Origin of the sequence: Natrialba aegyptia DSM 13077, assembly GCF_000337535.1 — an archaeon.
GTDB lineage: Archaea > Halobacteriota > Halobacteria > Halobacteriales > Natrialbaceae > Natrialba > Natrialba aegyptia.
The window spans coordinates 1-57,671 of record NZ_AOIP01000039.1 but is presented as its reverse complement, the minus strand read 5'-3'; the positions used below and the strand labels follow the sequence as shown (position 1 = coordinate 57,671).

The following is a 57,671-nucleotide window of genomic DNA, read 5'->3' as shown; positions in this document are numbered from 1 at the left end:
CGATCTCGACGGCCCGCTCGTAGTTTCGCCAGCAGTTGTAGAGGACGATCACGAAGTCGCTGATCGCCGCCGCCCGCAACTTCTCCTCGATCTCGTCCCAGCCGCGCCACTTGTCCGAGAGCGAGACCGTACAGAAGTCGTTACACAGGGGTGCGCCGACGTTCGCCGCCCCGCCCAGCGCCGCGGTGAGGCCGGGAACGATTTCGATGGGAACGTCCGTCGCGTCGTCCTCGTCGGCCATCTTGAAGAGCAGGTCCGACTTGCCGTAGACCGACGGATCGCCGCCCGAAACGTGGGCGACGTCTTTGCCCTCGCGAACGTAATCGAACGCCGCGCGTGCGAGTTCGATCTGTCGACCCATCGTCGAGCGGACGATCTCCTGTTCGGTGCCGTCCTCGCGCACGGCGATCCCGTCCTCGTCCGTCGCGTCCGCCGGCGGAAGCGTCCCGTCGTCCCGGAGGAACTCCTGGTAGAGACTCGAGGCGATGACCACGTCGGCGGACTCGATAACCCGCTTTGCCTTCGCCGTCATGTGCGCCGGTAGGCCCGGGCCGATACCGACGACGTAGAGCGTGCCGTGATCGGCGGGCGTCCCCGCCTCGCCGTCGGCCTCGGTACTGTGGGCGTCCTCGACGCTCATCGACCGATCGCCACCGTGACCTCGTTCTCGTAGCTCACCTTCTCGAGGACGAGTTCCTGAGCGGCCCCGCCGGCGATCGCGCTCGCTTCAGACACTCCCGGCCAGCCGATCAGCTCCTTCGATTTCGAGGGGGTCGGCCCCTCGTGGTCGAGCAGCGTCTCCTTGTCGAAGGTGACGACGCCGAGATCGAGTTCCTGAGCCGCCTCCAGCAGCCCTTCCTCGTCCGCCTTCCGCGTGGCGGTGCCGATAAACTCGACATCGTCGAGGTCGTAGTCGGTCCGATCGAGGGCGTCCTCCCAGGCGTCGAGGAACGCCGCCGTATCCGCGCCCGAGACGCTGCCGGTACCGAGGACGACGCCGTCGTCTTTGTTCCGCTTGAGAACGGTCACGTCGTCGCCGACCAGCACGGCGCTTGGCCCCTCGAGTCGCGCGACGGGACCGAGGTTCTCGTCGAGCACCGCGAGGTTCGTCTGGACGGTCGAATCACCGTTGACGACGTGAGTGTCCATCGCCTTCGCGCGAGACTCGACGCCCTGCTTGCCGGCGGCCTCTGATGCGGTGGTCATCGCCGGCACGGCACCCATGGACGCCAGATCCTGTGCGACCTGATTCGCACCGTGGTGGCCGCCGGTGATCGGAATCGCCCAGGTCAACTCCTCGTCGACGACGCAGATCGCGGGATCGTCCCACTTGTCGTCGAGCAAGTGCGCCGTCTTTCGCATCGCGATTCCCGAGGCCATCAGCCCGATGAAACAATCGAACTCGCCCCAGTGCTCCTCGAAGACGTCGCCGTGGTACTCGATGATCTCGATCGTCTCGTACCGATCCGCGAGTTCAGATCGGATCGATTCGGCCGTCTCGAGTTTCCGCTCGAAGGAAATTATCGCGATCTCTTCGGCGACTTCGCCGTCGCTGTCCGGCGTTGAACAGTGTCCGCCGCCAGCGTCGGCGTCGGCGTCGGTGTCGGTGACGGTGTCGGTGTCGGTATCGTCCGCGTCCGTCCCGGAACTCATCGCCTCCCTCCGTGCGGCTGTCGTCTCGTTCGAACGTTCACGAGACCACCATAGTGTTCCACACTAATACAACCTACGTTTCCCCTATACAATATAGGTTGATTTTTGTCGACCCGCAGTCGGGCCGAAAGCGAGAGACGAAAAGGATCGGAACCGCCGGTGGCATCGAAGAAATAACGCGATAGCGTCTCATTCCGCTTCTCCGCCGAAGCTCGTAGCCGATAAATATCCTATGTACCAGTAGTTACTACAATATATTACCAATAGCATCTAATATACGTTCTCGTTCTGTATACGAACCCGCGACCATGACCGATCAGTCACAGTCGACGATCCGACGGCGAACAGCACTGCAAGCCGGTGTGGCCGGGTTCGGAAGTCTCGTCCTCGGCATCCCGGGAGCGACGAAATCCGTTCGAGCAGCGTCCGAATCGTACCGATTCCTCTGGGTGAACTCGTGGCTCACCGATGGAATTGAGGGCGTTCTGGGGGCTCCGTCCAATATTGCGGCGAAACCCCAGTATCAGGAACGCGCAGTCGAACTCGGCCACCGGCTCGGTGCGGAGGGGTACGATATCGTCGGGCTCTGCGAGGTGTTCAACGACGAACAGGAGACGGTCGAAACCGAGTACGCCGCTGCCGCCGGAACCGGGACGGCGATTCCGGGACCCGAACCGGACGGTGGCGAGAAGGGCGCGGGACTGCTCGACCTGGTATCCGGCGTTTCCGTGACCGATCAGGCGAGGCTCGAATACGATGCGGAACCGGACGGGAACCTCACGTACGTCGACGCGCACGTCGGCAAGGGAGCCCACTACGTCGAATTGGACGTTGGCGTCGGGAACATAGACCTCTTTACGACGCACCTCGTGACCGGATCGCTGCTCCCGTGGGCCAGCGGCGGCGACGAGGACATCCCCGAACTTCGACGCCAACAACTGGACGAACTGAGCGCGTTCGTCGCCGCACAGACCAGTCCGGAAAACGTGACCGTCGTGGCGGGCGATTTCAATATCGCACCCGATGGCGAAGCGGCCGGGGCGCTCGATGACTTCGCGACGACCACGGGCGTCGCCGACGCGTGGCTCGAGCACGGAACCGGATCGGGCGGCACGAACGACGACGCGATCAGCAACGGGTGCGCCTTCGATCCGACTACCGCACCGCCGGCGTACTGTCCACAAGACGATGCAGGCGAGCGGATCGATTACGTCTTCATCGAAGAGCCAACCGCCGAGCACGAGTTCGAAGCACGCGTCGACGGCATCGACCGCCGCGTGTTCTGGCGTGAACTCGCATCGCCGGAGCAGTTCTACGCCGACGACGAGGGTGACGTCCCGAACTACCTGACCGATCACGTCGGCCTCGAACTCTCCCTGTCCGTGACTTCTATCTAAGCCGAAAGGAGATACCGATTCGTCAACGTGCCCTCGGTTTCGAAATCGTGGCCAGAGCGCTATCGAGGCCCCGAAATCGTCTTTGAGACTGACGCCGCTGCGAATAAATAGCCGCTAACAGACCGACCATGGTGAATCATATACCGCTATATGGATTCGAAGAATAGAAGGCACACAGTTTCGGAGGATAGGAAAATTGTGGGTCAGACCCCCGTTGACTTGTGGTTCCTCTCATCGATCCAGAGTTAATCTCGAACATTCGCGGGCATGACTATCGGCAGAGAGTGAGAAATTGTGCGGATTCTGCGCTGCTGAACAGCGCCACCACTCCTGAGAAGCAGACTCAGCGGGGATTAAACCGGTTAATCGGGCGGAATCAACGCCGACGCGACGAGCTCAACGCATTCGCCCGCGGTCAACACGGGCGTGTGGTCCATCTCTCCATCGACACCCACTTTCAACAGGAAGTCCGTGAGTCGCCAGATATTGCATAACAGGACGGCGAACACAAAGTAGAACAGCCGGACGCGGTACTCTTTCGAGGATGTCTTCGCGAGAAACTCGCCTTTGATGCTCTCGTACTCGTTTTCAATCTGCCACCGTCGACTATACCGCCGACAGAACGTCTTAGCCTCATCCGGTCCGACTCGGAGATTCGTCGCAAACACCGTCGTCCCTTCACCACCCGTCGACGGAACATACAGGAACCGCATCGGGTGCGAGCCCACCTCAACATGAACGGAAGCCGTCTCAACAGCGACCTCTTGGTCGTCTTCGTCCATTTGCTCGATTACCTCGCGTTCTGAGCTCGTGATCCGTTTCGGAATGAGGTAGTTGACGTCGAGGTTCGAGAGCGTCTGGAAGACGCGCATCGAGTTGAACTCCCGATCACACAGGACCATCTCAATCGGGACGTGGTCTTTTGCGCGCAGAAGGAGCCGGCGGACGACACGATGAATCTGATTCGGTGGATTCTCGTCCCACGACGAACTTTCACGCACCGGCTCAACGGCCAGTACAAGCGGGATATTCCGCCCGACAACCGCGAGGGTCGCGAACTTGAACGCTCGCCCCTCACCGTTTTTCGTCCCACTCACCATCGGCATCTCAACTGTCCGCCCGTAGTAGGGGAGGGTCGTAATGTCGATCGCAACCGTCACGGGCCGGCGAAACGACGCTTCAGACTCGATAACTGAGAGTACACGGCCCGTGGCACTATCGAATCCCTCGAGCAAGTTCTCCGGAGTGAATTGTTTGACCGCCCTAAGATGAGTATCTCCGTGATGGGTTCGCTCTCTGTTAGAGAATCGAGCGAACCGATGAGCACCCTGTGCCGTCCCACATTGTACGAGGCTCATAAACGACTGCATCTCGAAGATACAGGAATCTGGATAGCTAGCATTCTGTGCCCGGTTTGTTTGAATCGAATTGAAGGAGTACGAGCGAGCTAAACGGATAGCTCTCCAGATTTCGGACTCATCACGCGCTCTCACTTCTCTACACGATCTCTAATGATCCAATAAGCTGCCAGCCCATGTAGAGCGCGACAAGCCAGACGACAACTGCCGAGACCGTATTGAGATACCGCATCCAACGGTCAGCATTTGCAGACTCACCCAGTGCCCACCCCGCGACAGCGAGCCCACTAAACCATCCCCACGACACGAACAGGCAACCTGCAGTGAATATCCAGCGGTTTAGCCTGGAATAGGCTAATGCGTTAGTCCCAATCACACCAATAGTGTCCAAAATTGCATGTGGGTTCAGTAATGAGACAGATGCTGTAAACCCGATCTGCTCGCTCGTTCCGAGAAATTCCTCTGTATGTGGGTCCACATCGAGTGCAGGTGAGGAATAAAGCGCCCATCCGATATAGAGCAAGAACACGAACCCAGCCCCAAACAGCACGGTCTGCAACCACGCAAACTGGAGAACCACGACCGAAACACCGAGAACTGCGAGAAGGATTAGTAGTGTATCAGAGATACCCGCAGTAAGCACAGTCGGAAGAGCGCGGGTGAGGCGGGGCTGAGCTGCGCCTTGCTGGAAGACAAAGACGTTCTGGGGACCGAGTGCAACAATGAGACCGATTGCGAGGACGATTCCATGTGTAAATGCAGTGAGAGGCATATGCAACTACTATTGGACGAGAGAAGGGAGAACCCGTCCCCTACATGTATGGCTCGCCCCTCGCGGGCGAGGTACTACCAAAAGGGGTGAATAGACGGGATTCCGCTTTCCGGAGGTGTTCAGTTACAGTTGCCCTTGTAATGCCGAGATCGTCCGCGAGGTCGGTCGCGGAGACCTTTCGAGGCCAGTCATAGTACCCCTGCTGACAAGCATATTCGAACACTTCCCGCTGTCGAGGGGAAAGAACATCCAATTGAGATGGGCCACTTGGCTGGCGACCGTTGGACGTGACTCGCTGAATATTGATATCAGCATCAGTTTCGGAACTCACATCGCTGAGTTGGTCTTTGGCTTCATGGCGATCCATTGTGGTAATCACGCTCCACTGCTCACGACCACTCGTCATCTGGTAGGTTCGTCGTGGAACGAAGCCGTGATTAACGAGTGAATCGATGATGTTCTCCCCTGTATCAACGCCCCATTCGACGAGAAATCCTCGTGTCGCAGTCCCAGTAGTAGCTGGTACTTCGACCCCGTCTTGACTACCTATCGTCCAGACATCGTCTGTGAGTGCCGATTCTTGAATATCTGTTATTGTCTGGTCAACCTCAGAAATCGACTGTGCAGAGGCTGTGAAGAGGCCGTGAACTGTATCGTTGGTTGAATAGAGGCCGTGTCCAAGGAGATCCGCGTTAGTATCTTCTGTTACATGGAGCGTCCAACACTGCGGATGCCAAATATCAAGGGTGAGTTCAATACTTCCTTCCTCTCCGTTTCTCACAGCCATTCTTAGTAGAGAAAGTATTCCGAGGGTTATGAATCCATCCTCCGAAATTGTGAATTGCCACAGTTTCGGAGGATGGAGCACTTTTTGGCCATTGCGAGGTAACCGATAGAACAGGTCGACTACCCAGGTAGAAGTCCAGAGTCACTTACTGAACTCTACAGACGCGAGATAATTACCCGAAGTCCGCTCTTCGATAGTATTTCCGCTATCAAAAACGTTCGAATGGGGTATAGAGAACTAATCGAGTGGGATTTACTATCGGCCTGTCCTGCTATCAGATGGCGAAATCGGGGAGCTATGAATTTATTTCAGGAGAACGATCCTCGGGATACGTGTCTCGGGAATCCTGAATTAGTTGCCCAGTATTTGCGTACCACTCGTTTCGCTGATAGCAGTCGAGCGCATACACGATCAAGTGGGTGTCCTTATCGCTGAAAGGGCCGATAACAATACAGACGCAGGGGTGTTCCCGTCTGAGAAGTAATGAGAACTATTCTCTATTTGGCATTGGCTCACAATTGAGGAGATTGATGACGCGTCCGCTCTTCTGCTCCAGCCTCGCAGGCATGGCAGCGCGTGTGAATGTAATCAGCCCCACGAATATTGACATCGATGGTTGTCGGCAGTGTCTCACAATCTGTATCCCAGAGATACGCTAGCGGCATCCAGCACCGTCTACGAGGATATCGATTCGACCATATTCGTCAGTTGCTGTCTCAACAAGGGCGTCGATGTCGTCATCCACCGTACTATGGGTTGGTACGATGAGGACATCACCGACGGCGGTTGGCGTGCTGTTATCTAGAAACCGCGTTTAAGCGGTCTCTCGTCTCTAACGAATCGGTGAGAAGTTGGCGCTCGCCGCGGCGGAGGAGACTCGATAGAGCGGGTTGTGAGATGCCGAGTTCAGCGGCGAGTTCTTCGGCCGTGACTTGACGCGGGCTCTCGTAGTACCCACGAGAGAGTGCGAGGGAGAGCGCCTCTCGTTGTCGCTCGGTGACTCCCTCCTGTGACGAATCATCAGATAGAGATGGATTAGAAGTAATGGATACGAGATCCAGAGAGATACCATTGTCTTCGCAACTCGCTCGAAAGTCGTTAAATGCCTTGTAGTCTTTGAACAGTTTCGTTTCGTGCCATCGGTTCTTACTGATAGTCGCTGATCTCAGTTGCGTGCTGTCGATGTGTTCAGTAGTGAAGGCTTCAGAGACAGAATCCTCGAGTTCAACCGTGAGCTGGTAGATGGTTCTATCGCTCGTTTCGCCGAGGAGAGTCGCCTCAGTTACTTCATCGAGCGCCGAGAGTTCTGCCTCAGAGACGTCGTCGTCGAGGTCAAACTGCACGGTGAACGTCCGAACGTCCGAGTGAAGACAGAGTGCGTGAACGCAGTCTACTTCATCGGGTTGCAGCGTCTCCGTGATACTGACGAGTGGGAGCGAGGGCGAACGGAGAACGAGTTCAGTCGTGATATTCATTGTACAGAGCTACGCTCTGCGGACGGTTAAAATTCTGGACCGCAGACCATGTGTTCGGAGGCACTGAATTTCGCTCCGACTCGTGGATACGACGAACGTCCGCGCCAACCCTCAGTTGAGGAGGTAGCTAATTCGCACTCCTCACTGGACGGACTTCTCCGACGAGCCAAGTGCCAGTTCCGTTCATCTGCACGTGGTCCGTAGAGATACTTAAACACCGTTTACAGATAACATCGAACCCAAGCCGCTCTCGACCTTCGTTTCTGGTGATGTCAGTTACCAACGGAGCTGAACCGGGTGAACAGTTCGAGAGCGTGCGTTTTCCGAGTACGGGCATGACGCTTGCAGGGCAACTCTACGCCCCGAACAATCCGTCTTCGACGCCGCTTCCAGCCATCGTCATCGGCCACCAGACGACTGCAGTGAAGGAGCAGTCACCGGCCGTGTATGCCCAGCGTCTGGTTGAGCAGGGATTCATCGTGCTCACGTTCGACGCGGCCTACCAGGGTGAGAGCGAGGGCGAGCCCCACGGCCTGGAAGATCCGTTCCAGCGCTCCGAGGACTTCCGCAACGCCGTGTCATACCTGACGACCCGCGAGGAGGTCGATCCCGAGCGGATCGGCGTGCTCGGCATCTGCGGTTCGGGCGGCTACGCCCCGTACGCCGCACAGACTGACCACCGGATGAAGGCCGTGGCAACTGTCAGCGCAGCAGATGTTCCCAGCTTTTTCCGAAATCCAGATCCAGAAGGATTTCAGCAGATGGTCGAGCAAGCGGGAACGTTACGTACCGAGGAAGCCGCTGGCTTCCCGGCCACTCTAGTCAGTGCGCTGCCGGAACAGAACGAGATAGACGACTCGACTCCTCAGAGCATCCGCGAGTTCGTCGACTACTACAAGACGTCCCGTGGCCGGCACCCTCGTGCAACCAACAAGTGGGTAGCCCGCAGCGCCGACTTACTCGATCAGTTCGACCCGTACGCCGACATCGATAAGATCGCTCCACGACCGCTATTGATGATTGCTGGCACCGAGGCATCCACGCTGCACTACAGCGAGGACGCGGTCGAGGGAGCCGGCGAGAACGCCGAACTCTTCACGATCGAAGGCGCGACGCACGTCGACCTCTACGACAGGGACGAGTACGTCACCCCGGCCGTAGACAAGCTGACCGAGTTCTTCGACCAGCATCTGGGCAATGCCTAAACGGGCGCGGGTGCCCGAATCGCGATCACGGAGTGTCTTCGACTCGTCGTAGCCCTCGAGATTGCTACTGAAGGGGCGGCGATCGATCAGGGTACACTTGGTCGCGCGGAGTGGGAACCCGCGTGAGGGAGCCTGCACAGAGATTTACTCGCCAGCTGTCGACTATTCCCTGTTGTGGCCTGTCTGCTGTCACACCCGAAGCCACGGCAGTGCAACGACTGTGAACGAACAGCAACAACCTCACACCGAATACCGAATTCCGGAACCACCGCAAATCTCCAAGACCCCACAGCGGTTCTGCCCTCACGAGCAAGTAATGGGATGAACTCGTGGTTTCAAAATGCACTCGATCGACCGAATGCGAGAGTCGTCAGTCCAGAAAACGGGTCTTATCGAGTTCGGATCGGTATCCGACCGCCCATCACTCTTGGTTCAGTAGCTTCGCCTCCGCTTTTCGGAGGTGCTCCAGCAGCGTCGTCTTCGAGATGTCGGTCTTTTTCGCGAGTTCTTTCGTGGTGATTCCCCGGGGCCAGGCGTAGTAATCGTGGGTACAGGCGAGTTCAAATACCTCTCGCTGACGCTCTGAAAGCGTCTCTTGGTTCGGCTGAGAGTGACTGCGGTTCGACGACACCACTCTGCGGACGGAGACGTCTGCATCTTTCTCTTCGCGAAGCGAATCGAGACGCGCATTGATATCTTCCCGATCCCCCGTAATGACGACGGGCCAGTATTCACGGCCGTCACGAACGCGGACGGGAGCGTCGTGTATGAACCCGTGTGAAAGCAACGCGTCGCTCATCGTGTTCCGGTGGTCGTATTCGACGAACAGTTCACACGAGGCGTTCCCGTAGTTCGTCGCTCTCCCGGTAAAGTCGTGGCAGCGTTCGAACTCCATCACTGACTGCGTATGCTCGGATTGCTCGGCAGCCGCAACTAGTTTTTTGACTTCTTGTGTGGTGTCCGCATAGGCGGTGAAATGCCCGCGGACAAGCGACTCCGCTGATCGGGATTCATCGGCGGAGGGAGCCTTGTATACCGTGTGGGCGATCAAATCCGCATCTGCTTGCGCCGTTACTTCAAGGGTCCAACAATTTGGGTGCCAAATATCGAGCGTGAGACTGGTTGTGTCTTCCGTTCTGTATTCAGTTGCCATTACGAAGCCTGTAAATGGGTTCGGAAGAAGATATATAAAACCAACCCCGACTATGAACGGTTGTGGGTACGAGATCGTTGATTCCATCGGCGGATGCTCCGTCTTCCGGGTGCCACGCGATGAGGACGGATCTGTCTGCGGCCAAAGCGGGGTCGACCACTCGGTGCGTCGTCGACAGATTCCCCATACTACCCGGTGTGTCTGCAACGGATCAGGCCAGCCAGACGAGACGGTTCGTCACGACTGACCGAAGAGTCGACCCGTCTCAGGATGTAAGGACGGCTCGGGCCGCAAACAACAGGTTCTCTTTGCGCTCGCGAACTCGTCTGTAGAAGTACGACGCCCACTTGTTCCCGTACGGGATGTACTGATTGACCTCGTACCCCTCTCGGGCGAGTTCACGTTGGGCCTCCGTTCGAACGCCCATCAGCATTTGTATCTCGAAGTCGGTTTTGTACCGCTCTCGAAGTTCTTTCGCGTAGTCGATCATTTCGGGATCGTGGCTCCCAACGGCGATCCCGCTGTCGAACGTCTGGAACATATACTCGAGATGGTTCTTGTACGCTTCATTGACGTGCTTTTTCTGTTGGTATGCGACATCCGACGGTTCATCGTAGGCACCCTTGACGAGCCGAACCTTGCCGGGAACCTCAGCGAGGCGTTCGAGATCGTCACCCGTCCGTTTGAGATTGGCTTGTACGCAGAGTCCAACGCCACCCCCGTATCTGGAGGCGGACTGCGTGTACGCGTCGAGGGTTACGTCGGTCGTCGTGTAATCTTCCATATCGACCCAGACAAACACGTTCTTCTCATCGGCCATGCTCAGTATCCGTGCGAGATTGTCCTCGAATACCTCATCTCCAGCATCGAGTCCAATCTGAGAGGGCTTGACCGAGATGGATGCGGTGAGTTCCGTCTTGTCGAGTTGAGCGATGAGATTCAGATACTTACTCACGTCCTCGTCTGCGGCGTCTCTGGTTTGATAGTGCTCACCAAGGACATTTAGTATACCGCCGATACCGTTTCGGTTGAGGTCAGCCACGTGGTCGAGTGACTCGCTCGCAGATTCGCCGGCGACAAAACGTCTCGCTATAGGAGGTATCATTCTTCGCAATATCGATACCCACCCGTACTAAGTTCAGTACCTACCAAACAATTCATCTATATAATAGTAGAAATATAAATATATCATAGACCAGGTCGACGGTTCTCCTATGATAACAAGATCTGCGAATCACAGCCCTCATACTGAGAGACAAGTGAGTGTATATCAAAGAACCCAACCATAGTAGGGGAGTAATATAACTTCCACCTATGTCACGGGTTGGGTAGGGTTATCATGACAGATTCACCAGCCAGAACAGCGAGAGAAGAGTGGGGAAGCCGGTTCGGCTTTCTCATGGCGATGGTCGGAGCGATGGTCGGAGCGGGAAACATCTGGCGGATGCCGTTTACGACGGGGCAGAACGGTGGCGGCGCGTTCCTCGTCGCGTACATTCTTCTGTTGTACGTCATCGCCGTTCCCGGTCTGATGGCCGAGACGATGGTCGGTCGGTACACGAACACCGGCGTCATCGGATCGTTTAGACAAGTTCTCCAGAGTAAGCGCGGTCAGGGACTCGGTCTCGTCGTCCTCATCGTCAACGTGGCGCTGATGTCCTACTACGCGCCGATCATCGCATGGGCGCTCTACTACACTGTCCACTCGTTGCTCTTGACGTTCACCCAACCGGGCTTCCAGCCGCAGGCGTTCTGGGAGGGATTCATTTCCAACCCCGCGCTCGTCATCGGGATGCACACGCTCACCATGGCCGGACTCGCCGGTGTTCTCGTCTTCGGAATCCGGCGCGGTATTGAGCGCGTGGTAAAATGGATGATCCCGCTCCTGGTCATCGCGCTTATCGCGGTCGGGATACGCGGCGTCACCCTCCCCGGTGGAACGGAAGGACTAGCGTTCGTCTTCACCCCCGAATGGGAATCGCTCGCTCGCGGAAGCACGTGGGTTGCAGCACTCAGCCAGGCGCTGTTCTCGACGGGATTAGGATGGGGTATCGCACTCACCTACGGAAGCTATCTCGGGCGGTACGACGACGTTCCGCTCGGGGGCGGTCTATTCACCGCAGTCGGAAACACGAGTATCGGTCTCCTGGCGGTATTCGCAACGTTCCCCGTCGTCTTCGCGTTCGGACTCGAACCGAGCGCAGGATCTAACTTGCTGTTCATCTCGCTGGCCGAGGTGTTCCCGGAGCTGCCCGGCGGAGCGGCGTGGGCCATCGTGTTCTTTGCGTCGTTCTTCTTTGCAACGTTCACGTCCGGTCTCGGTATCACCGAGGTCGGCGTAACGACCGTTTCCGAAGAAACGGATCTCTCGCGAACCGGTTCGGTGCTCGCGGTCTGTGGAGTCATCTGGCTGCTCGGACTCCCGAGCGCCTACTCGTCGTCGTTCCTCGACCAGATGGACTTCATGTTCGGCACCTTCGGCCTCCCGCTGGCGACGCTCTCGATCATCGTGCTCGTCGCGTGGAAAATCGGTCCTGAATGCGCCCGCGTTATCGACCTCAATCGCAATACGGGCATCTACGTCGGTCGATGGTGGAACCCGGTCGTCAAGTACGTCATCCCGGCCGTGATGATATTCATCCTCGGATACGGAGTCATCTCGAGTATCGGCACCGAGAATCAGACCCTGATGATACTGGGCGTCGCATTCATGGTTGTACTCACCGTCGTGAGTACTGCTGTGATGAGCATCATCGGAGAGGCGTCCACTGGGTCCGTAGAACTCGCCTCGGAGGGGGGTGACTGAGATGGCGCTCTCGACCGTCGCATGGGTGACGATGCTCCTCGCAATACTTGCACTCCCCGGCGTCGCGAGCGTCGTCCTCGTCAGGTCGCTCCGCACCGAAGGGCGAAAACTGACGCTGCTCAGAGAACAGGGGAACCTCGATAGCTACTCGCCGCAAGCACTGAAAGAACTCCGCGAATGGATTCGGACGAACCCGAACAATCCGTACGTGGCTGATGCTCGGCAGCGATACAACGAGTGCGTGCGAACGCTCAGGGAGATCGACGACCCGTACTACGACTGGTCCGACGACCAGATCGAGGAACTGGAGGTAATCGAAGAATGACGTCCGACAACGATTTCGACGACACGCATGTGGACGCGTCGTTCACGACGATCGATACACACACGGCGGGCGAACCGACGCGCATCCTCCTCGATGGCCTCGACCGGTCAACGCTCGACGGCGAGAGCGTTCGCGCGAAGCGCGAATCGTTCGCCGAGGAGTATGACTGGGTTCGCAAACTGCTGATGAAAGAACCGCGGGGCCACGACGACATGTTCGGTGCGGTCATCGTCGAGCCGAACGAGGATACCGCGGACGCGGACCTCGGCGTGTTCTTCATGGACAACAAGGGATACCTGGACATGTGCGGTCACGGGACGATCGGCGTCGTCTCTGCGCTTATCGAGCACGGACACCTGTCCGCCGAACCAACGATCCGCGTGGAGACGCCGGCAGGCGTCGTCGAAGCGACGCCCCAGTACGCCGAGGGAGGCGTCGAACGAGTCACGATCCAGAACGTCACGTCGTTCGTCTACGACGCGACGACGGTCCCCGTCTCGTTTCTGGATTCGCCGCTTCGGGTCGACATCGTCTACGCCGGGAACTTCTTCGCGCTCGTCGACAGCGAACAACTCGGCGTCTCGGTCGATACCACCCGAACCGACGAGTTCGTCGACTGGGGCCTCGAAATCCAAGCCGCCGTCAACGATGAACTCGATATCGTGCATCCGTTCTCCGGCGAACCCGATAGCGTTTCCATTACCGAGATCTACGAGTCTTCCGACGATGCCGACCGCAGCATCGTTATCTTCGGCGGCGGCCAGGTGGATCGCTCTCCGTGCGGGACCGGAACGTGTGCGAAGATGACGCTCTTGTACGAGAGTGGACGACTCGCTGTTGACGAACCGTACATCCACGAGAGCGTCATCGGAACGCGGTTCGAGGGCCGAATCATCGAAACGAAAGAGCGGGAGGGAATCACCCTGACGGTCCCGACGATAACCGGGACCGCTCGAATCACGGGCAAGCACACGTTCATCAAAGACCACAGAGACTCGATAACCAGCCTGAGCATCACTTCGGACGAGGAATAGGTACCGTTGGCTCTGTTGAAATCCTATTCTTCAGGTATATTTTCGCCTAAAACAGCCGTTAGGTAGCTGGTGCGCAGACATCATATTTGGTTTATAGCAGCGCGCGAAAACGGTTGAATATGAATGGCAAACCCGAGATGAATACAGACGAGACGGATGTCGAACCCACAGAAGAATCGATACCCGAGAAAGACCCCGACCTGAGGAGCACCGAAGTGACCAAGGGTCCCGAGAGCGCCCCGCACCGCGCGATGTTCCGTGCGATGGGCTACGACGACGCGGACCTCTCCTCACCGATGGTCGGCGTCGCCAACCCAGCTGCGGATGTCACGCCCTGCAATGTCCACCTCGACGATATTGCGAACGCTGCAATCGCTGGCATCGAGGACACCGGCGGGATGCCCATCGAGTTCGGTACCGTCACTGTCAGCGACGCTATTTCCATGGGGACGGAGGGAATGAAGGCCTCGCTGATCTCCCGGGAGCTAATTGCCGACTCCGTCGAGCTCGTCTCGTTCGCCGAGCGGATGGACGCCCTCGTCACCGTTGCCGGGTGCGACAAGAACCTCCCCGGTATGATGATGGCTGCCATCCGCACCGATCTCCCCAGCGTCTTCCTCTACGGTGGGTCCATCCTCCCCGGCCAGCACGACGGCCGTGATATCACGGTCCAGAGCGTCTTCGAGGGCGTTGGTACCTACGCTACCGGCGACATGACCGAGGAGGAGCTCTACGAGATGGAGCACGAGGCCTGTCCAGGAGCAGGCTCTTGCGGCGGGATGTTCACCGCGAACACGATGGCCTCGATCAGCGAGATACTCGGTCTCGCCCCCCTCGGGTCGGCGTCACCGCCCGCCGAGGATAAAGAGCGCTACAAGATTGCTCGCGAGGCTGGAGAGGTCGTTCTCGACGCCGTCGAGAACGATCGCCGGCCGAGCGATATCCTCACGAAAGAGTCCTTCGAGAACGCCATTACCCTCCAGACAGCGCTCGGCGGCTCCACGAACGGCGTCCTGCATGTCCTCGCGCTTGCTGCCGAGGCTGGTATCGACCTTACGATCGACGAGTTCGACGAGATCAGCAAACGTACGCCGAAGATTGCGAACCTCCAACCGGGCGGCACGCGAGTTATGAAGGACCTCCACGACGTCGGCGGTGTCCCCGTCGTCATCCGCCGCCTCCTGGAGGGTGGATACCTCCACGGTGACGCGATGACCGTCACCGGGAACACTATCGCCGAGGAGTTGGAAACGCTCGACTTACCGGACGACGAGGACATCGATGCAGACTTCCTCGCGACGACCGAGGACCCGTTTCACGAGGAGGGCGCAATCAAAATTCTAACTGGGAACCTCGCGCCGGATGGTGCTGTCCTCAAGGAAACGGGTGAGGAAGGCTTCTATCACAACGGCCCCGCGCGCGTGTTCGAGAACGAGGAGGACGCGATGGCCTACGTGCAGGAAGGCCACATTGAGTCTGGCGACGTCATCGTCGTCCGGAACGAGGGCCCACAGGGCGGCCCCGGGATGCGCGAGATGCTCGGTGTCACCGCCGCCGTCGTCGGCCAAGGCTATGAGGACGACGTCGCCCTCCTCACCGACGGGCGCTTCAGTGGTGCGACCCGTGGCCCGATGGTCGGCCACGTCGCCCCTGAGTCTGTGGTCGGCGGACCGATTGCCGCCCTCGAAGACGGTGATACAGTTACTGTTGACATCCGCAACCGCGAACTCTCTGTCGATCTCAGCGACGAAGAACTCGAAGCTCGCCTCGACGAATACGAGCGTCCCGAGATCCAGTATGAGGGAGGTTTCCTCCGTAAGTATGGCGACGCCTTCGACTCCGCTGCGAACGGCGCGGTGACGAATCCCGCCGTCAAGCGCGACAATTGAGCGTGTGTACTCGTCTGTCAGGGCACGTTTCACCAAACGACGGAGTAGATCGGAAGTTCTCTCTCAAGTTTCCAGACCGAGCACGACGCAAAACTCCCACAAGGGAGAAAAGATGGGGAATCTCCGATGGCGAAGCTGGCGCATGAACGGATCGAGAGATAAGACTTCGGCCGCTTCGAGGAGGCGTCAACGCGCAAAGACTCGTGGTTGCAGGAACGCTAAGTGTCACAGTTGGTCTACCGACACGTGCTAGCTTGAGCGGTATATTTTGCACCTGTATTGACCGCTCAGAGTGATCGGTCGATGTTGTGATTGAGACAGGCGATGGTGAGTTCACGAAACTGTTTCCACCAGCCCCGTGAGCGGACGAACGCCCCGTACTTCCGCGTGAGCGTTGAGTTGACTGTCTCAGATTGACTCCGCTGGCCGTAGAGATCAGTGTCTAAGCGTGCGTTCCATGCCTTGTGGAATGACGTGAACTCACGATGCTTAATCAGTGGCCGAACCTCGTGTTGCCGGGCAAGTCGCCTGATCTTCTGGTCGTCGTAGCCCTTGTCACCGAGCAGAATATCGATACTCTCGGGATTGCGCTTGATCAACGACGGAGCGATCTGGCTATCGTGTTTTCGTGTCGTCACGTGGAGGTCGAGAATCGCGTTTACCTTCGGATCGACCAGTAACGTCACCTTGAGCTACTGAATCGTGAGTTCAGCGCGTTTCATGTAGTGTTTCGAAGCGTGACTGCGGTCAAACCCTGACGCATCAACTCCAACAACGCCGCTCGTCGGAAGTAGCGTCGCTGAGAGATCCAATATGACACGCCAGACAGCCATATCAAGCCGGCTGAACGCTTTACAAAGCGTTGAAGCAGTAGGAAGTTCAGCTAATTCAAGAGCTCGACGGATGCGTGGCATCTCGATTAATTCGTCGAGCAGGCCACGATAGGTCGTGTTCTTTCGCACTTTGAGACACAGCAGAACAACGTGCTGCGGAAGTGTATAGCGGTGTTTGGAGAACTTGGAGGAGTATCGAGAGACTGCTCGACGGGCCAGATGGATCGCTTTCTCAGTAAAACGGAGAATCCGTGACTTCGGGAGGGCCTTCATCTCGTCGAATTACACAGCGAACATATAACTCTCTGAGTGTTTCAACAGAGCCGTACCGTTCGCCCTGTTGCTCGTTGAACAGTACAGTTGCACGCCCACCCGTATGCATCAAGACGCTCCATCTTGCCGATCACCGCTCAGTACACGGCCCTGTGTTCGACGAGACCGCGACCGTCAACGGACTGTTGGAAGTCGGTTCCGGCGAATTACCGTCCTGCGAGTGCGCCGGAAAATCGGTACAACAGACCGTCTCAGTCGCGAGAGCGCCGCGTAACTGCACCCAATCGGTAATCGCGACGAAAATAGTCTATTTGTGAACTCGTCTCTCTCATCGAAGAGCGGGATACCACGGTTCGTTTACATCCCCAGAGACGTGATACATCCTCAGTATATCACCTCACAGGAGAGATATAGGAATACATTCCCGTAGTATCCTAGGTACATCCTATAAAATAATAGATGGGTTATTGAGACGTGCGAGCTCCCTGACTTGTATGTGGCTTCGACCAGATATTCTCCCGGACCAGCATCCTGATGCTTATCGCGTTCGGATTCGTCATCGTCACGGTAACCGAACCGGAAGCGGAACGCAAGCAAGGCGTCCGTGATGTCGTCGGTACGTTCCTTCACACGGGCGTGCTCACGAACGCGATAGTCGGCCTCCTCTACACGTACGGCTTCTTCACGTTACTCGCGTACACGCCGCTCATCCTGGATCTCACCACGTTCCAACTCGGTTTCGTGTTCTTTGCGTGGGGGATGTGAGTGATCGTCGGCTCGGCCGTCCTCTCGCCCCGCCTAAACCGACGGTTCAGGACGGCCGAGATCTCCGCCGGCGCACTCGTCGTCTTCGCGGGTATTTTGTGCACGATGGGACTCGCGAACGGCGGTACCGAGATGCTCGCCGACTCGTCATCGTTACCGGGGTCTTCTGTGGACTCCTGAACGCAAACCTGACGACGCTCGCGATGGAGGTTTCGTCCCACGGTCGGTCCGTCGCCTCGAGAGCGTTCAACAGCCTCCGATTCATCGGCGGAGCATTCGCGCCGATTACGGCCGGGTATCTCGGCCAGCAGTACGGCGCGACAGCCCCGTGCCTGCTCGGAGCACTCGTCGTCGCCAGCGGATTCATCGTCCTCCTGATTCGATTCGGGTTCGGGGGGCTCCGACTCACCGAATCGACACGCCAAACCGGTCACTGATTTGACCCGGTCTCGTTACTTTCGCACACTGCACGATCCACCGGTGTTTTTGACGCGCTTGACTTCACGGTAGCGTACTCTATATCGCTCCATAGAGTTTATCACGGAGTTTAGCAGCGGAGTTGAAACCAGCGCTTCCAACGGGCACTGTTAGACGGAAATCCGCAAGACAGGGTCGATAACGGCAGTACACTTGTAAACCTACTCTAGACACGGACTCAAACGGTCCTGAATCCGCGAGCAACGAAAATTCGTCCGCTTCAACACACCCTCACAGCGGGCGAACGTCTTGGATAGCACAGTAGTCACGCCACGCCATGGGATGCCGTTCACGGGAGACAGTGAGAGACAACCGAGAACGAACTCTCAGACGACGATAGCTGGGAAGGGTAGAACTAGACGGTATTCGCCCGCGTTCACCTGAAACCGACGGAAATCCGATGCGGAATGAGCCGTCTCGAATCTCAATTCACTCGATGAGATCCGCGGAACTGAGCGGAGTTGCGTTCTGCCAGTACTGGGCGTGCTTCTCGCGGGCCCACGAGACCACAGCCTCGTTGTCGGTATCTATCGCCCCCTGAAGAACGCCCGCCTCGTCGCGCAGCATGAAGTGAACGACATCGTCGGCGATCGTCACGGCATACGGAATTCGATCCTCGTGAAGGCGAATATCGGCCCCATCAGCCGCGACTAATTCCTGGAGCGGTTGTCGAAGCATCGAATCCTGCGCGATGGCATCCACTGCCGTCGGAGAGAACACGCCGGTGAAATGCTGGTCTCCGTCGATCACGTGCTCTCGGATGATATCGAGACTCTGTTCGTTAAACGCATACGAGAAGATCGAGACCCGTTCCGATCCGGATAGTAACGATAGAATCCGCTGAACCGGCGCGTTCGGTCGCATTTGGCTGGGTGTCGTGATAGTGGCGTCGGTAAGGCAGCGAAAATCGAACGCCATTTCCTCCGTCGGCAACCACTCGATTATCTCGCGCAGGTCGGCTTCCGCGTCGAGTGTGTCCCAAAGGTTCGTAAACGCTTCGGCGACGAGTTCACCGGTTGCCGTTGCAGTGTACGTATCACCGTCGTACGAGACCCATCGTCGCGTTTGCAGATCGTTGAGAACGCGACTGAGCGTTGGCTGGGAGGCGTCGATCTCCGCCTGGAGCTCGCGGCGAGTATACGCGTCGTGACTGAGCACTCGAAGGGTCTCGACCCGGTTAGCAGACAACGCAAGGAATTCGATCTCGTCGAGTGCCGAATCCATGGCGGCGTTTGGTTCCGATTACGGTTAACTGTTTTCACGGTATGAATAATAATCAATGAGCGAATACGAGGCGAGCCTGTTCACTCTTTCAATAATTGCATGAGATTCTAAATAGATATAAAGTCCCGAACGGCGTACGCTGAAACAGATGACTGACTCTATCGCACTGCGACCGGATGCCTCCGTTTCTCTAGAATCGCTGATCGTCCGGAGGGAAGCATAGAATGGCACGGTCGACGAAGCGAACGCTCGTCTGTTTCGTCATTGCAAGCCTTTGTTTCGGCGGCACGTACGTCGCCGCAAAAGCCGGACTGAGCTACTTTCCACCGCTTCTCTTCGTCGCGTTCCGGTTCGACATCGGGGCGTTGCTGCTGCTCGGCTACGTGCTGCATCGCTTTCCTCGAAGCGAACTGCTACCGAGAACGCGGGCCGATATCGCATCGATCCTCGCTGCTGGCGTGTTTGCGATCGGACTCGCGAACGCGTTCATCTTCATCGGACAACAGTTCACGACCAGTGCAGTGAGCTCGATTATGTACAGTCTGAATCCCATCCTGACCCCGGTATTTGCCACCGTGATGCTGGCAGATGAAGACATTTCGAAATACGGGGTCGGCGGACTGCTGCTCGGCCTCGGCGGCGTTGCACTCGTTGTTAATCTCGATCCAACGAACATATTCAGTGGCGCAGTCGTCGGTAAGGCGATCGTGCTCACCGGCGCAATCAGCGGCGCACTCGGAAGTATCCTCATCCGCTCCGCGGATGCATCCCTTCCGAGCACGGTACGCACTGCATGGGCCGTCCCGGTTGGCGCAGTGCTGTGTCACAGTCTTAGCCTGGCAACGGGAGAAAAAGCTGCAATGGTCGCATGGACACCAACAGCGCTCGTCGCACTTGGATACCTCGGCGTATTCTCCGGTGCGATCGCCTTCATCGCGTATTTCAGTCTCTTAGACGATATCGGCGCGATCCGAGGGAACCTGATCTTCTACGTCGTACCAGTCGTGGCGACACTCGGCGGCTGGATTCTCCTCGGCGAGACCATCTCCGCCTGGACGTTCGCTGGGTTCCTCGTGATCTTCGCCGGATTCGCGCTCATCGGTCGCGGCCCGTTACTGACCGAACTCGCGAAAGTTCACCAGAGCCTCACTGAGAGGCACTCCGGACGGCACCCGAGAGACGGGTAACCGGCGGGGCAAAAGCAGCGAGCAATGATCGAGTTTCTCGTCTGTCCGGGACGGAGCACCCGATCCGTTCGGCTGAAAGAGGAGAGGGGATGAGGAGGTTCGCGGAGACGGTTCCGGTATACCGGACATCACCCCGCGAGGGCCAACCGAACTCGAAGCGACGGTCGATCGAGTTCACCATAATCGCCCGATTTGTTGGTTATATCTAATTTATAATCCAACCAATATGAATGAATATAAATACAGCCGACCGGAAGTGCCGATGAGATGCGCGTTTCCTATCAACACACGAATATTCGGAGCGGGAACGAATCCACCCTCCTCCGATTCACGGCTGCCGATGGGACACGCGCCTGCGTTCTCGTCGATGCCGGTGGCGCTGTCGATCTCGATTCGGCACTCGGCGACGACGAGTATCTGAACGCAATTTTACTCACACACGCACATATCGATCACTATCGATCGCTCGCGAGAAACGTCCGTCACAACGCGCCGATCTACACCTCGCCGGCAACAGCGACCCTCCTCGAACAGACGCTCCCGGAGGCGCAGAAAGACAACGATCTCGGAGAGATATCGGAGGCAATGGACGCGCTCGAACCGATCGACGACTGGACGGCGGTTCTGGCCAATCTCGATGTTCGACCCGTTTCCGCAGGCCATACGCCCGGTGCAGCCGGGTTCATCATCCGTTTTCGAGACCGGACCACCACTGATGAACTCTTGAACGGCGAACAGCACATCCTCGCGACGGGAGATTTTACGACGCGTCCCTGTGCCGGCTTTCCGGAGCTACAGACGACATATCCGTTCGATATTGACGCCGTCCTTCTGAACGCCTCGACCGAGGACACCTATCGGACCGCGCTCAACGAGTCGCTACAGACGGTTCTCGAACGAGCGTACGCCGGCTCGCAGGTCGTTATTGCGACGAGTTCACTGACCGGGCTCCACTACGCGATACTGCTGGGACACACCGCGGCGGCACTCGATCGCGAGCTCCCGATTACGATGGTCGGACAGGCCGCCAAACTGTACAACGCACTCGAGTTAGACGATCCCGGGATCGAGACACGAGAAGTGTTCGAGCGGACTGCAACGGTGCTCGAACAGGGGCGGGTGACGATCGCCGGGCCGGAGACGCCGCAGAAAGGAAGCGCGGCTCGACTGTTGAACGCGGTTAAAGACGATCCGACCGGTGTTTTCGTCCAGCTTGCAACGGGCGACGCCGCGCCGGTTACGAACGTGAGCTGTACGACACGGTATATCGAACTCCGGAACCATCCGTCGATCGAGACGATCGACCGGGTCGTTCGAGAACTGGCACCCAAACAGGTCGTGATCAAACACGCGGTGGGAGACACGCTCAAGCAGTTTCAGCGTCGCTTCGATCACTGTTTTACCTGGGGAACGAACGATGAAGAAATCCATCGACTCTACGAAGCAGGGGAGTGGCAGGCCCCGGAATGGATCGCAGAAACGGCTGCAACGCAAATTCGGACACGACAGTGGGAGCGGGCACAGAACCAGCCGTTCGATCCCGATGGAATGCGCTCACCTGTTCGAAGGGATGCAGTCGATCTCGAGGCGGAGGGTGTCGATCTCGACGCGCTCGAGACCACGTTTGGGCGACCGTCGACGGATCCGTATTCGGCATCGGCTTCCGACGGCGATGGGACCGCTGTCGATGTCGAGGAGGATCGTCCGCAACGAGGGGAAGACGATTCGATCGAGGCCGAACTCCTCGCGCGTCTGGAGGCGATCGAAACCAAACTCGATCGCTCCGAGGAGACGGTACGGGCACGCGTCCTCTCTGATGGAAACGGTGAACAGTTCCTGCACCTTCTCGAACAGGCCGATATCGAGGCCGGAGACACCGTCGAAATCATCGTTTCCGGGACTGATTCCGAAGAGACAAAGCGATAAAAGCCGGGACAGCGACGACGACAATTCGTCTCTGTTCTCGCTGTAATACCCAAAATCAAACGATAAGCTATCGAGGTCGTCTGGCAGAATTCGAATATCGTCGCCGTGTGACCGCCGCCAACCGCCGCGTGTGCACGGTGGAATCCCGAGACCGCCCTCGGCGGACGCGGCGGCGACGTTGAGGACGGTGGCCTCGCCGGTCTACTTGCAGTATCCGCCGCAACGCCGCTTCTGCTGTTAGTCTACGGTCTCTACTTCGTCGCGAATCTCCTGTTGTACGCGTACACGGTCTACTACCCCGGCCTGCTCGCGACGTTCGGCGTCGAGTCGTCGCTGAGGCGATGATCCAGCGGGGTGGCTCCGAGAAACGCCCCGGATGCGAGAGCACCGCTAGAGAGGACTCCAGCAACCGCCGTGAGGCCGAGGAGCGCCGGAATACCGGTCGGCGGCGATCGTGTCGACAGCCAGCGGTAGCCCCCCGCCACGAGCAGCCCGGCGGTCGCCGCGAGCAACGCCGTTCCGACGAATCCGACCGCTGCCTCCCGTGCGAGGGAGACGACGAGTTCGGGATCGATCATCGATTCACCTCGGGTTGTGACTGTGGTTGTGATTGTAATGTGGACTGTCGCTGTGGTTGTGAGTTGGACTGCGATCGTGACGGTCTCTCCTCACAATCGGACCGGGGCGAGCCGGCCACAAACGCCCGGTCTGCACCCTGGGGAACCGGATCATCGGCGCTGTGTTGCCAGTGCCAGTCTCCGGCCGTTCGCACGCCGATCGTCGTCGCCGGATCGAGTTCAGCGAGCGCGGTCTCGCGGACGGTGATCGGCTGCCCGGCGTCGTCGAGGATCGTTGCGGCCTCGAGTGCGTGGTTGTGGGTGGCGTCGTCGCTCGGCTGCACCGCGATCCGATGGCGGGTCGACTCGAGGAGCGCGTCGGCGGCAGGCGCGACGAACTCGTGATCGGTCGCGTCCCGGGTTTCGTCGTCGATAGCGAGGGCTGTTCCCTCGACCGTCGTTTCGTCGCCGCTAATGAAAACGCGATCACCGGGTTCCAGGCCGGTCGGTAGCAGCCCGGTTACCGTTACCGCCCGGAACCCGTCGTCGAGCGTCGTCGCAACGCCTTTGGACGGTGGGGCGGCAGCGATCGTCGCTCGCCCGCGGCCATCGATGGCGACGCGAACGGTGGCGAGTCCGTGGTCCGTTCGGAGGCGGCGCTCGAGACGGTCCTCGAGTTCGGCGAGTTGAAGGTCGGCGGGGAATCGCCAGGCACCGTTTTCGAGGGCGGTCCGGAGAGCGGGTGAGAGCGGCGGATAGCCGTCGAACTCGCGGATCGCGCCGGTCGGGCGAATCGTGACTTGTCCCATCGCGTCGACGGCGTCGATCGCGTCGGCGGACAGCGCCTGCCCGCGGACGATCGGAAACGTGCGGTCCTGCGGGAGTGCAGTTGCGATCTGCGCGCCCTGGCTCGTCGCAAAGACGCCGAGCACGCCGGCGATGACGCCGACAAACGCGAGTCGAATCGCCTGTGCGAGGACGGGACCGGAGCCGTGAACCCCGCCGAAGACGACGATCGCAGCCGCGAACGGGGCCGCGAGGAGTCCGGTCGCGGCGGGTACCGATCGGTCTCGAGCGAGACCGACGCCTGCTGCAATCAGGCCGAACAGGACGGCGGGAGCGGTGCCCGCCAGAAGGCCGTACGAGACGCCGAGCAGTGATTCGTATGGAAGGTCGACCATCGTGGCTCACCCCTGCTCCGTCTCCGCCTGCGGTGTGTCCGACTGTGAACGATCCGACTGCGGCGACTGCGCTGGGTCGTCCGGTGACGCCTGCTCGGCGCGCGGCGGCGACTCGATCGGTGCAACCCCAGCCCCATCGCTGAACTCGAGTTCGATCGCGTCGACGACGGAGGCGTCGGGGCGGTACTTCGGAATTCGGAGGGAGTGCGTACTGGCGGTGCCGGTCGCGGTGAGAGTATTGGACACATTGGCGGGTTCGACGTTGGCGTCGGCACCGGCATCGGAACCGCTGCACTCGAGTTCGAACACGGCATCGGCCAGTCGAAACGTCGCGGACCGGGTTGCTCGCTCGTCGCTCGCCCCGCCGAGACAGTGGAGGATGGCAATGCTGTCGGTCTCGGCCAGTCGGTCCGTGAGCGTATCGAGGAAGGTGACGTAGGCCGATCGGTCCTGGCGTTCGAGTTCGTCGATCGGATCGATGATCAGCGTGGCCGCGTTCGGAAGTTTTTCGATCAAGGACGTGGCCTCGTCGAGGGAATCCGGGCCGGTGACGCGTCTGATCGTCGGGGTGCCGGTACCGACGGCGGTCGACTCGAGTTCGTGACGGACGGTCGTCCGTGAGCGATCCGTCGAGAGGTACAACGTTCCGCGGACGGCGGTCGCCCGGTGGAGAAGCCGTTCGCCCTGGCTGGCGGGCGGGCTGACGAACGCGACGAGTGAGCCGGGTTCCAGGCCGCCGCCCAAGTGCTGGTCGATCGCATCCGTGCCGAGCGGAAGTCGGTCGGCGGCGTACGTCGGCAGTGCGCGGTCGGCCGGTGACTGTGACGCCAGTCGAGCGACGGCGTCGTCGAACGCCGCCGCGACCGCATCGTTGGCGAGCGGCGACGGGCGGTCGGGAACGCAGCCGAGCAACGGGACACCCTCCCAGCGGGTCGCCGGTTCCGGTACCGCCGAACACCGGTTCAAAATAGCGCCGTAGATGGGAACACCGAGTCGGCGAGCCATCTCGATCGTCGTCGCTGCGGCCGTGAGACTCCGTTCGGAATCTGTGGCGACGACGATGACGCCGTCGGCCTGCCGCAGCGGGTCAACGACGCTCGGGCCGGCTCCGGACGGACAGTCGAGGAACACCTGGACGCTCTCGGTGTCGAGGTGTTCCGCGAGCGACTCGAACTCGAACGTCTGGTCAGGCGTCGGTGCGGGAACGATACCGACGCCGGACGCACGAGGGTGTTGCTGTGCGCCATCGCGGATATCGGTTATTTCGGACTCGGCGGCACGATCGACGAGCGTGGCGAGCGTCGGCTCGCGGTCCGTCTCGGTCATCACGCGCAGATTCGGCAGCTGGCGATCCGCGTCGATGGCGAGCACCGGAGTATTGGCTCTGGCGAACGCTTCGGCGAGACCGAGCGTTATCGTGGACTTTCCACAGCCGCCTTTCGAGCCGGCAATAGCGATCATAGCCCGGGCTATTGCGGCATCTGTTTTGAAGGTGCGGACCGGCTGCCCGGAACCGAAACTGACCGTCGTCGCCGGCCTCCGCCTCAATCCGTCGAGTTCGCGCCGCGGTTCGCCCAGTCGCCGTACAGGTACGACCGTTCGTAGCCGGCACCCGTAACGGCGTCGCCGATGACGACGAGCGCGGAGGCGCGATAGCCGGCCTCCTCGACCCGGTCCGCGATGTCGTCGATCGAACCGATAAGCACGTCCTCGTCGGGCCAAGAGGCGTGGTAGATCACCGCGACGGGCGTCTCGGGATCGTGGCCGTCCGCGAGCAGGCGATCCATCGTGTCCCGGACGGCGTGGGTGCCGAGGTAGATACAGGTCGTGACATCGCCCATCGAGATGAACTCGGAGATGTGATCCTCGTCTTCGCTCAGGGTCTTGCCCTGCGGCCGGGTGAACGCGACGTGGTTCGAAACCTCGTTGAGCGTCAACTGCGTTCGCATCGTGGCGCTCGCGGCGAACGCCGACGTGACGCCGGGGACGATGTACGTCGGGACGCCCTCGTGCTCCAGCGCGTCCATCTGCTCGAGTGCGGCCCCGTAGATCGCGGGGTCGCCGCTGTGGAGGCGGACGACCTGCCGGCCCTCCTCGTAGGCGTCCCGCATCAATGGCACGAGTTCTTCGAGGTCCTTCCCGACCGAGTTGACGAGGTCGGCGTGGCCGCAGTAGGCGTCGAGGAGGTCGCTGTTGACCAGCGAGCCGGCGTGGACGACGAGGTCGGCCGCCTCGAGCAATTCTTTCCCGGCGACGGTCAGGAGTCGCGGGTTGCCGGGGCCAGCGCCGACGAAGGGAATCCCGTCCTGGTCGTCGCCGGCGCTGTGTGCGAAGATGCGATCGTCGAGGTCGTCGCGGCGGCGGTCGCTCTGAGAGTCGATCGCGGTCTGTGGGTCGGTCGCCGACGATTCCGTGTTATCGCTCATCGGCGACCCCCGTGGTTCCGTGGTTGGCGTCTCCGTGATCGGCGTTACAGTCGCCGCCCGCACAGCCTTCAGCCCGTTCGAGTGCCGCGAGTTCGGCTAGTTCCGCGGCTGTGAACTCGCGGCCGCCGTCGGAGCGGACGTTCGTGTCGGCGGTATCGGATCCGCCGGGTGTATCGGCGTCGGTCGCCTCACCGGAGACGGCGCTGGTATCGAATGCTGCCGTCGCCGATTCGACTTCGAGGGATTCCTTCTCGGCGTAGGCGAGCGTGTAGTAGTCTCGCTCGGCGAGTTCGGTGGGATCGTCCGTGATTGCGGTCTCGCCCTGTTCCATGAACAGGCGACGGCCGTAGGTTACGTCGTAGCCGGCCTCGACGAGTCCCTCATGGGTGGCGGGCGCGTCGGTGACTTTGAACAGGATCATGCGGTCCGGACCGGTCGGACTGTGGCCGGCGGCGGCCTCGCGGAGCGAGAGGCCGGCACCGGCTTCGATTTCGACGCCGAGTGCGGTCGCGAAGGCCGTCACGGCGCTGACGCCGGGAACGATTTCGAGGTCGACGTCGGGGTGGAAGGCGTCGATCGTGCGGCGCAGATGGCCGAACGTCGAGTAGACGTTCGGGTCGCCGAGCGTCACGAACGCGACATCGCCCGCGGTCGCCTTCGGGGCGACTTCCGCGGCGGCCTCCTTCCAGGCGGTACGGAGTTTCTCCTCGTCTTTCGTCATCGGGAAGTCCAGATCGCCGATTCGCTCCTCGGGGACGTGTTGGAGGGCGACGGTCCGAGAGAGGCGACCCGGAGAGTAAACGACATCGGCGGTCTCCAGAATCGCCTTCCCGCGAACCGTGACGAGGTCGGCCTCGCCGGGCCCGAGTCCGACGCCGTAGAGGGTCATTGGGTCGTCCCTCCGGAGCGGGCTTCGGTTTCAGTCTCGTCCGAAGACGGGGTCGCACTTCCGACCAGCATGTAAACCGGGTTGTCCGAGTTGAAACTCGTCGCCCCGGCGAGTTCGTAGCCGTGGCTCACCTGGAACTGGACGACCTCCTCGAGCAAGTCGCGTTCGCGGAAGGCGGCGGCCGCCCGCCCGGCGACTTCGAGTCGGGAGACGTTCATCACGATGCGGTCGACGCCCGTCTCGGCAGCGTGGTCGAGGACGGCCTCGAAGTTGCGGCTACCGCCGAGAAAGAGCGCGTCGGTGTCGGCCGGAAGCCCGTCGGGCGCTTCCGCGTTCCGGAGTTCGATGTCGGCGCGTATCGCCGCGTCGTTCGCTGCGAGGTTCTTCTCGGTCGTCTCGAGTCGCTCGGCTTTCCGTTCGAGCGCGGTGACGCTGCCGGCTCGTTTGGCGGCCTCGATGGTGACGGCACCCGTACAGGAGCCGACCTCGACGAAGTGGTCGTCCGACTCGAGTTCGAGTTTCGACTGGACGACGGCGCGGACCTCCGGTTTGGTCGGTCCGGCCTTCGCGTCGTGCGGGAGCGCGATGGATGGCATCACCTGTGGCAACAGTCGCCCGTACTAAAACAATTTTGTTTGGAGTAGGAAAAGTTCGTTTGATTTCACGGCCGTCCGTGTAGACACTCGATCGAGTCCCCGGCGTCGTCGGTAACGGATCCACCGTCGCAACCACCGTTTTCGTAGTGCGCAGCGGAAACGCGAGCGCCCGCCGCGTTTCTCACGCGGACCGTTCCGCCGTCGCCAAGCACCGGTAACTCGTCGTCGAAACCGGCATAGCGGAGGTACGCGGGAGGGCTGGTCAGAAGCGTCGCGTCGCTTCCGTCTCGGCTCGCGAGCACGAACTGTGCGCCCGGTTCGAGGACGAGATCGGTGATCCGATACGTCCGATCGTCGGGGTAGGCAACGGCGTATCCGGACACGTCGACGGCGTCGTCGGCGTCGTTCCTGAGAACGAGATACTCGCCGTCGATGAACTCGCGGTCTCGGTCAGCCGCGTAGACACCGGCGAAACGCACGTCGACGGTGTCGGCTCCGGTGATATCGATATCGATATCAGTATCGGTTCCGTCCTCGTTCGGCGCTGACGCACGATCCCGACCGAGTTCAGCGAGACACCCGGTGCTGCCGATGGCGCCGAGCGTACTCAGGGTGAGGATGTCGCGTCGTTGCATACCGGTTCGGAGGAAAGAAACGGGGAAAACCGTTGGGGAAGGACAAACGGCCGTTTCAGCTATCACGGTTCAGGCGATGAAACATCGACCAGCGACGGAGCGCAGTACGCGATCTCGAGACGACAACCGGACGGAGATCGGGCGGGTGGTCAGTTAGAATCGAAGCGCGCGATCGCTACGCCGTCCGTTTTGTCCGTTCGTAATACCAACCGCCGAACAGTCCGAGCGGGATCACCAGCCACCCGGCGGCTGCCAGCGCCATACCGAAGCCCCGAGGAACGCGCGATACCACGGCGATCGTTGCTTCCAGGAGTTCCAACTCACCCTGGACGAGGGCCAAAAGCGGATTGAACAGCGCAGCGCCGAGTGTGCCCCCGAGGAGACCGAAAATCGACGTTATCGCGCCGAGGAATGCGCCAGATCGAGCGGGATTTGCGTCCGAGTACGCGTACCGCCAACAGAGCGTACCACCGACGAACGCGGAGGGAATCGCGAACGGCACGTAAAACAGGGCCGAGATGAAGACGAATCCGATCGTGTGAGAAACGGTTCGAGTGGCAACGAGTAGAAACGTGCCGCCAAACCACAGGAACGCAGCCAGAATCCCGGTCACTGCCATCGCGATGCCGCCGCCGATATCCCGACGAGCGGTGAACGGAACTCGGTCGGACTCGTCCCGGCGGTGCGCTGGGCGGCTCATACAGAGAGGTTCTGTCGGGAATATATCAATACTTCGTCATCGAGCGCATTCTCCCCTCAAAACGGTGCAGTGAATCGAGTTCGGTTGCGCGACCTGGATCGAACGGCCCTCGCGACGACAACCGCCGCGACGAGACCCGATCCGATGAGCGCACAGCGACAGAGCCACGGTGATGAGATACCGGGATCGGGTGCGCTGCTGGCCGCCTGTGAACTCGTCCTCATCATACCCTATCGTCCACGACGACGGCCTTATACTCTATACTCTAGCCGGCAATTCGCCGATGAGTTCGCCTCGCCGGGCGCTACGTCTGCTCGGGTTCGTGGAGGATCACTTCGTCGTCGGTAATCTCCGTGATCGACTCCGCGTCGATATCCTCGCTGTGTTCGGTCTCATCGCCGCCCATCAAATCGACGTAGACGTGTCCCTGGTCTACCTTGGCGACCGTCCCGATCTCCTGGCCCTCGTCCGTGGTGACGGATCTACCTACCAGATCGTCCGTTAGTTCGTGGTCCATAGCGTTCGCAACCGGATCGGCCGGGCGAATAGAGCTACTGCCTGCGATGGCCCACAGCGCCCTGTTCACCCGTCAGTCGTCGTCCGAGTACGGTCCCGGCGACGTTTCGCCCGGCGTCCCGATCGGTTCGGTATCGGGATCGGGGCCCATCGAACTGACCCGGACGCTCGCCAGTTTGTAGTCCGGAATCCGGCTCACCGGATCGAGTTCTTCCTGCGTGAGTTCGTTGACCGCACCCTCGGCGAAGTGCATCGGGATGAATATCTTTCCGGGGGCGGTGCGTTCGGTCACCTTCGCACGGACGACGATGGATCCGCGCTTGGATTCGACCTCGACATACTCGCCGTCCGCGACGCCGATTTGGCCGGCCGTCTGCGGGTGGATCTCCGCGTAACTCTCGCCGACGTGGCCCATCAGCCCCTCGCTGCGCCGGGTGAGTTGGCCGGTATGCCAGTGGTACAGCACCCGTCCCGACGTGAGCGCGATGGGAAACTCCTCGTTAGGCAGTTCCGTGGGATCGCCCAGATCGGCGGGAACGAACCGCGCCTTTCCGTCCTCGAAGTTGAACTCGTCCTCGTAGAGGTACGGCGTGCCGGGGTGGTCCTCGTCCGGACAGGGCCACTGCAACCCGTCGCCCTTCTCCTCCAGACGTTCGTGGGTGATGCCGCCGTAGATCGGCGTCAACTCGTTGACCTCGTCCATGATATCGGTCGGCGAGTCGTACTGCCAATCGAAGCCCATTCGGCGGGCGAGTTCCTGGAGGATCTTCCAGTCCGCACGCGCCGATCCCGGCGGATCGACCGCCGGGTGGACCAGTTGCACGCGACGTTCGGTGTTCGTAACGGTGCCGTACTTCTCGGTGAACGTCGCCGCCGGGAGGATCACGTCGGCGTACTCCGCGGTCTCCGTCACGAAGATGTCCTGGACGACGAGGAAGTCGAGTTCAGCCAGACTCTCTCGGGCGTTCGTCACGTCGGGTTCCGAGATTGCGGGGTTTTCTCCGATAACGTACATCCCGCGGACGTTGCCCTCGTCGACCTCGTCGAATACTTCCGTGACGCGAAGGCCCGGTTCGTCCGGCGGGCGGACGCCCCACGCGTCCTCGAACTGATCGAGCACGTCGTCGTCGGTAATATCCTGATACCCCGGCAGGTTGTCGGGGATCGTGCCCATGTCACCGCCGCCGCCCTGGACGTTGTTCTGTCCGCGGAACGGCGACACGCCGGCGTTCGGCTTGCCGACGTGGCCGGTCACGAGCGCGAGATCGGCCAGCGCGAGGACCGTCTGGGTGCCGTAGGTGTGCTGGGAGATGCCCATCGCCCAACCGAACACGCACGAGTCGGCTTCGGCGATCGTTTCCGCTGCGTTCGCCAGTTCCTCGGGCGAAACGTCGGTGAGTTCCTCGACCTTCTCGGGGGTGAACGATTGGACCTTCTCCCGGACGTCCTCGAAGCCCTTCGTGCGCTCCTCGATGAACGCCTCGTCGTGCAGATCGTTCTCGATGATGTGGCGGATCATCCCGTTGATCCACGCGATGTCGTGGCCGCCCGCCGTTCGCGTGAACTGGTCGGCGTGCTCGGCGAGTTCGATCCGCCGCGGTTCGAAGACGAACAGGTCCGCCCCGTCTCGCACGTTTTGCTTGAGTTTCGTCGCCAGCACGGGGTGGCTCTCGGTCGTGTTCGAACCCGTGATGAGATAGCAGTCGGCGTTGCCCACGTCCTTGATCCGATTCGACATCGCACCGTAACCCATCGTCTGCTTTAACGCCGCAACGGTCGAGGAGTGACAGAGGCGCGTGCAGTTATCGACGTTCTTCGTTCCGAGCACCTGGCGGGCGAACTTCTGCATCAGGAAGTTCTCCTCGTTGGTCGCCTTCGACGAGGAAAACACCGCGAGCGAGTCCCGTCCGTGGGTCTCGCGCGTCTCGCGCAACTCCTCGACGACCCGCGAAAGCGCCTCGTCCCACGACGCCTCGCGGAACCCGTCGGGTCCGGCGGGGCCATCAGGAGCATCCTTCCGGCGGATCAGCGGCGTCTCGAGGCGCTCGTCGCTGTTGGCGAAGTCGTAGCCGAACTTGCCCTTGACGCAGGTCGAGTAACCGTTCGCCGGCGTGGCGTCCGGATCGGCCGGCCGCGTCCCGAGAACCTCGCCGTCCTTGCCGTACAGGTCGAATCGACAGCCGACCGCACAGAAACCGCAGGTAGTCTCGGCTTTGGTCACCCGCTTGAGTCGCTGGTCGCCCACCGCGTGGCCGATGTCGAACAGCATGCCCTCGGGGAGCGAGTTCGCCGCGACGAACTCGGCCGTGTGTTCGGTCCCCTCAAGTACCATCTCGGCCGTTTCCCGAGCCTTCTCGCTGACCAGTTTTCGCGTCCGTCCGGCCTGTTGTTTCGCTCGAGACATCATCTTCGCGACGCCGGACTTTCTGGCGACGTTTACGTCCGTCGGCGACCGGCCCGAAACCGCACGGTTCGGCGCTGAACTCGTCTCGCTCGTCTCGGCCCGCTCGCCGCGGATCACCCGGCCGACCGAGTTCTCCTGATCGAAGCCGGGCAGCGGCAGCGTCGTCATATCGGTGAGTCCTTCTTCGACGATCGACCCGGTCGGACAGACCGTCGCGCAGTGGCCACAGGAGATGCAGTTCGAGTCGGCCATCGTCTCGGCCTCGCTCTGGAAGCCGATTCGGGTATCGGGTCCGTTGCCCTCCATTCGGAGCACGCCCGCAACCTGGACGTCGCTGCAGGCCTCGACGCAGCGATTACAGAGAATGCACTTGTTCCGGTCGATCTGGATGAACGACGACGTGGAGTCGATCGGTTCGTACTCGTCGCGGTCGTCGAACACGCCGTAGCGCGGATGCTCGACGCCCTGTTGAATCGACGCCTCCTGCAGTTCGCACCAGCCGTTTTTCGAACACGTAGTACACCGGAGGTTGTGATTCGAGAGGAGGAGATCCAGGTTGACGTCGCGAGCCTCCATCGCGTCGGCCGTGTCCGTCTCGACTGTCAGGCCATCCTCGGCCGGGAAACTACACGACGGAACCAGACCGTACGTGTCCGTCTCGACCATGCACGTCCGGCACTCGCTCCGCGGCCCGATCTCGTACCGACCGTGGTCGCCCGAATCGCCCTCGTCGCCGCGCTCGTAGTGACAGAGCGCGGGCACGTCCCGGTGGGCGTCGGTTCCCTCGATGGCGTCGAGGACGGTCGATCCCGGGCGCATCGTGAGTCGCTCGCCGTCGACGGTGATCTCGGTCGCGGTCGTCGTCACGTCGACGTTCGGATCGTTCGCCGTCCCCTTGTTGAAATCCTCCGTCAACGGCGTCTCGGGCTGGGGATCGTCGATATTCGGTACGTGCGGATGCGAGTCGTTGTAGCTACTCATGAGCGGTAGAGCCGGGTCGTCGCGGTTCGGTTCGGCGCTCGGTCGCCGCCTGTTCCTCGCAAAAGCCGGCCGGACAGTACCCCTCGGTGTGGGCGGTGAACTCGCTGTCGAAGTTCGACATGGCCGTCGTCGTGGGACGAGAGGCAGTCTGTCCGAAGTCACAGATCGACGAGCGACGCATCACGCGGGCGAGTTCTTCGATCATACCGCGATTGTAGTCGCCGTCGTAGATCTCGCGGAGGAGTTCGAGGAGCTGTTTTGTCCCCTCGCGGCCGGGAACGCAGCGTCCGCAGTTGCCCTCGCGGGCGAACTTCGCGCGCTTCCCGGCGAACGCGACCATACACCGGTCGTCGTTGAGTCGTTCGACGATGCCGTTGGTTCCCAGATTCGACGAGCGAAGCGCCCCAGCGCTCGGCGAAACGCGAATATCGCGGGTGATCCCGCCGAAGACGCCGCCGACGCAGGCGGCTTTGAACTGCCCGTCGCCGACGACGGCGTCGAACGCCGTTTTCAGCGAGCCGTCGGTTGGGAGTTCGACCGTCGCCGGTGATTCCACGTCGCCGGCGACGGAAAGGAGCCGTGTCCCGGGATCCGTCTCGTCGGTCTCCATCGCCTCGGGTGACGCGAGGGCTGCCCGAACCTGGGCGAGCGTGCGAGGCGTGTGAATCGCCGTCGGCCGGCCGAAGAGGCCGTACTCCGCAGGCCCCGGCGGACGGCGGCGCGCTTCGAGCCGGTCGTTTCCCTCGAGCGATTCGAGCGCCATCGTCATCTCTCCCGCCCGGTACGTGTCGGGGCCGCTTGCGACCTGTACGTTCAGATCGACGCCGTCGACATCCCGATCGATCGCCCCTGCAGCCTGCTCGACTCGCTCGCGCGCTAGCGTGTCCGATTCATCGAGGTAGACGACGATATCGGGCGTCTCGAGGGCCGACGCGACGACGCTCGCTCCGTCCAGTACATCGATCGGGACGCTCTCGAGCAACAGCGAATCCATCCGCGCGTTCTCATCCGCCTCGTTCCCGTTGACGACGACCACCGGATCGCCGGGAGCCTCCCGAACCGTCGTCCACGTCTCCGCAACCGGATCGTCCGTGCTTCCGTCGCCGCGTCCGCGGCCGCGAAGCCCGACCTCGGCGAGTCGGTCGAACGCCTCGTCCGACCCCGTGGTAGTGGTAACGAGTTCAGCGCTGAACTCGTACTCGTAATCGGTGACGCTTACCGGCGCGACCCACCCACATCGGGCGAGTGCGACGCGCTCGCCGACCGCGAGCGGGCCGGAGTCGGGACGGGGGAGCGTCGCCGGTTCGGGATCGTGCGAGACGACGGCATGAGCGCCGTCGGTCGGTGACTCACCTTCCTCGAGCGTATCGACGAGCAGCCGAACGTCGCTGGGCGAGACGGCGGTGTGGAACGCGGTCGTCCCGTCGGCGGTCGTCACCGCAAGCGGGTCGAACCGCGGGACGCCGACGGGGCCGACTTCGACGACGTGCGTGTCCGTTGCCGTCTCGCGCGCAACGTCGAGCACCGCTTCCGGCGCGGGCGTTGCAGCACTACTGATTCGAACGGTCGGCGACTGGCCGATTGCACCCCGCTGTTCGCGCATACCCATCCGGTTCACAGAGATGTCTAAAAGCGTAGTGCAGACGCTTGCCAGCAAGCAGCAACGCCGACCGAAGGGAGGAGGAAGGGAATTGCGAGTTCAGTAACGGACGACCGACGCTGGGCTCAGACGAGCGAGAGGAACAGCGACGTGATCGTCTCGATGATCGTTTCCCAGACGGAGACGGACGTAACGAGTTCGAGAATGGTATCGAGACCGAAAAAGAGGAAGAGCGCCGCGCCGGCGAAGTGGGCTCGCCGCGCGTCGAACCGGTGGGAAAAGCGATGGAAGAGAAGCGTGTTCACGGCGCTCACGGGGATAATTGCGAGCATCTCTCCGGCCCAGATTGCGGGGTGGGCCCCGTACTGTACGGCGAGTCCGATCGTGACGAGTTGGGTCTTGTCACCGAACTCGCCCGCGGCCATCAGGACGAAAATCGGGACGAACCCACGGAGGTACGGGGGAATCTCGTGGCCGAAAACGGAGATGTCGATATCATCGGTCTCGGTCGTGCCACCGTCGGGCGTGATGGCTGTCGCGTTCGGTTCAGGTGCCGACCGAACGAGCAGGACGGCAAAGAACAGGAACAGCGCCGCCGTGATGACGTTGAGATAGACGGGCGCGAGGATCCCCTGTAGCGTCGCACCGAGAAGGATTTCGAGCACCGTCCATCCGGCGAAGGCGCTCCCGGCGGCGGCGACGACGACCCAGGGGCTATAGCGGGTTGCCAGGCCCGCAATGATGAATTGCCCCTTCTCGCCGGGGAGCACCGACAGCTGAAGGACGAACGCGCTGATGAAGATTTCGAGCCAGCCGGTCATCCGTGGAACGGTCCGGAAGAGAGAACTCGGTCATCGACGGTACCACGCATACGCTAATTTAGACGCCTCTAATTTGTATCCTTTATGGAGCAAGTACGGGCGACAGGATAGCAGCGTCAGACCCTCATCCGTTTCTAAACCGGAGATAGAGTAAGTTCGTATCGACCGACTGTGATGTGGCGGCGCCGAGACACGATCCGAAAATCGTGTCATCAAACACCCATCAGAGGTTTCTTATCTTATTTTAATTATTTAGATAGTGAATAGGATCGCATACTGCCCGACGGAGGTGGATGTCAATTCTATTCACAACTACACCGCGACTGGGCGTCAGCGAACGCAACAATATACGAGTGGACTTCCTCTGCAAGATCGTGCATTCCAAGCGCAAGGTCCCGACCGGGTCTGTCAATATCGTAGTAAATTCGTGATCGGTGTTCGGCTCGAAAGCTATCGACGCGGCCAGCGATATTTTCATCGGAAAACACGCCCCTGTTCGCAATATCACGATAGACAGCCCCATGTTCGTGGTAATCCGACGATTCAGAAGCAGTCATCTCAACAAGATAGAACTGGAACGACCGTTCAATAGCATTGAATGAGAGTTCCACGATGCTCACGTTGTTGTTCGTTCCCTCGCGGAGCTGACGGCACGTTCCCAACATCGCGCACGCTTTCCCCAGCTGAATATCAGCATCCTCCCGTTGCCACGACAGTGAGTCCTGAACAGGGCCAGTCTCGCCGTCTGCCAGCAGTCCCTCTACGTGATCAACAGCGTCAACAACATCCTCAAGCCCCATTCTCAAACACCTCCTGTTTCACAGCGTCCAGCGCAGCAGATGCGCGCAGCGTAATCCCCTCAGTAAGAACGTCCGAAATCCGGTCGTGCTTCGGGGCAGACTCTTGCGCTTCAACGACGATATGGAACTCGTATCGATCACCGCCGAAGCGGTCAGATGCAATCTCTTTCTCAATTGTGTGTGCCTTTCGCTGAGCCGCCATTCGATTCTCCGGTACCACGACGAATAGATCGACATCGCTAGCCCGGTCAGCATCACCTCGAGCGACGCTCCCGAACAAAATCACCCCGATATCAGACCCAACGTTTTCGACGAGTCGAGTGACGACTTCTCGAATCGGCTGCTGAAACTCCGTCTGTGGAACCAGCGTAATGAGATCGTCCGGCTTGTATAGCTTTGTGGCGTTAATTTCGATCTGGTTCGATCGGCCTTCGCGATTTATTGTAACTAGTCCGACATTCTCCAAGGAGTTTACAGCACCGTTTACGTTTCCCATCCCCTTGCCAGTTAACCGATGGAGTTGCCGATTACTGAACGCCCGATCTGGATTATCCGTTAACAAATGGAGAATCGAAGCGGTTGCATCGTGCCGGAATATATCGGGATCGGTAACAGGGACTGGAAGATGGACGTGTGTTCCATCTGTTCTCGTGCGAACAGTTTTCCGGTTCATGAACAAGTATACGGTTCAATCAGTTATAATCGTTTCCGGTGGTATCGCTCGCCAATTGAGATTTATATGTCCACGGTCGGTCACGCCGCGACCTGAACGCTATCGACAGAACTCACCCGTACGGTGTTTGCAAGCAGCAAGGCTTCAATCGTCCCGGGTGTCAACCGTCGTGTATGCAAACCGTCGTGCACCTCCTTTCCGGAGACGAGTCCGAGCAAGAGACGTCACTCGCGATCGCACAGAACCTACTCGACGACGAGACGGGCAGTATCGACGACGTTGCAATTGTCGTCCAGGCGGCGGGGATAAACGCGGTCAAAGCCGGGGAGGATAACGAAGAGCAAGTACGCGAACTGCTCGACAGCGGAGTTTCAATGAAGGCGTGTCGCAACACGCTCGACATGATGGACCTCGCCGAATCCGACCTCGTCGAGGGAATCGAAACCGTCCCGGAAGGTGCCGTCGAGGTGACGCGGCTGCAAACGGAGGGCTACGCGTACGTCCGTCCGTAAGGAGATGAAAAGCGGAGTTCCTTTTCAGAACGACCCGTGCACGGCAAGTGCGGGCCGAATAGGTGGCAGTGCTGAACTCGATTTCACGGATACCGGTCGAGACGACGATACTGATCATCACACCGTACGAGTACGACAGAAGAAGATCCTGAAAGTGCCTGCGCCGTTTAGACGGACGCCGTAAGCCCCCCATCGACGCGGATGTTCTGGCCGGTGATGTAGCTCGAAGCGGGTGAGAGCAGGTACGCGACCGCGTCCGCGATCTCTGCGGTTTGTGCCGGTCGTCCCATCGGAATTCGCTCCCTCGTTTCCGCGTCTACGTCGTAACTATCGACGAATCCGGGCTGGACCGTGTTCATCCGGATTCCGCTCGATGCGTATCGGTCGGCGTAGAGTTTGGTGAAACTCCCGAGTCCGGCCCGAAGCACGGATGACACGGGGAACTCGCTCGACGGTTCGAACGCCGAGAACGTGGAAATGTTCACGATCGACCCGTGCCCCTGCTCTTCCATGATCGGTGTGACGAGTCGCGCCATCCGAACGGTGTTCAAGAGAACGAGATCGACCCCCTCGTGCCACTCCTCGTCGGAAATTTCGAGGAGGTCGCCGGACGCCGGGTGCCCGGTGTTGTTCACGACCGCGTCGATGCGACCGTAACGCTCGTCGGTCGTCTCGACGAGAGCCGCCAAATCATCCGAATCAGTCACCGATCCCTCAAACCCATCGCCGCCAAGGTCGTTCGCAACGTCAACGGCGCTCCCCGACCGCGACAACAGAACCGGCGTGTATCCCTCCTCGTCGAGTCGCCGAGCGCAGGCTTCTCCGATACCGCTTCCTGCCGCTGTCACTACCGCGACTTTCGTATCAGCCATACAATCACTAACATGGCCGCGTTCATAAAAACACATCTCAGTACGCGCCCGTGGCGGAATTCCCCCTCTCATCGTTTCGCGTTCGGTTCACATACATACTGAATTGCGGCCGGCCGCTCACACCGGCCGTCGAACCGCGAGCACGACCAGGTCGGAAAACGGCGTATCGTCCCGCCCCGTTCCGCCCGCGAGTTCAGCGAGTTCGGCGAGCGTGAATCGGTGAATCTGCTCGTCTTCGTGAGTGAGCCGTTCCAGTACCAGCGCTTGAAGTTCGGACTCGGCACCGTTCTCGAGCAGGAATCGGGCGATATCTCCGGGCATCCGATCGAACGGACGCGGCAGCACGAGCAGATGTCGCTCGCCGACGCTTGCAGCGAGGCGGTCCATGTCGGCGGTCAGATCGCCGCTTTTGTGCAGCGTGACGAACTCGGTGTCCTCCATCGGCGTTCGGGCACGGCTCGCAGCTACCTGTAGCGACGAGATGCCCGGAACGACCCGGACCGGGCGGTCGGAATCGGCGCGGTGGACGGCGTCCTGTACCTTTCCGACGAACTGGTAGCCCGAGTGGTTGGGATCACCCATCGCGACGGCGACGCCCGTCTCGCCAGACGCAACGCGCTCGGCGAACGTCGACAGCGCAGTCGCCTCGTCCTCGTACCCGCAGGTCAGGAGCTCCGTCTCGTCGTCCGCCAGTTCCGCGACGAACTCGACGACCGTCGTGAACCCGACGACGACATCGGCTTCCCGAACGGCCCGTTCGCCGCGAGGCGTGATGAACTCGGGGTTCCCGGGGCCGACGCCGATGACGCGGACCGGGTCGGCGGCCGATGCGTCGCGGTCGGCCTCCGGGTCGGCAGCGGCGAACGTCGCTGGATCGGGGCCGGCGTCGAGGTCGTAGTCACTCATCGCCGGCTCCTGAACTGTCGAACTCGAGTTCGAGTTCACCCGCACGAACGTCGGCCGCGACGTGGATCAGTTCGTTGGTCAGCGCGGCGGCGAGACCGCTGCCGCCGCGGCGGCCGACGTTCGTGATCGCCGGGACGCCGACGGCGTTGCTGACCTCGCGCACGCGCTGGCGGCTCTCCTCGGCTTTGACGAAGCCGACCGGCGTCGCGACGACGGCGGCGGGGCGGGTGCCGTTTTCGATGCAGTCCGCGAGCGCGAACGCGGCTGTCGGGGCGTTGCCGACGACGGCGATCGAGTCGTCGTAGACGCCCTGTTTGTCGAGTTCGAGCACCGAGGCCGCGGTTCGGGTCATGCCGGTTCGCTCGGCCAGCTCCGTGCCGTTGCCGATCGCTTTTCGCTTCTCGCAGTCGTGGCCGCGGCCCGTGATGCCCGCCATCGGCATGGTGATGTCCGTGACGATGTCGGCCTCCGCGAGGACGGCCCGCGCGCCGGCGCGAACGGGCGCGTCTTCGTCGTCTCCCCGCTCGTCCGCGCCGGTAAATCGGAGCAGGTGCTGGAACTCGATGTCGCCCATCGAGTGGACCGACTTCTGTCTGATGCGATCCGCGAGCGTCTCGTCGGGGACGAATTGCCGGACGATGTCCATGCTCGTCTCGGCGATGTCCATCGCGTTCTGGGTCGTCGCGCCGAGATCGGCGTACTCCTCGCCCTCCCGGGACTCTGCCGCAGCGTCAACCTGGTCTGGGTCGTCAGTCTCAGTCATCGGTCGACACCTCCGCGCCCACGACTTCGTTCGTCGTCCGCTCCTCTAAGTCGCCCTCGACCGAGAGGTTGAGATCGCGCAAGCGGTCTTCGGTCCCCGCGTCGGCGTCCCAGAGGTCGCGGTCGATTGCCTCGAGCAGGGTGTCGGTGATGGATTCGAGCGCCCACGGGTTGACCTCGCGCATCCACGCCTGTCTGTCGGCGTCGAAGGCGAACTTCTCGGCGACCTCCGCCCAGAGCGTATCGCTCACGACGCCGGCCGTCGCGTCCCAGCCGAGGGTCACGTCGACCGTCGTCGAGAGGTCGCCGGCACCCTTGTAGCCGTGTTCTTCCATGGACTCGAGCCAGTCCGGGTTCAGGACGCGAGCGCGCATCGCCTTGCGGACCTTCTCCTCGTTCGTGTAGACGTCCACGTTGTCGGGATCGGAGGAGTCGCCGACGTACGAGGCCGGCTCTGCGCCGGAGATCTCGGTGACCGCGGAGATGAATCCGCCGTGGAAGGCGTACCAGTCCGAGGAGTCGAACTCGTCTTGCTCCATCGTGTCCTCTAGTTTGACGGTTGCATCCACGTTCGACAGTCGCCGTTCGAAGGCGTCGTGTGCCTCCGAGACGCGGCCGCGAGAGCCCATCGCGTAGCCGCCCCACTGGACGTAAACGTCCGCGAGGTCGGCGCGATCGTCCCAGTTGCCCTCGTCGACGGCCTTGTTCGTCCCGGCACCGTAGCCGCCGGGCGTGGTGGTGAAGACGCGGTGTTTAGCCGCTTTTCGGGCGTCGGATTCGTCGAGTCCGTCGGCCTCGAGTTCAGCTTGCTCTGCCTCGACGTGCTTTTTCACGTAGTTCATGTCGTGGGGTTCCTCGAGGTCGACGACCGCGTCCACGGCGTCGTGGATGACGCCGGCCGCGGCCGGGAAGGCGTCGCGGAACAGCCCGGAGACGCGCGTCGTCACGTCGATCCGGGGGCGGTCGAGTTCATCCAGCGGAATGGGTTCTACGTCGTCGATCCGCCCGGCGTCGGTCCACTGCGGTTCGACGCCCATCAGTGCGAGCACCTGGGCGATCGTCTCACCGCGGGTGCGCACGGTTGGGGTCCCCCAGGCGACGACGCCGATCTCTTCGGGGTACCCGCCCTCTTCGTCGTAGTGGCGCTCGAGCACACCTTCGGCGACCTCGCTCCCGACCTGCCAGGCCGGCTTCGCCGGCACCTTTCGCGGATCGAGCGTGTAGAAGTTCCGCGCCGTCGGGAGCAGATCGACGCCGCCCCGCGTGGGCGCGCCGGAGCCCCCGGGCGGAACGTACTCGCCCGAGAGCGCGTCGGCCGTCCGCGGAATCTCGTCTTCGGCTCCCCGCACGCGCGGCTCGGCTTCCTCGCAGATGTACGCGAGAACCTCGCGCAGGTCGTCGTGCGCACCCGAGTTCGCCCGCGCGTCGCCGAGGGTGTCGATGTCGACGACCAGCAGGTTCATGTTCACCTCGTCTTCCGCGCCCGCGGTGCGCTCCGATTCGGGAACGTCGAACTCGTGTGCGGCGAGCGTTTCGACGAGGTCGACGCTCGTCTCGTGGACCGCGTCGGCTGCCTCGGCGTAGGTCATTCCGAGCGCGTCGTCGTACTCGCCGGGGGAATCGAGCATGGTCTCGTAATCGACGCCGAGGACGCCGGCGACGCTCTCGCGCAGGCTCGGCGCGCCGGGGTTCTCGAGTCGGGTCAACGCGACAAGATACTCGACGAGGCGCTCGCCCGCGGGCGGTTCGGACATCGTGTGCAGCCCCAGTCTGATCTGCGTCGTCTTCACGTCCGTGAGGTACTCGTGGATGCGCTCGACGAGGTCGTCGATGTCGAGGGCGTCGCCGTCGACGGTTCCTTCGGCGAGCGTCGAGCCGGCTTCGTCCGGTCCGCGCACGTTGGCGCGCTCGTCGATCGTGCCCGAAACGCCGAGTTCGACCGCGAGGTCGAGTTCGTCGACCGCCTCGCGGATGAGCGTCTCGAGGTGCTCGCCGTCGTCGGCGCGCGCATCCTCCATGCCGGCCTCGCGGTACTGGTTCGCGAGTTCTTCGAGTTCGGAAAGCTCGTCGTACGTCCCCGCGTTTCGCATCACGGGCGTCAGGTAGTCGACGATAGCGGCGTAGGAGCGGCGCTTTGCTTGGGTTCCCTCGCCGGGGTTGTTGATGATGTAGGGATAGACGTTCGGGATATCGTCGACCAGTTGGTCGGGCGCGCTCGCCCCGTCGAGACCGACGGTCTTGCCGGGCAGCCACTCGAGACTGCCGTGCGTTCCGAGGTGGACGACCGCGTCGGCGTCGAAGGCGTTCCGGAGCCAGCCGTAGAAGGCGTAGTAGTCGTGGGGCGGCTGAAGGTTCGAATCGTGGTAGACCTTCGAGGGATCCATGCCGAACCCGCGCGGGGGTTGGACGGTGACGAGGACGCTCCCGAACTCGACGCCCGGAATCGCGAACGGGCGGTCGGGGACATCGCCCCACTCTTCGAGCACGTTCTCCTGGAAGCCCTCATCCGCCGAGTCGAACCACGCCGCGTAGGTCTCCGGCGAGACGACATCGACCGACAGGTCACGCACGTCCGCGGGTGCGACCCAGCGGTCGTCGAGGGTGAGCTGGGCGGTCAGCTTTTCGACGAGTGACTGGCCGCTGTCGGGCAGTTCTCCACCGAGGTCGTAATCTCGGGCGTCGAGTTCGGCGAGGAGATTGACGGTCGATTCGGGCGAGTCGAGGCCGAATGCCGTGCCGATCCCGTCGTCGCTCGGCGGATAGTTGTGCAGGACGACGGCGATTTGCTTGTCTTCGTTCGGCGTGTGCTGGAGTTCGGCCCAGTTGACGGCTAGCCGAGTCGCGTGATCGATACGGTCCGCGATCGGGAAGTGGTGTTTCGGCGCGGAGCCAATGTCGGCCTCGTCGTCGGTGCGTTCTTTCCCCGAGATGGGGTGAGTGATAACGTTGCCGTCGAACTCGGGAAGCGCGACCGAAAGCGCGAGTTCGAAGCCCATAACACCGGTATCGCTCGAGTCGTAGCGCGAGCGCGAGCGCATCGTGGTGACCGTCTGGAGGACGGGCACGCCCAGGCGGTCGAGGAAGACGTTCTCCGCTGAGCTGCCTTCGTCGTCAGCGCTGCGGCCGCGCTCGTCCATCGAGAGGGAGAACATAAAGGAAGAGAGCACGGCGTCGACGATCGGCTGACCGGCGTCGTTCAGGAGCCAGTTATCGGTGACCCACTCGGCGTCCTCCTGCTCGTCGGTGTCCGTCGCGGGGTTACAGAAGATCGGCAAGGCGTTCGCGCCCTGCGCCTCGAGCGCCCGTACCTGCGCGTCGACGTACCGGGTGTTCTCGTGGGTCCAGTGGGACTCGTAGAACCAGATTGCGACCGTCGGCCTGTCCGGATCGTGGGTCTCGAGTAGTTCTTCGTACTCAATACCCGGATGATCGGGGTGATAGACGCCCTCCGTGGGGAGCGCGGTGGGCTCGTCGAACTCGCGCTCGCGGTCGTCCGCGTCGGCGAACTCGGCGGCGAGGAACCGACACACGTTTGCCACGTTGACCGTCCCGCCCCGCTCGAGGTACTCGTAGACCCGGTCGCGGCGGTCCGCATCAACCGTCGTGTCCTCGAACGCGAACGCGTCGCCGGTCGATTTGACGATCAGCGGGACGTTCGCCGCCTCGAGTTCAGCCGTCGCATACTCGTAGCCGGGCATGCTGTCTGCAGCGCCGTGCAGCCAGAAGATCGCCGCCGCGGCGTCGGTCAGTTCCTCGACGAACTCCTCGATCGTGGCCTCGTCGTCCAGGTCGCTCTCCGAGCGAACGACCAGTTCGATGTCGTCGAGGCGCTTGGCCGCTCGTCCGATCGATCCGAGCTCGTTCTCCGTCGCAGTGTAGATGCCGATCCGTGTCATCGTGTTTTTAAATCTCTATTGTATTAGCGCAAGTATGGTTGCAAATTCCGTGGGTAAAAAACTATCGTCGCTCGCCGTCCCGGGGATCGTCGGCCAGGAGACGCTCAAACGCGTGTTACTCGCCGTCGCGGTCAACGACGATCTCGACGGGGCGCTGATCGCCGGCGAGAAGGGAACCGCGAAGTCGACCGCCGTGCGGACGCTCGCGGAGCACCTCCCGGAACAGCGGGTCGTGGCCGACTGCCGATTTCGCTGTTCGCCCGACGGGTCGGGACCGCAGTGTGCCGACTGTCGGGAGCGCAATCCCGACGAGATGCCGGTCGAAACCCGTCCGACGCCGGTCGTGACGCTCCCGCTGGGCGCGACCCGCGACCGCGTCGTCGGCACCCTCTCGGTCGAGGACGCGCTCGCCGGCGATGCGTCGTTCGAGCCCGGCCTGCTAGCCCGCGCGAACCGCGGCATCCTCTACGTCGACGAGATCAACCTGCTCGACGATCACCTGGTCGACGTCCTCCTCGACGCGGCGGCGAGCGCCACGAACACCGTCGAACGCGACGGCGTCAGCGTCTCCCACCCCGCCGCGTTCACCCTGGTCGGGACCATGAATCCCGAAGAGGGCGACCTCCGCCCCCAGCTTCGGGATCGGTTCGCCCTACAGACGACCGTCGAGGGCTGTCGAGACATCGATGACCGCGTCAAAATCATCGACCGGGCGCTCGGCGATGATACCGACGCGACTTCGGGGGACAGCAACGGATCCACCGACACGCAACCGGTGGAGTTCAGCGTCGACCGTCGCCGCGAGGCGGTCGCCGCCGCCCGCGATCGCGTCTCGCGGGTCGATCTCCCCGCCGAGTTCAGGGCGACGATCGCCGAACTCTGTCTAGACGCCGGCGTCGACGGCCACCGGGGCGATATTGCAACCGCCAGAACCGCGGTCACGCTGGCCGCGCTCGAGGGACGGACGACCGTGATCGAGTCGGACGTTCGCGAGGCCGCGACCTACACGCTGCCACACCGACTCCGGAGTACGCCGTTCGCGGACGACGTTCCGGACGTAGACGACCTGCTTGAGGACCATCTCGAGGACTCGGCCGACGGCCGCAACGATGACGGCGAGTCGAATACGGATGCCGCGGACGACGGCGAGAGTGACCTCGAACCGAGCGACGGCACAGCGGAGGGTGGAGGAAGCGACGACCGCGGCCCCGAAACGGACGATGAGAACGACGCACCGGGGGAGGGCAACGGCTCCGACGACCGAGAGCCGGCGGACGACCGCAGCGGGTCCCGTCCGGACCGATCCGACGGCGACGGAACGCCGGGTACCGGTGACGGCGGTGGAACCGCGGCAAGCGCGGCGGACCAAGCGGCGCCCTCGGCTGACGAAAGCGACGGGGATGGCGGCGAAGGGAGCGAGAGCTGTTCCGACGAGGGCGAGGACGAAGGTGAAGGAGAAGGTGATTCGGACGCGGACGGCGACGCAGAGACCGATGTCCAGCCGCTCGTCCCCGGACAGCGACGAGCCGCCATCGGGGACGCCGCCGCACCCGAACTCGAAACGTCAATCACAGAGCGCGACGCGGCGTCACGATCGGACGGCGCGCGCACGAACGTCGCACCGAGTGCGGCGAATCGCGGCGCTCGCGTCAGGACCGAATCGGCATCCGATGCCGCGGGGCAGACCGGTTCGATCGACGCCGCGGCGTCCGTGCGGGCCGCCGCCAGCCGCGGCGAGACGACGGTCGGATCGGACGACCTCCGTCGCGCCGTCCGCGAGGGAACCGCCGCGGCGACGGTCGTCTTCGCCGTCGACGCGAGCGCGTCGATGCAACCCGCGATGCGGACGGCCAAGGGCGTCGTCCTCGAACTCCTGCGCGAGAGCTACCAGCGCCGCGACGACATCGCGTTCGTCGCGTTCGCCGGCGACGACGCGGACGTCCTCCTCCCGCCAACTCACAGCGTGAGCCTCGCCGCTCGCCACCTGAAATCCCTCCCCACCGGCGACCGCACGCCGCTCCCCGCCGGCCTCGAAACCGCCAGTGCCGTCGTCGAACGGGCGGATACCGAGACCGCCGTCATCGTCCTCGTTACCGACGGAAAAGCGACCGCAGCCGACGGCAGTCCGACCGAGCGCACGCGAGCGGCCGCGCGCCGACTCACCCAGACTGGCGCTGAACTCGTTCTCGTCGACGCCGGGACCGACAGCCGCGCCGACCTTTCGTCGCTCATCGTCAACGAAACCGACGGGAAACGCGTTCCCCTCTCGGCGCTCTCGGCGGAAACCGTCCGCTCGGCCGTCGACGCGGCGGCTTCTAAATAGCCCGGAAGGGATTTCGAAAATCCCTACCAACAGACCTACATAGATAGTCTAACTGATTAGCCTAACCGATGAACACAAACGAAAAACCCACACAACTCAGGGCGCGGCGACCGAAACTGAACTCGAACCGAAAATGAGCGACGATACCGACACACCTCCGGCATCGACCGCCGAGACCCAGATCGACCAGCGACTCGAACGGGCGCGCAATCGGATTCGTGATACCTCCGCTGACGCACTCGTCCTCTTTCCGAGCACGAACCTCGCGTATCTCAGCGGCTTCCACGAGGAGCCGATGGAACGCCACCTCTTCCTGTTCGTCACCGCCGACGACGCGGTCTTTCTCGCCCCCACGATGTACGACACGCAACTCGCAGCCGAAACGCCCATTTCGGACATCCGCACCTGGGATGACGGCGACGACCCGACCGCCCTCCTCGCCCGACTCGGCGACGACCTCGGGATCGAATACGGCCGCCTGCTGGTCGACGACCGCATGTGGGCCCGCTTCACGCAAGACCTCCGGGAGACGTTTCCCGAAGCCACCTTCGATCTGGCGAGTCACCTCCTCGACGACCTTCGAATCCGGAAGGACGACCGTGAACTCGACCACCTCCGCGCCGCGGCGACCGTCGCCGACAACGTCAGCACCGCCATTCGCAGCCTCGGTGCCGACGCGATCGGCCTCACCGAAACTGAACTCGCCGCGGAGATCGAGCGTCGACTATCGGCGGCCGGCGGCAGCGGCGTCTCCTTCGAAACCGTCGTCGGGTCCGGACCGAACGGCGCTCGCCCCCACCACCGCCACACCGATCGGACGATCCGTCGCGGCGACCCCGTCGTCCTCGACTTCGGTACCGTCGTCGACGGCTATCCCAGCGACCAGACCCGAACCGTGGTCTTCGACGGCGACCCGCCTGCCGGCTTCGAAGACGCCCACGCTGCAGTCTTGGCCGCCCAAAAAGCCGCGGTTCGTACCGTCGAGCCCGGAGTCGAGGCTCAAGCGGTTGATCACGCCGCTCGGAACGTCCTCGACGAGCGCGGCTACGGCGACCACTTCATCCACCGTACCGGCCACGGCGTCGGCCTCGAAGTCCACGAGCCACCCTACATCACGGACGGCAACGATCTCGAACTCGAGCCGGGGATGGTCTTCAGCATCGAACCCGGCGTCTACCTCGATGACGAGTTCGGTATCCGAATCGAGGATCTGGTCGTCGTCACCGACGAGGGGTGCGAGCGATTGAACCGGTCGCCGCGGACGTGGGAGCCGGTGACCGACGTAGACGACTGAGTCGATCGAGTGCAGCGCGTGACCTCGGTTGTTGTCTCACGAAGAGAGACGAACGGATAGTGTCATCGAACGGCTCACACATCCCGACCCGGCAATTACAATACGCAGTCCAGGGGTAGAGATCGGAACCACCCCCCTATCTATCTGATTTTTGGTAGAGATGACGTGCGAGATATAAAAGGAGCGTTCAGCAGAGTACGCCATCATCTTTGAGAGCGTTCGAATGTGTCACTAGGGATTTCTTCCCTGTTATCGCTGAGTAACCGAACCACCGATTCAATCTCTTCCCAATTTGGTCCCTTGACAACCGTTACGTTGTCACTGTTCCACACGATGTATCCCATGTTGTCGAGTTTTGGGAGATGTGTGTGAATAAGCTGTACCTCTAATTCATCGGTTTCTCGTGCATCGTTCTTCGCTACGGTCTCTGGTTGGCTCACTGGATTGTGGTCCAATAGTTCAATAAGTATACACCGCCGCGCTTGAGACCCCAGCGCCTCTGCAATGTGGTCAAACCCCATTCTGGCACTCACGGACAGATAGTAGCGTCCCAAACGCTTCCCTTCGGTGCATGGTGAACAAAGTTGTTATTGAATAGCAATCTATGCAGTAGCCCTCATACAGGTCAAGATGGGGTTGGGGTGATCAGAGTTCCTAGATCGGCTTGAACTCTTCTTCGAGCTCCTCTTCCATTGCGATGAGCGTGTTTTCGGTGAGTGTCTCGATCGCACGGCGGAGTCGTTCTGTGACAGCCTGATCAGAGATACCGAGGTCATCGGCTAAATCCTGCGTGGACATTCGCCGTGGGATCGAATAGTACCCGCCCTGAACAGCGCGCATCAGCGTTTCGCGCTGGGCTTTTGTTACCCCGTACCACATTCCAGTTCCTGGACGGACGGGATTGTAGATGCGTCCGACTTCGAGGGAAATGTGGGCATTCGAACAGTACTCTTGAAACTCACTGAGGGCCTCGTGGGTGGGAAATCGAATCTCGAACTCCCACGTATTGGGCGTTCCGGTCGCACTCAGGAGTTGCCCCTTTAGATCGAGGACCCCTTGGAAAAAGACGTCACGGGCTACATTCCAGTCTAACGAATACAATCGATCGCCGTTGTGTCTCGTCATCTCGATTATACGTTCGACTGACGGGTGATTCCCGACATTTTTTTCGAACGATTCTCGGACCTCGTCGCTCACCGAGAAGAACGGAACGGCTTTTTCGCCCAGCGGGACCATGTTTTCGAGTTCGATCGTCCCGCTGGCTTCCAATTCGAGGATCCGGCCGAGTTCAAATGAGTCGGCTGGAATCCGAAGATGCGCAATGACTGCCATTCCTTGATAGAAATTGGGGTTCGAGACGGGTAAATATAGGCGGCTTGGTGTACCAACCTGTGTACACTCTGCTTGGTGTACCATGCAGAACGGCAGACCTATTGGTGTGGCGTCCTTTGAGAACGATGGACCGAACGCCCTGCGCGAAGTGTGACCCTTGTGGTGTGAATGTGGTCGTGGCTTAGCCTCCATATCTTCGGGTCAAGGATCGTGGCCCATTCACCATGACACGCGATCAACTCCGTGACGTTTCGATTACCAGTGCCGACGAATTCGAGTCCATACTTGCTGAGGTGGTAGAGAAGGCCATTGAGGCTGACGTAGACGTTCGTGGTGCCTGGGAGTTTCGAACGCGAGGATCAACGCACGACTGGGAGGTAGAAATCATCGAACTGGCCAAACATCTCGACAACGAAGACGAATGTGAGTGAGTCACGGCGACTAGCACACAGTTAGGCTATTGCTGCCAACCGACGGAACGATCCTTCTTCGATAACGTGGGGTAGTTGGTAGAGGCCCTGCTGTCCGTGGCTGCTGACAAAGACTTCCACAACTGGCATACGAAGTTCGAGTTCTAGGCCCGTGATGTCGAACGGCTGCTCTTACAGGGTGGATCGAGACCGCTCACGGAAGGACACAACGTGCGTATCCGGGCAAAGGTTACTCTCAGCACTGGATAGCTGAGATCTCGTACTCAACAACGAAGCGCTCACTCGGTGATGCCGTGCGAGCGCTGGGTTGGTATCGATGGTTTCGTAAAATCATCTACACTCTGTCATCACTACTATCGAACAGTTCTGTGTGCGACTCTAATCACCGGTTAGCAGCCATTCAACACGGCAGAATACGAGACAGTAGGAATGGTCATAGCCGTATCCGAACCGACCGTGTCGTCAGAACTCTCGTTCCCGGAATTGCCGCTGTCTTCGTGTACCGATGTCGGATACAGCGGCACCGAACCGCCCGGCGGATTCGAGTATGACGAGTTCTACTGGGGAGTGCTCGGCTACTCGCCCGACGGGGGCGTGAATCGATGCGATACGCCGATCGTGACGGTTGCCGTCGGGCTACTCGGAGTCGGGGGTAAGATGCTCAGAAACGAGTGCTGGGGGCGGTAAGACGCTCACCTGCAGGTGATGCTGGTGATCGGTAAATCGCACGCCAAACCGAGAAATGGCGCTCCGACGCGCCGTGGATACGTACGCGACGTTACTTGACTGGCGTCCACTCACTCGCCGCCCGCTCTCGGAGCAGTTCGCGGAACTCCGCCGTCGTCCGCTCGAGTAACTCGCCGGACGACCAATCGAGGATCACGCCGTAGCGGCGAATGAGATCCAGTTTGTCGAGTTCACCCTCGTGGTAGCGCTCGGTGATCGTGTCGGGGTCTTCCCGGAGCCAGTCCTCGCGATTGGCGCGGATGAACGCGCGCTGCTCGTCGGTCGCTTCGGGATCGATCTCGTACGCACAGACGTCCGGATCGATTTCCTCGATGACGACGCCGTAATCCCGCTCGGCGCGTTCGACGGACACGTAGTCGTCTTTGACATCCTCGAGAACCGCCTCGGGATCGCGTTCCAGCGGGTCGCCGAATCCGCCGCCGCCCGACGATGGACGGACGAACTCGTCGCCCTCGTCGATCGGGACGTTCGAGAACACGGTCCCCATGTCCTGGGACTCGCCGTCTCGAGTAAGGGTGACGCCGTGGGGAACGCCCGGAAGCCCGCCATTGATCCCCCAGGTGATCGACCGGGCGCGGTCCGAACAGTACGACATGACGCTGTTCTCGCAGGCGAGCATCCGGCCGCCCTTGCGGAGACCGCAGCCGCCGCGGAACTCGCCGGGGCCCGCGGAGTCGGTGACGATCGAGTGCTCGCTGGTCACGAGCGGCGTGTCTCGCTCTTGGCCCTCGAGCGACTGGACGGCGAGTCCGGCTCCGAATACCGGCGCGGTCGCGTTCGATCCGTCCTTGCCGTCGCGGCCGCCCCAGCCCCCGGCCATCCAGTCGTACCAGGCGAACTCCTGGCCGTCGCGCCCGGGTCGCTGGTCCTGCCCGCCCGCGAGCAGGTACTCGAGGTTGAACGCACAGGCCATCGCCCGCTCGGGCAGCACCTCCGACCAGAGTTCGAAAATGGCGTTCATCACCTTCTCGTACGCGCCGGCGACCGAGCCCGTCACGGGAACGGGTTCGGGCGCGTTGACGACGGTTCCCTCCGGCAGGTCGGCGCTGACGACGCGGTAGAGCCCCGAGTTCAGCGGCACGTCGGGGAAGAACATCTTCGTCCCGGAGACGACCGCCGAAAAGGAGGTCCCGAACGTCGAGTTCAGAAAGTTGCCGACGTACTCGTCCGATCCGGAGAGGTCGTAGTGGACCTCGTCGCCGTCGATAGTCATCTCGACGTCGATTGTGACGAACCCCTCCTCTTTGTTCGGGTCGGCGTCGATGTAATCCCGGGTGTGCCAGGTGCCGTCGGGCAGGTCGCTGAGTTGCTCGCGCATGATGCGCTCGACGTAGTCTTTCGACTCGTCGAAGGCGGTCATGACCGTGTCGACGCCGTACTTCTCGACGAGTTCGAGTAAGCGTTCTTCGGCGATCCGCGTCGCTTCGGTCTGGGCGCGAAGGTCGCCCATGCGGTCCTCCGAGAGGCGCATGTTGGTGGTCAGAAGGTTGGCGACGTCGTCGCGGAACTCGCCGGCGTCCCAGATTTTCAGCGGCGGGATGCGCATTCCCTCCGCGAAGTGGTCGTTCGCCTCGATGTTGAACGAGCCGGGAGCCGGGCCGCCCACGTCGGCCCAGTGGCCGTTGGACTGCGTGACGGCAATGAGTTCCCCCTCGTGGAAGACTGGCCGCATGATCCGAACGTCGTTGATATGTGTCCCGCCGAGGTAGGGGTCGTTGACGATGTAAACATCGCCAGGATTGATGTCGCCCTCGAAGTATTCGAGGGTCTCCTTGCAGGTGTAGTGAAGGGTGCCGACGTGAACGGCGATATCTTTCGACCCCTGCATCACCGTGTTCCCCTCGGCGTCGTTCAGACAGTTGCTGAAGTCGCGGTTATAGATGACGAACGAGTAGCACGTCCGTCGGATCTGCTGTGCCATCCGGTCGACGAGGTTCGTGAAGGAACTGCGAAGCACCTCGAACGTAACCGGATCGAGATCGATGTCCGTCTGTGGTTGTGTTTCAGTCATGGTTACACCGTGAGGATAATGGTACCCGTCTCGTCGACCTCGGCCGTCGCATTCGGCGGGACGACCACCGTCGAGTCCATTTGCTCGACGATCGCAGGTCCCTCGAATGTCGCCCCCGCCCCTAGTTCGGCACGCTCGTACACGGCCGTGTCGATGAACTCGCCTGCAGCCTCGAAGTACGCATCTCGGGTCGTTCGCCGGGCCGTATCAGCCTTCCCCGAGTCGATTTCGGGGAACGAGGGTTTTTCGACGACGCCGCGACCGGTCACGTGCAATCCGTAGACTTCGACCGGTTGGTCCTCGTCAGAGTAGGCGTACGTCTGTTCGTGCTGGCGATGGAAGCGTTCCCGAATCGTCTCCATGCTCTCGAGCGGGCGCGAGCAGCCGACCTCGAGCGAGCACCACTGGCCGGTATACCGCATCTTGATCTCGTGATCCATCCGCATCTCGCTCTCGTCGATGCCCTCCTCGTCGAGTCGCTCGCGGATTTCGGCCTCCATGTCCGCGAACGCGGTCTCGATATCGTCGACGATATCCGCCGCGGCGTCGGCGATAAACGTCTGCGAGAGATCGTGTTCGACGTCGACCAGCAGACAGCCGAGCGCCGAATTGATTCCCGGATAGGGCGGGATAATGACCTGTGGAATGTTCATCTCCCGAGCGACGTGTGCCGCGTGTAACGGTCCCGCACCGCCGAACGCGACGAGCGCGAAATCGCGCGGATCGAATCCCTTACTCGTCGAAACCAGTCGCACGGCGTTACACATGTTCGCGACCGCGATCTGTTCAATCGCCGACGCAGCCTCCGTGAGCTTGAGTCCGAGCGGATCGGCGATGTCGCGCTGAATAACTTTCCGGGCGGGTTCGGCGGTTGCGTCCATGTCGCCACCGAGGAACCGATCCGGATCGACCCAGCCGAGGACGACGTTCGCATCGGTCGTCGTCGGTTTATCTCCACCCCGAAGATAACAGGCCGGACCCGGATCGGCACCCTGACTGTTCGGCCCGACGCGAAGCGAGCCGCCATCGTCGATCCAGGCGACCGAGCCGCCGCCAGCACCGATCGTTTCGATATCCGTCGACGGGAACATGATCGGATACCCGTACTCGACGGCCCACTCGTCGGTCATCTCGATATCGCCCTGGTGCGTAAGCGAAACGTCAGCGCTGGTACCGCCCATATCGAACCCGATCGCGTTCTCGAAGCCGCACTGATCGGCAATATACCGGCTCGCGATCGCGCCCGCTGTCGGGCCCGAGTTTGCGATACGAGCCGCGTAGTAAGCGATGGCCTCAGTCGTCATCACGCCGCCACCCGAATGCATGGCGAGGACGTCGCCATCGTATCCACGCTCATCGAGTTTAGCTTCGAGATCGGTCAGATAGTCGCGGACAACCGGCACCAGCGCTGCGTTGATGACCGTCGTGCTGGTCCGTTCGTGCTCGAACATCTCCGGCAAAATCTCGTGGGATGTACAAACGAACGCATCAGGATACTCCGCCGCGACGATTTCCTCGACCCGTTGTTCGTGCTCTCCATTAACGTACGCATTGATCAATGAGACAGCGATCGTATCGATACCGCGCTTTTCGAAGATCCGAACGGCCTCTCGGACAGCCTCCTCGTCTAGCGGTTCGACGACGTTTCCCGCATAATCGATACGCTCGGCTACCTCGAGTCGATCCCGCCTTCGTACGTAAGGATCGGCAACGTCTTCGTACGCATCCCAAAGATCCTCTTTCGTCCCGTCGCGGATTTCGTGTACGTCACGAAAACCCTCGGTCGTAATCAGGCCAATTCGCGGCAGTTCGCGCTCGATAAGCGCGTTCGTCCCGACGGTCGATCCGTGCGAGAAGAACTCCAAGTCGCCGATTTCCGTATCCGACTTGGTCAGTCCGTTGATGACTCCGTCAGCGGGATTAGCCGGCGTCGAGGGCGTCTTCTCGATTTCGACGTCTCCCGTCTCTTCGTCGAAGAGAATGACGTCCGTGAACGTTCCGCCGATATCTATGCCAGCTCGTCTCATACTATCATCCCACACACCATCTCACGGTCAGACTATATAATCGTTCCCCTCAGGATCGGATGTGATTCTACTGAGATCGGTCAAATAGATACTTGTCTCCTCACCACTTGTTTCATTGAACACAACCCAATTATATCGGGTGTTGGAGAATAGGTGACAGTTGCTAGCCAATTCCGAGATGGGGTTTTCTGTAGAATTCTAGTCACTTCCGGCCACACCGATACTGGATTGCGTCTACACTATCGCTCTGCTCCGCGGCGAAGTGGACCACTGATTCGTTCGTATCTCGGACCTTCGACTCCAGTTACACGTGTGGATGAACTCTGTCAATAGCTTCGTCGACGGCTTCAGTTTGTCCAAGGATGGTGATGCGGTCGCCGTATTCGAGTTCGAAATCACCACGGGGAACCGTGCTCTCACCACCGCGGTCGACGAGCGCGATCAGCACCTCGTTTGGAATCTCGGCGTCGATATCGGCGATGGTCCGGCCGACGAGTTTCTCCGCGGTTACCTCGATCTCTTGGACGTCACCGCTTCGGCCCAGTTCCGTCATCCAGTTCGACAGCGCCGGGCGCTCGATCATGTTGTCGATTCCCCACGCGGTTGCCATTGTGGATGACACCGTTTTGACACCGAGTTCTTCGAACGCGTCAGCATTGTCGGGATCATTGACTCGGGCGATGACCGTCTCGACGTCGAACTTCGACTTGGCGAGCTGGGCGATGAGCAGATTCGTGTCGTCATCGCCGGTGACAGCAGCCACGGTCTTCGCGTTGTCAGCGCCGGCGTTCCGCAGGGCCTTGGTATCGGTACCGTCGCCTTCGCGGACGGAAAAGCCGTCGGCCCGCGCTTGCTCGGCTATCGAGTCGTCATTTTCTAGTACGATAACGTTCTCTTCGCGTTCTTCGAGGCGTTCGGCGAGCGCGCGGCCCACCTGTCCGCCTCCGACGATGAGTATTCGCATTGGTATCACACGTAATCGTTCCGCGATCTGTCTGGCGAAGCCACCCTCGAACACGACCGTCACGAGGATGACGAGAAACACCGTGCCCACGAGGACGTTCGCTCCCTCCGGGTTTGACGGCGGTTCCGTCGTCTGGAGTTGGATGGCAAACAGCGTCGCCACGCTCGCGGGAATGATCCCCCGCGGACCGACGAAGCTCATGAACAATTTCTCGTTGCGCGTGAACCGCTCACCCCTCGTCGACAGGAAGACGAGTAGCGGGCGAACGACCAGCGCGATGATCACCACGACCGCTAGCCCCTTGAGACCGAGAGTCAACAGCGTCTCGAAATCGATGAGTGCAGCGAGCGCGATGAATATAAACGAAAGGACGACGAGCGTAACGTCGCCCTTGAACGACTCGATGGTCTCCTTGTACGGGAGGTCGGTATTCCCAAGGAGTACACCGGCGGTTGCAACGGCGGCGACCCCCGCCTCAGAGGCGATGGTGTCGGCGATGCCGAACGCGACGATCGCGCCAGCGAGCGTCATCAGTCGCGCGTTCTGGGGAGTCTCACCGGTCGCGAGGTGCACCTGCGTAAGCAGGTACCAGAGCACACCGGCGACGACGATGCCGACGAGCAGGCCCACGCCGAGACGCATCGCGAACTCGCTGACGTAATCGGATGGATTGGCTTCCTGAGACGCGAGTAGTTTGAAGATGACGACCGCGAGGATAGCCGCGGTCACGTCGTTAACGATCCCCTCGATTTCCAGCGCCGCGGCCACCCGGTTGTGGACTGGCACGACTGAGAGGATAGGCGTGACGACTGTCGGACCCGTCGCCACGAGGAGCGAGCCGATCAATGCCGCTATCGCCCACTCGACAGCCAACAGGAAGTGAACCGCCACCGTCGTCCCAAGGAACGCGACTAGGGCCCCTACTGTCACCAGTCGGAGTGCAGCAGCGGGTGCCTCGCGAAGCTTCTCGACGGTGAGGTGGAACGCACCCTCAAACACGATGATCGCTACGCTCAAGCCGACGATAGTCGACAGTGCAGGCCCGAACGACTCCCGACTCACGAGTCCGACGCCCTCCGGTCCGACGGCGACGCCTGCGAGAATGAGAAAGAGTACGCTCGGGACGCGATACCGGTCGGCGAGCACCTGTGCGCTCACGCCAAGTGCGATGATCAGTGCAATAATTAACAGCAGGTTCGACTCACCCTCTACCACAAGCGGGACCAGAGTACCGTTCGGAATTACGAGCGGGATCACCGTCTCACCCAACCCGTTGAACAGCGGGCGTTCGAAACTACCGGTCGGGTCCACGAGTGCATCTTAGTGAAGATATTGGTTCCACGCTTATAAATGCCAAATTACCGGTATCTCATCGGTGTCCGAACTAAATTGACAGCCATATAACACACTGGTCACGGACTGGATGTACTACGACTCTTTCCTCTGCAAGCATCACGGGAACGGAGGCTTCTGATTGCGGTCAGAAATCAGAGATACACCCCCGTCACACATTGTTGCTTGCAGCGCATCGCTTGGATACTGTATTTGAAAGCGTCTCGCCTCGGTTGTCGATAGTCACACTGGAGTTGAAATACCGTGAGAGACAGTACCAACGTAACGTTGGAGATTCAGTACTAGAGCGAGAGCCACCGTCGCATTAGCGACGCGGTGGCTCTCGCTGGAATTAGCGTCTTCATCATCCACTCCGAGCGACTCATACCCCGAATGCCGTCTACCGACAATCATCACGCAGTAGTAACCGCGGCCAGGATCGGAATAACCACCCGGCTCAAACCCTCCGAACCAGTGACCACATCTCAGAGTCCAATCACAACTCCGTCACCAGCCGACGGACACGCCACCAGATTGAACTCGAAAACACCGTCGGCGGATCAAAATCGATTCGAACACAATAGCACAAAAGACGGCGAATACCGAAGACTACGCGGTTTGAATGAGATATGAATAGAAGCGGCGAATCGAATTTCCCAGAGGATCTCTCACTCCAGTACTCGCCGATACGCAGGTGGGCTTATCGTCCGTGTTCGGGATGGGTACGGGAGGAACCCCACCGCGATGGCCGCTTACAACCCGAGCGACGGAATCGAACCGTCTTCAGAGACCACTCGCTCGGAGATTGAATATGAGTGGAGGCGGCGAATCGAATTTCCCAGAGGATCTCTCACTCCAGTACTCGCCGATACGCAGGCGGGCTTATCAACCGTGTTCGGGATGGGTACGGGAGGTTCCCCGCCGCTGTGGCCGCCCTAACGCCG

At 61.0% G+C, this 57,671-nt stretch carries 46 protein-coding genes, 2 rRNA genes and 3 pseudogenes (1 of these 51 running past the window's edge); 16 read left to right on the top strand and 35 right to left on the bottom strand.

From position 1 onward, the window contains the following. Together C480_RS16935 and cbiG are read right to left on the bottom strand one after the other, a co-directional pair. The coding region annotated (locus C480_RS16935) for a precorrin-3B C(17)-methyltransferase (protein WP_006666841.1) crosses the window boundary (this coding region is incomplete at its 3' end): on the bottom strand, nucleotides 1–640 show 640 of its 756 nt. The annotated region extends 116 nt beyond the left edge of the window. Beyond that, entirely contained in the window at nucleotides 637–1,653 is a 1,017-nt protein-coding gene (gene cbiG, locus C480_RS16930) for a cobalt-precorrin 5A hydrolase (protein ID WP_006666840.1), read from the bottom strand. The genes cbiG and C480_RS16935, both read right to left, overlap by 4 nt. Nucleotides 1,654–1,961: 308 nt before the next feature. On the opposite strand from cbiG, the gene C480_RS16925 reads away from it, so the two are divergent. Next, nucleotides 1,962–3,050, top strand: a complete 1,089-nt coding sequence (locus C480_RS16925; protein ID WP_006666839.1) for an endonuclease/exonuclease/phosphatase family protein — start codon at nucleotides 1,962–1,964, stop codon at nucleotides 3,048–3,050. Nucleotides 3,051–3,412: 362 nt separating this feature from the next. On the opposite strand, the pseudogene C480_RS16920 reads toward C480_RS16925, so the two are convergent. The 4 genes and pseudogenes from C480_RS16920 to C480_RS16905 all read right to left on the bottom strand — a co-directional run. Then, nucleotides 3,413–4,513, bottom strand: a pseudogene (locus C480_RS16920) (transposase); the annotation flags it as partial. Between the two features lie 34 nt (nucleotides 4,514–4,547). Beyond that, complete coding sequence (locus C480_RS16915) at nucleotides 4,548–5,180, bottom strand: LysE/ArgO family amino acid transporter (protein ID WP_006666837.1); 633 nt, start codon at nucleotides 5,178–5,180, stop codon at nucleotides 4,548–4,550. Nucleotides 5,181–5,220: 40 nt separating this feature from the next. Further along, on the bottom strand, nucleotides 5,221–5,967 hold the full coding sequence (locus tag C480_RS22335; RefSeq protein ID WP_083873400.1) for a helix-turn-helix domain-containing protein: 747 nt from the start codon (nucleotides 5,965–5,967) through the stop codon (nucleotides 5,221–5,223). 797 nt (nucleotides 5,968–6,764) lie between these two features. Continuing rightward, nucleotides 6,765–7,442, bottom strand: a complete 678-nt coding sequence (locus C480_RS16905; protein WP_006666835.1) for a helix-turn-helix domain-containing protein — start codon at nucleotides 7,440–7,442, stop codon at nucleotides 6,765–6,767. Between the two features lie 335 nt (nucleotides 7,443–7,777). Between C480_RS16905 and C480_RS16900 the strand changes: the two genes are divergently transcribed. Next, on the top strand, nucleotides 7,778–8,647 hold the full coding sequence (locus C480_RS16900) for an alpha/beta hydrolase (protein WP_206537314.1): 870 nt from the start codon (nucleotides 7,778–7,780) through the stop codon (nucleotides 8,645–8,647). A gap of 421 nt (nucleotides 8,648–9,068) precedes the next feature. Here C480_RS16900 and C480_RS24775 read toward each other — a convergent pair whose 3' ends face one another. Together C480_RS24775 and C480_RS16890 are read right to left on the bottom strand one after the other, a co-directional pair. Continuing rightward, entirely contained in the window at nucleotides 9,069–9,800 is a 732-nt protein-coding gene (locus tag C480_RS24775) for a helix-turn-helix domain-containing protein (RefSeq protein WP_241433850.1), read from the bottom strand. A 265-nt stretch (nucleotides 9,801–10,065) separates the two neighbouring features. Continuing rightward, complete coding sequence (locus C480_RS16890; RefSeq protein WP_006666832.1) at nucleotides 10,066–10,905, bottom strand: proline dehydrogenase family protein; 840 nt, start codon at nucleotides 10,903–10,905, stop codon at nucleotides 10,066–10,068. Between the two features lie 234 nt (nucleotides 10,906–11,139). On the opposite strand from C480_RS16890, the gene C480_RS16885 reads away from it, so the two are divergent. From C480_RS16885 to ilvD, 4 genes are all read left to right on the top strand, one after another. Beyond that, a complete protein-coding gene (locus C480_RS16885; RefSeq protein WP_083873399.1) occupies nucleotides 11,140–12,606 on the top strand; it encodes a sodium-dependent transporter in 1,467 nt (488 codons plus the stop codon). Nucleotide 12,607: 1 nt separating this feature from the next. Then, nucleotides 12,608–12,931: a hypothetical protein gene (locus C480_RS16880; RefSeq protein WP_006666829.1), complete on the top strand. Its 324-nt coding sequence runs from the start codon at nucleotides 12,608–12,610 to the stop codon at nucleotides 12,929–12,931. Further along, nucleotides 12,928–13,965: a proline racemase family protein gene (locus C480_RS16875; RefSeq protein ID WP_006666828.1), complete on the top strand. Its 1,038-nt coding sequence runs from the start codon at nucleotides 12,928–12,930 to the stop codon at nucleotides 13,963–13,965. Before C480_RS16880 ends, C480_RS16875 begins: the two co-directional genes overlap by 4 nt. Before the next feature lie 137 nt (nucleotides 13,966–14,102). Beyond that, nucleotides 14,103–15,854, top strand: a complete 1,752-nt coding sequence (gene ilvD, locus C480_RS16870) for a dihydroxy-acid dehydratase (RefSeq protein ID WP_049903873.1) — start codon at nucleotides 14,103–14,105, stop codon at nucleotides 15,852–15,854. Between the two features lie 287 nt (nucleotides 15,855–16,141). Here the strand turns inward: ilvD and C480_RS16865 are convergent. Further along, nucleotides 16,142–16,960 (bottom strand): annotated as a pseudogene (locus tag C480_RS16865) (IS5 family transposase). A gap of 534 nt (nucleotides 16,961–17,494) precedes the next feature. Here C480_RS16865 and C480_RS16860 point away from each other — a divergent pair. Further along, the gene (locus C480_RS16860) at nucleotides 17,495–17,725 is read left to right on the top strand and encodes an MFS transporter (protein ID WP_049903867.1); all 231 of its coding nucleotides are present in this window, start codon (nucleotides 17,495–17,497) and stop codon (nucleotides 17,723–17,725) included. Between the two features lie 98 nt (nucleotides 17,726–17,823). Then, nucleotides 17,824–18,162, top strand: a complete 339-nt coding sequence (locus tag C480_RS16855; RefSeq protein WP_049903865.1) for an MFS transporter — start codon at nucleotides 17,824–17,826, stop codon at nucleotides 18,160–18,162. Between the two features lie 469 nt (nucleotides 18,163–18,631). Here C480_RS16855 and C480_RS16850 read toward each other — a convergent pair whose 3' ends face one another. Further along, nucleotides 18,632–19,426: a helix-turn-helix transcriptional regulator gene (locus C480_RS16850; RefSeq protein WP_006666824.1), complete on the bottom strand. Its 795-nt coding sequence runs from the start codon at nucleotides 19,424–19,426 to the stop codon at nucleotides 18,632–18,634. 224 nt (nucleotides 19,427–19,650) lie between these two features. Between C480_RS16850 and C480_RS16845 the strand changes: the two genes are divergently transcribed. Further along, on the top strand, nucleotides 19,651–20,613 hold the full coding sequence (locus C480_RS16845; RefSeq protein ID WP_006666822.1) for a DMT family transporter: 963 nt from the start codon (nucleotides 19,651–19,653) through the stop codon (nucleotides 20,611–20,613). Nucleotides 20,614–20,880: 267 nt separating this feature from the next. Continuing rightward, nucleotides 20,881–22,539, top strand: coding sequence for an MBL fold metallo-hydrolase (locus C480_RS16840; protein WP_006666821.1), 1,659 nt, complete (start codon nucleotides 20,881–20,883; stop codon nucleotides 22,537–22,539). A 293-nt stretch (nucleotides 22,540–22,832) separates the two neighbouring features. Here the strand turns inward: C480_RS16840 and C480_RS16835 are convergent, their stop codons facing one another. From C480_RS16835 to C480_RS16770, 14 genes are all read right to left on the bottom strand, one after another. Then, nucleotides 22,833–23,117 carry a hypothetical protein gene (locus C480_RS16835; protein WP_006666819.1) on the bottom strand — a complete coding sequence of 95 codons (285 nt, stop codon included), beginning with the start codon at nucleotides 23,115–23,117 and terminating at the stop codon, nucleotides 22,833–22,835. Continuing rightward, entirely contained in the window at nucleotides 23,114–24,277 is a 1,164-nt protein-coding gene (locus tag C480_RS16830) for a YdcF family protein (protein WP_006666818.1), read from the bottom strand. The genes C480_RS16835 and C480_RS16830 overlap by 4 nt, the downstream gene beginning before the upstream one ends. A 6-nt stretch (nucleotides 24,278–24,283) precedes the next feature. Then, on the bottom strand, nucleotides 24,284–25,738 hold the full coding sequence (locus C480_RS16825; RefSeq protein WP_006666817.1) for a MinD/ParA family ATP-binding protein: 1,455 nt from the start codon (nucleotides 25,736–25,738) through the stop codon (nucleotides 24,284–24,286). An 83-nt stretch (nucleotides 25,739–25,821) separates the two neighbouring features. Beyond that, complete coding sequence (locus C480_RS16820; protein WP_006666816.1) at nucleotides 25,822–26,703, bottom strand: cobalt-precorrin-4/precorrin-4 C(11)-methyltransferase; 882 nt, start codon at nucleotides 26,701–26,703, stop codon at nucleotides 25,822–25,824. Next, entirely contained in the window at nucleotides 26,693–27,592 is a 900-nt protein-coding gene (locus C480_RS16815) for a cobalt-factor II C(20)-methyltransferase (RefSeq protein ID WP_006666815.1), read from the bottom strand. Before C480_RS16815 ends, C480_RS16820 begins: the two co-directional genes overlap by 11 nt. Continuing rightward, entirely contained in the window at nucleotides 27,589–28,188 is a 600-nt protein-coding gene (cbiT, locus tag C480_RS16810; RefSeq protein ID WP_006666814.1) for a precorrin-6Y C5,15-methyltransferase (decarboxylating) subunit CbiT, read from the bottom strand. Before cbiT ends, C480_RS16815 begins: the two co-directional genes overlap by 4 nt. Nucleotides 28,189–28,253: 65 nt before the next feature. Further along, nucleotides 28,254–28,823 carry a lamin tail domain-containing protein gene (locus tag C480_RS16805; protein WP_006666813.1) on the bottom strand — a complete coding sequence of 190 codons (570 nt, stop codon included), beginning with the start codon at nucleotides 28,821–28,823 and terminating at the stop codon, nucleotides 28,254–28,256. Nucleotides 28,824–28,998: 175 nt separating this feature from the next. After that, nucleotides 28,999–29,523, bottom strand: a complete 525-nt coding sequence (locus C480_RS16800; RefSeq protein WP_006666812.1) for a hypothetical protein — start codon at nucleotides 29,521–29,523, stop codon at nucleotides 28,999–29,001. A 304-nt stretch (nucleotides 29,524–29,827) separates the two neighbouring features. After that, the gene (locus C480_RS16795) at nucleotides 29,828–30,040 is read right to left on the bottom strand and encodes a hypothetical protein (protein ID WP_006666811.1); all 213 of its coding nucleotides are present in this window, start codon (nucleotides 30,038–30,040) and stop codon (nucleotides 29,828–29,830) included. 72 nt (nucleotides 30,041–30,112) lie between these two features. Continuing rightward, nucleotides 30,113–33,424 carry a formate dehydrogenase subunit alpha gene (gene fdhF / locus C480_RS16790; protein ID WP_006666810.1) on the bottom strand — a complete coding sequence of 1,104 codons (3,312 nt, stop codon included), beginning with the start codon at nucleotides 33,422–33,424 and terminating at the stop codon, nucleotides 30,113–30,115. Next, nucleotides 33,417–35,027 carry an NADH-ubiquinone oxidoreductase-F iron-sulfur binding region domain-containing protein gene (locus tag C480_RS16785; RefSeq protein ID WP_006666809.1) on the bottom strand — a complete coding sequence of 537 codons (1,611 nt, stop codon included), beginning with the start codon at nucleotides 35,025–35,027 and terminating at the stop codon, nucleotides 33,417–33,419. The genes fdhF and C480_RS16785 overlap by 8 nt, the downstream gene beginning before the upstream one ends. Nucleotides 35,028–35,149: 122 nt before the next feature. Continuing rightward, nucleotides 35,150–35,845 (bottom strand): TMEM165/GDT1 family protein, encoded by a 696-nt coding sequence (locus tag C480_RS16780; RefSeq protein WP_006666808.1) that lies wholly within the window; start codon nucleotides 35,843–35,845, stop codon nucleotides 35,150–35,152. Nucleotides 35,846–36,147: 302 nt separating this feature from the next. Then, on the bottom strand, nucleotides 36,148–36,645 hold the full coding sequence (locus C480_RS16775) for a hypothetical protein (RefSeq protein WP_006666807.1): 498 nt from the start codon (nucleotides 36,643–36,645) through the stop codon (nucleotides 36,148–36,150). Continuing rightward, on the bottom strand, nucleotides 36,635–37,318 hold the full coding sequence (locus C480_RS16770; RefSeq protein ID WP_049903861.1) for a nucleotidyltransferase domain-containing protein: 684 nt from the start codon (nucleotides 37,316–37,318) through the stop codon (nucleotides 36,635–36,637). The genes C480_RS16775 and C480_RS16770 overlap by 11 nt, the downstream gene beginning before the upstream one ends. Before the next feature lie 173 nt (nucleotides 37,319–37,491). Between C480_RS16770 and C480_RS16765 the strand changes: the two genes are divergently transcribed. Further along, nucleotides 37,492–37,830, top strand: coding sequence for a DsrE family protein (locus tag C480_RS16765; RefSeq protein WP_006666805.1), 339 nt, complete (start codon nucleotides 37,492–37,494; stop codon nucleotides 37,828–37,830). 167 nt (nucleotides 37,831–37,997) lie between these two features. On the opposite strand, the gene C480_RS16760 is transcribed toward C480_RS16765, so the two are convergent. From C480_RS16760 to cobN, 4 genes are all read right to left on the bottom strand, one after another. Further along, nucleotides 37,998–38,702 carry an SDR family oxidoreductase gene (locus tag C480_RS16760; RefSeq protein ID WP_049903859.1) on the bottom strand — a complete coding sequence of 235 codons (705 nt, stop codon included), beginning with the start codon at nucleotides 38,700–38,702 and terminating at the stop codon, nucleotides 37,998–38,000. Nucleotides 38,703–38,819: 117 nt separating this feature from the next. Then, a complete protein-coding gene (locus tag C480_RS16755; protein WP_006666803.1) occupies nucleotides 38,820–39,608 on the bottom strand; it encodes a cobalt-precorrin-7 (C(5))-methyltransferase in 789 nt (262 codons plus the stop codon). Further along, nucleotides 39,601–40,371, bottom strand: coding sequence for a precorrin-8X methylmutase (locus C480_RS16750; RefSeq protein ID WP_006666802.1), 771 nt, complete (start codon nucleotides 40,369–40,371; stop codon nucleotides 39,601–39,603). The genes C480_RS16755 and C480_RS16750 overlap by 8 nt, the downstream gene beginning before the upstream one ends. Beyond that, nucleotides 40,364–44,266: a cobaltochelatase subunit CobN gene (gene cobN / locus C480_RS16745; protein ID WP_006666801.1), complete on the bottom strand. Its 3,903-nt coding sequence runs from the start codon at nucleotides 44,264–44,266 to the stop codon at nucleotides 40,364–40,366. Before cobN ends, C480_RS16750 begins: the two co-directional genes overlap by 8 nt. A gap of 34 nt (nucleotides 44,267–44,300) precedes the next feature. On the opposite strand from cobN, the gene C480_RS16740 reads away from it, so the two are divergent. Then, nucleotides 44,301–46,589 carry a VWA domain-containing protein gene (locus tag C480_RS16740; RefSeq protein ID WP_006666800.1) on the top strand — a complete coding sequence of 763 codons (2,289 nt, stop codon included), beginning with the start codon at nucleotides 44,301–44,303 and terminating at the stop codon, nucleotides 46,587–46,589. A gap of 133 nt (nucleotides 46,590–46,722) precedes the next feature. Next, nucleotides 46,723–47,883 carry a M24 family metallopeptidase gene (locus C480_RS16735; RefSeq protein WP_006666799.1) on the top strand — a complete coding sequence of 387 codons (1,161 nt, stop codon included), beginning with the start codon at nucleotides 46,723–46,725 and terminating at the stop codon, nucleotides 47,881–47,883. A gap of 203 nt (nucleotides 47,884–48,086) precedes the next feature. Here the strand turns inward: C480_RS16735 and C480_RS24930 are convergent, their stop codons facing one another. Both C480_RS24930 and C480_RS16730 read right to left on the bottom strand, forming a co-directional pair. Further along, nucleotides 48,087–48,404, bottom strand: coding sequence for a DUF7344 domain-containing protein (locus C480_RS24930; RefSeq protein ID WP_083873401.1), 318 nt, complete (start codon nucleotides 48,402–48,404; stop codon nucleotides 48,087–48,089). A 133-nt stretch (nucleotides 48,405–48,537) separates the two neighbouring features. Next, a complete protein-coding gene (locus tag C480_RS16730; RefSeq protein ID WP_006666798.1) occupies nucleotides 48,538–49,215 on the bottom strand; it encodes a helix-turn-helix domain-containing protein in 678 nt (225 codons plus the stop codon). A 224-nt stretch (nucleotides 49,216–49,439) separates the two neighbouring features. Here C480_RS16730 and C480_RS16725 point away from each other — a divergent pair, with 224 nt between their 5' ends. The 3 genes and pseudogenes from C480_RS16725 to C480_RS16720 all read left to right on the top strand — a co-directional run bounded on the left by C480_RS16725 (nucleotide 49,440) and on the right by C480_RS16720 (nucleotide 50,333). Further along, nucleotides 49,440–49,646: a hypothetical protein gene (locus C480_RS16725; protein ID WP_006666797.1), complete on the top strand. Its 207-nt coding sequence runs from the start codon at nucleotides 49,440–49,442 to the stop codon at nucleotides 49,644–49,646. Nucleotides 49,647–49,733: 87 nt separating this feature from the next. Continuing rightward, nucleotides 49,734–50,028 (top strand): annotated as a pseudogene (locus C480_RS22325) (IS5/IS1182 family transposase); the annotation flags it as partial. Nucleotides 50,029–50,075: 47 nt separating this feature from the next. Further along, the gene (locus tag C480_RS16720) at nucleotides 50,076–50,333 is read left to right on the top strand and encodes a hypothetical protein (protein WP_006666796.1); all 258 of its coding nucleotides are present in this window, start codon (nucleotides 50,076–50,078) and stop codon (nucleotides 50,331–50,333) included. A gap of 91 nt (nucleotides 50,334–50,424) precedes the next feature. Here C480_RS16720 and C480_RS16715 read toward each other — a convergent pair whose 3' ends face one another. From C480_RS16715 to rrf (C480_RS16695), 5 genes are all read right to left on the bottom strand, one after another. Beyond that, complete coding sequence (locus C480_RS16715) at nucleotides 50,425–52,404, bottom strand: hydantoinase B/oxoprolinase family protein (RefSeq protein ID WP_006666795.1); 1,980 nt, start codon at nucleotides 52,402–52,404, stop codon at nucleotides 50,425–50,427. Nucleotides 52,405–52,406: 2 nt separating this feature from the next. Beyond that, nucleotides 52,407–54,431, bottom strand: coding sequence for a hydantoinase/oxoprolinase family protein (locus tag C480_RS16710; RefSeq protein ID WP_006666794.1), 2,025 nt, complete (start codon nucleotides 54,429–54,431; stop codon nucleotides 52,407–52,409). Between the two features lie 304 nt (nucleotides 54,432–54,735). Beyond that, nucleotides 54,736–56,706 carry a cation:proton antiporter domain-containing protein gene (locus C480_RS16705; RefSeq protein WP_006666793.1) on the bottom strand — a complete coding sequence of 657 codons (1,971 nt, stop codon included), beginning with the start codon at nucleotides 56,704–56,706 and terminating at the stop codon, nucleotides 54,736–54,738. 655 nt (nucleotides 56,707–57,361) lie between these two features. Continuing rightward, nucleotides 57,362–57,483, bottom strand: a 5S ribosomal RNA gene (rrf, locus tag C480_RS16700). Between the two features lie 60 nt (nucleotides 57,484–57,543). Beyond that, a 5S ribosomal RNA gene (rrf, locus tag C480_RS16695) occupies nucleotides 57,544–57,665 on the bottom strand. Nucleotides 57,666–57,671 lie beyond the last annotated feature (6 nt).

Bases quoted from the DNA above. Each gene is read 5' to 3' on its own strand.
- C480_RS24775 (WP_241433850.1), bottom strand. From the start codon at position 9,800: ATGGCAACTGAATACAGAACGGAAGACACAACCAGTCTCACGCTCGAT.
- C480_RS16715 (WP_006666795.1), bottom strand. From the start codon at position 52,404: ATGACTGAAACACAACCACAGACGGACATCGATCTCGATCCGGTTACG.
- C480_RS16725 (WP_006666797.1), top strand. From the start codon at position 49,440: ATGACACGCGATCAACTCCGTGACGTTTCGATTACCAGTGCCGACGAA.
- C480_RS16730 (WP_006666798.1), bottom strand. From the start codon at position 49,215: ATGGCAGTCATTGCGCATCTTCGGATTCCAGCCGACTCATTTGAACTC.
- C480_RS16875 (WP_006666828.1), top strand. From the start codon at position 12,928: ATGACGTCCGACAACGATTTCGACGACACGCATGTGGACGCGTCGTTC.
- cbiT (WP_006666814.1), bottom strand. From the start codon at position 28,188: ATGCCATCCATCGCGCTCCCGCACGACGCGAAGGCCGGACCGACCAAA.
- C480_RS16860 (WP_049903867.1), top strand. From the start codon at position 17,495: ATGCTTATCGCGTTCGGATTCGTCATCGTCACGGTAACCGAACCGGAA.
- C480_RS16760 (WP_049903859.1), bottom strand. From the start codon at position 38,702: ATGGCTGATACGAAAGTCGCGGTAGTGACAGCGGCAGGAAGCGGTATC.
- C480_RS16880 (WP_006666829.1), top strand. From the start codon at position 12,608: ATGGCGCTCTCGACCGTCGCATGGGTGACGATGCTCCTCGCAATACTT.
- C480_RS16900 (WP_206537314.1), top strand. From the start codon at position 7,778: ATGACGCTTGCAGGGCAACTCTACGCCCCGAACAATCCGTCTTCGACG.
- cbiG (WP_006666840.1), bottom strand. From the start codon at position 1,653: ATGAGTTCCGGGACGGACGCGGACGATACCGACACCGACACCGTCACC.
- C480_RS16885 (WP_083873399.1), top strand. From the start codon at position 11,140: ATGACAGATTCACCAGCCAGAACAGCGAGAGAAGAGTGGGGAAGCCGG.
- C480_RS16710 (WP_006666794.1), bottom strand. From the start codon at position 54,431: ATGAGACGAGCTGGCATAGATATCGGCGGAACGTTCACGGACGTCATT.
- C480_RS16815 (WP_006666815.1), bottom strand. From the start codon at position 27,592: ATGACCCTCTACGGCGTCGGACTCGGGCCCGGCGAGGCCGACCTCGTC.
- C480_RS16765 (WP_006666805.1), top strand. From the start codon at position 37,492: ATGCAAACCGTCGTGCACCTCCTTTCCGGAGACGAGTCCGAGCAAGAG.
- C480_RS16905 (WP_006666835.1), bottom strand. From the start codon at position 7,442: ATGAATATCACGACTGAACTCGTTCTCCGTTCGCCCTCGCTCCCACTC.
- C480_RS16740 (WP_006666800.1), top strand. From the start codon at position 44,301: ATGGTTGCAAATTCCGTGGGTAAAAAACTATCGTCGCTCGCCGTCCCG.
- C480_RS16785 (WP_006666809.1), bottom strand. From the start codon at position 35,027: ATGCGCGAACAGCGGGGTGCAATCGGCCAGTCGCCGACCGTTCGAATC.
- C480_RS16825 (WP_006666817.1), bottom strand. From the start codon at position 25,738: ATGATCGCTATTGCCGGCTCGAAAGGCGGCTGTGGAAAGTCCACGATA.
- C480_RS16735 (WP_006666799.1), top strand. From the start codon at position 46,723: ATGAGCGACGATACCGACACACCTCCGGCATCGACCGCCGAGACCCAG.
- C480_RS16840 (WP_006666821.1), top strand. From the start codon at position 20,881: ATGCGCGTTTCCTATCAACACACGAATATTCGGAGCGGGAACGAATCC.
- C480_RS16835 (WP_006666819.1), bottom strand. From the start codon at position 23,117: ATGATCGATCCCGAACTCGTCGTCTCCCTCGCACGGGAGGCAGCGGTC.
- C480_RS16820 (WP_006666816.1), bottom strand. From the start codon at position 26,703: ATGAGCGATAACACGGAATCGTCGGCGACCGACCCACAGACCGCGATC.
- C480_RS16845 (WP_006666822.1), top strand. From the start codon at position 19,651: ATGGCACGGTCGACGAAGCGAACGCTCGTCTGTTTCGTCATTGCAAGC.
- C480_RS16720 (WP_006666796.1), top strand. From the start codon at position 50,076: ATGGTCATAGCCGTATCCGAACCGACCGTGTCGTCAGAACTCTCGTTC.
- C480_RS16890 (WP_006666832.1), bottom strand. From the start codon at position 10,905: ATGATACCTCCTATAGCGAGACGTTTTGTCGCCGGCGAATCTGCGAGC.
- C480_RS24930 (WP_083873401.1), bottom strand. From the start codon at position 48,404: ATGGGGTTTGACCACATTGCAGAGGCGCTGGGGTCTCAAGCGCGGCGG.
- C480_RS22335 (WP_083873400.1), bottom strand. From the start codon at position 5,967: ATGGCTGTGAGAAACGGAGAGGAAGGAAGTATTGAACTCACCCTTGAT.
- C480_RS16850 (WP_006666824.1), bottom strand. From the start codon at position 19,426: ATGGATTCGGCACTCGACGAGATCGAATTCCTTGCGTTGTCTGCTAAC.
- C480_RS16755 (WP_006666803.1), bottom strand. From the start codon at position 39,608: ATGAGTGACTACGACCTCGACGCCGGCCCCGATCCAGCGACGTTCGCC.
- C480_RS16805 (WP_006666813.1), bottom strand. From the start codon at position 28,823: ATGCAACGACGCGACATCCTCACCCTGAGTACGCTCGGCGCCATCGGC.
- C480_RS16750 (WP_006666802.1), bottom strand. From the start codon at position 40,371: ATGACTGAGACTGACGACCCAGACCAGGTTGACGCTGCGGCAGAGTCC.
- C480_RS16780 (WP_006666808.1), bottom strand. From the start codon at position 35,845: ATGACCGGCTGGCTCGAAATCTTCATCAGCGCGTTCGTCCTTCAGCTG.
- cobN (WP_006666801.1), bottom strand. From the start codon at position 44,266: ATGACACGGATCGGCATCTACACTGCGACGGAGAACGAGCTCGGATCG.
- C480_RS16800 (WP_006666812.1), bottom strand. From the start codon at position 29,523: ATGAGCCGCCCAGCGCACCGCCGGGACGAGTCCGACCGAGTTCCGTTC.
- C480_RS16775 (WP_006666807.1), bottom strand. From the start codon at position 36,645: ATGGGGCTTGAGGATGTTGTTGACGCTGTTGATCACGTAGAGGGACTG.
- C480_RS16830 (WP_006666818.1), bottom strand. From the start codon at position 24,277: ATGGTCGACCTTCCATACGAATCACTGCTCGGCGTCTCGTACGGCCTT.
- fdhF (WP_006666810.1), bottom strand. From the start codon at position 33,424: ATGAGTAGCTACAACGACTCGCATCCGCACGTACCGAATATCGACGAT.
- ilvD (WP_049903873.1), top strand. From the start codon at position 14,103: ATGAATACAGACGAGACGGATGTCGAACCCACAGAAGAATCGATACCC.
- C480_RS16795 (WP_006666811.1), bottom strand. From the start codon at position 30,040: ATGGACCACGAACTAACGGACGATCTGGTAGGTAGATCCGTCACCACG.
- C480_RS16770 (WP_049903861.1), bottom strand. From the start codon at position 37,318: ATGAACCGGAAAACTGTTCGCACGAGAACAGATGGAACACACGTCCAT.
- C480_RS16925 (WP_006666839.1), top strand. From the start codon at position 1,962: ATGACCGATCAGTCACAGTCGACGATCCGACGGCGAACAGCACTGCAA.
- C480_RS16915 (WP_006666837.1), bottom strand. From the start codon at position 5,180: ATGCCTCTCACTGCATTTACACATGGAATCGTCCTCGCAATCGGTCTC.